The sequence below is a fragment of the Undibacterium sp. JH2W genome (genome assembly GCF_049340425.1).
Classification (GTDB): Bacteria; Pseudomonadota; Gammaproteobacteria; order Burkholderiales; family Burkholderiaceae_D; genus Undibacterium.
The window spans coordinates 1-55,685 of sequence record NZ_JBMPOT010000027.1 but is presented as its reverse complement, the minus strand read 5'-3'; the positions used below and the strand labels follow the sequence as shown (position 1 = coordinate 55,685).

45 protein-coding genes and 1 riboswitch are annotated in these 55,685 nt (G+C 51.1%); of the genes, 21 read left to right on the top strand and 24 right to left on the bottom strand.

From position 1 onward, the window contains the following. Positions 1-420: 420 nt before the first annotated feature. Positions 421-678, top strand: a complete 258-nt coding sequence (locus tag ACO0LC_RS26945; RefSeq protein ID WP_423009002.1) for a hypothetical protein — start codon at positions 421-423, stop codon at positions 676-678. A 70-nt stretch (positions 679-748) separates the two neighbouring features. On the opposite strand, the gene ACO0LC_RS26940 is transcribed toward ACO0LC_RS26945, so the two are convergent. The 3 genes from ACO0LC_RS26940 to ACO0LC_RS26930 all read right to left on the bottom strand — a co-directional run bounded on the left by ACO0LC_RS26940 (position 749) and on the right by ACO0LC_RS26930 (position 3,868). Next, positions 749-1,897 (bottom strand): anhydro-N-acetylmuramic acid kinase, encoded by a 1,149-nt coding sequence (locus tag ACO0LC_RS26940; protein ID WP_423009000.1) that lies wholly within the window; start codon positions 1,895-1,897, stop codon positions 749-751. A 63-nt stretch (positions 1,898-1,960) separates the two neighbouring features. Then, positions 1,961-2,485, bottom strand: a complete 525-nt coding sequence (locus ACO0LC_RS26935) for a GNAT family N-acetyltransferase (RefSeq protein ID WP_423008998.1) — start codon at positions 2,483-2,485, stop codon at positions 1,961-1,963. A gap of 12 nt (positions 2,486-2,497) precedes the next feature. Beyond that, positions 2,498-3,868: a peptidoglycan DD-metalloendopeptidase family protein gene (locus tag ACO0LC_RS26930; RefSeq protein WP_423008996.1), complete on the bottom strand. Its 1,371-nt coding sequence runs from the start codon at positions 3,866-3,868 to the stop codon at positions 2,498-2,500. A 267-nt stretch (positions 3,869-4,135) separates the two neighbouring features. Here ACO0LC_RS26930 and tyrS point away from each other — a divergent pair, with 267 nt between their 5' ends. The 3 genes from tyrS (at position 4,136) to ACO0LC_RS26915 (ending at position 6,669) form a co-directional block, all read left to right on the top strand. Next, the gene (gene tyrS / locus ACO0LC_RS26925; protein ID WP_423008994.1) at positions 4,136-5,404 is read left to right on the top strand and encodes a tyrosine--tRNA ligase; all 1,269 of its coding nucleotides are present in this window, start codon (positions 4,136-4,138) and stop codon (positions 5,402-5,404) included. 140 nt (positions 5,405-5,544) lie between these two features. After that, positions 5,545-5,985 (top strand): D-aminoacyl-tRNA deacylase, encoded by a 441-nt coding sequence (gene dtd, locus ACO0LC_RS26920; protein WP_423008992.1) that lies wholly within the window; start codon positions 5,545-5,547, stop codon positions 5,983-5,985. A gap of 15 nt (positions 5,986-6,000) precedes the next feature. Then, entirely contained in the window at positions 6,001-6,669 is a 669-nt protein-coding gene (locus ACO0LC_RS26915) for a histidine phosphatase family protein (RefSeq protein ID WP_423008990.1), read from the top strand. 191 nt (positions 6,670-6,860) lie between these two features. Here ACO0LC_RS26915 and ACO0LC_RS26910 read toward each other — a convergent pair whose 3' ends face one another. The 4 genes from ACO0LC_RS26910 to ACO0LC_RS26895 all read right to left on the bottom strand — a co-directional run bounded on the left by ACO0LC_RS26910 (position 6,861) and on the right by ACO0LC_RS26895 (position 10,260). Then, positions 6,861-7,235, bottom strand: coding sequence for a hypothetical protein (locus tag ACO0LC_RS26910; protein WP_423008988.1), 375 nt, complete (start codon positions 7,233-7,235; stop codon positions 6,861-6,863). Positions 7,236-7,837: 602 nt separating this feature from the next. After that, complete coding sequence (locus ACO0LC_RS26905) at positions 7,838-8,590, bottom strand: LytR/AlgR family response regulator transcription factor (RefSeq protein ID WP_423008986.1); 753 nt, start codon at positions 8,588-8,590, stop codon at positions 7,838-7,840. Then, the gene (locus ACO0LC_RS26900; RefSeq protein WP_423008984.1) at positions 8,587-9,642 is read right to left on the bottom strand and encodes a sensor histidine kinase; all 1,056 of its coding nucleotides are present in this window, start codon (positions 9,640-9,642) and stop codon (positions 8,587-8,589) included. The genes ACO0LC_RS26905 and ACO0LC_RS26900 overlap by 4 nt, the downstream gene beginning before the upstream one ends. Positions 9,643-9,657: 15 nt before the next feature. Beyond that, on the bottom strand, positions 9,658-10,260 hold the full coding sequence (locus tag ACO0LC_RS26895; RefSeq protein ID WP_423008982.1) for a hypothetical protein: 603 nt from the start codon (positions 10,258-10,260) through the stop codon (positions 9,658-9,660). 289 nt (positions 10,261-10,549) lie between these two features. On the opposite strand from ACO0LC_RS26895, the gene ACO0LC_RS26890 reads away from it, so the two are divergent. Continuing rightward, positions 10,550-12,238, top strand: coding sequence for a hypothetical protein (locus ACO0LC_RS26890; RefSeq protein WP_423008980.1), 1,689 nt, complete (start codon positions 10,550-10,552; stop codon positions 12,236-12,238). A gap of 73 nt (positions 12,239-12,311) precedes the next feature. Here ACO0LC_RS26890 and ACO0LC_RS26885 read toward each other — a convergent pair whose 3' ends face one another. Next, positions 12,312-13,640, bottom strand: coding sequence for an NAD(P)/FAD-dependent oxidoreductase (locus tag ACO0LC_RS26885; RefSeq protein WP_423008978.1), 1,329 nt, complete (start codon positions 13,638-13,640; stop codon positions 12,312-12,314). Positions 13,641-13,973: 333 nt separating this feature from the next. Here ACO0LC_RS26885 and dusB point away from each other — a divergent pair, with 333 nt between their 5' ends. The 8 genes from dusB (at position 13,974) to ACO0LC_RS26845 (ending at position 20,756) form a co-directional block, all read left to right on the top strand. Next, positions 13,974-14,984, top strand: a complete 1,011-nt coding sequence (gene dusB / locus ACO0LC_RS26880) for a tRNA dihydrouridine synthase DusB (protein ID WP_423008976.1) — start codon at positions 13,974-13,976, stop codon at positions 14,982-14,984. A gap of 93 nt (positions 14,985-15,077) precedes the next feature. Next, positions 15,078-15,311 carry a helix-turn-helix domain-containing protein gene (locus tag ACO0LC_RS26875; RefSeq protein WP_110258221.1) on the top strand — a complete coding sequence of 78 codons (234 nt, stop codon included), beginning with the start codon at positions 15,078-15,080 and terminating at the stop codon, positions 15,309-15,311. A gap of 47 nt (positions 15,312-15,358) precedes the next feature. Next, positions 15,359-16,924 carry a bifunctional phosphoribosylaminoimidazolecarboxamide formyltransferase/IMP cyclohydrolase gene (gene purH / locus ACO0LC_RS26870; RefSeq protein WP_423008974.1) on the top strand — a complete coding sequence of 522 codons (1,566 nt, stop codon included), beginning with the start codon at positions 15,359-15,361 and terminating at the stop codon, positions 16,922-16,924. A 78-nt stretch (positions 16,925-17,002) separates the two neighbouring features. Next, a complete protein-coding gene (locus tag ACO0LC_RS26865) occupies positions 17,003-17,284 on the top strand; it encodes a GIY-YIG nuclease family protein (RefSeq protein WP_423008972.1) in 282 nt (93 codons plus the stop codon). A 275-nt stretch (positions 17,285-17,559) separates the two neighbouring features. After that, positions 17,560-18,102 carry a crossover junction endodeoxyribonuclease RuvC gene (gene ruvC / locus ACO0LC_RS26860; protein WP_423008970.1) on the top strand — a complete coding sequence of 181 codons (543 nt, stop codon included), beginning with the start codon at positions 17,560-17,562 and terminating at the stop codon, positions 18,100-18,102. A 124-nt stretch (positions 18,103-18,226) separates the two neighbouring features. Further along, on the top strand, positions 18,227-18,808 hold the full coding sequence (gene ruvA / locus ACO0LC_RS26855) for a Holliday junction branch migration protein RuvA (RefSeq protein ID WP_422950682.1): 582 nt from the start codon (positions 18,227-18,229) through the stop codon (positions 18,806-18,808). Positions 18,809-18,811: 3 nt separating this feature from the next. Next, positions 18,812-19,882: a Holliday junction branch migration DNA helicase RuvB gene (ruvB, locus tag ACO0LC_RS26850; RefSeq protein WP_422950681.1), complete on the top strand. Its 1,071-nt coding sequence runs from the start codon at positions 18,812-18,814 to the stop codon at positions 19,880-19,882. A gap of 49 nt (positions 19,883-19,931) precedes the next feature. Further along, positions 19,932-20,756 carry a 2-keto-4-pentenoate hydratase gene (locus ACO0LC_RS26845; protein ID WP_423008967.1) on the top strand — a complete coding sequence of 275 codons (825 nt, stop codon included), beginning with the start codon at positions 19,932-19,934 and terminating at the stop codon, positions 20,754-20,756. Positions 20,757-21,001: 245 nt separating this feature from the next. Here ACO0LC_RS26845 and ACO0LC_RS26840 read toward each other — a convergent pair whose 3' ends face one another. After that, complete coding sequence (locus ACO0LC_RS26840; protein ID WP_423008965.1) at positions 21,002-22,036, bottom strand: porin; 1,035 nt, start codon at positions 22,034-22,036, stop codon at positions 21,002-21,004. 378 nt (positions 22,037-22,414) lie between these two features. Then, positions 22,415-23,551 (bottom strand): porin, encoded by a 1,137-nt coding sequence (locus tag ACO0LC_RS26835; RefSeq protein WP_423008963.1) that lies wholly within the window; start codon positions 23,549-23,551, stop codon positions 22,415-22,417. A gap of 355 nt (positions 23,552-23,906) precedes the next feature. Between ACO0LC_RS26835 and coq7 the strand changes: the two genes are divergently transcribed. Further along, on the top strand, positions 23,907-24,557 hold the full coding sequence (gene coq7, locus ACO0LC_RS26830; protein ID WP_423008961.1) for a 2-polyprenyl-3-methyl-6-methoxy-1,4-benzoquinone monooxygenase: 651 nt from the start codon (positions 23,907-23,909) through the stop codon (positions 24,555-24,557). A 68-nt stretch (positions 24,558-24,625) separates the two neighbouring features. Here coq7 and ACO0LC_RS26825 read toward each other — a convergent pair whose 3' ends face one another. Next, on the bottom strand, positions 24,626-26,917 hold the full coding sequence (locus ACO0LC_RS26825) for a UvrD-helicase domain-containing protein (RefSeq protein WP_423008959.1): 2,292 nt from the start codon (positions 26,915-26,917) through the stop codon (positions 24,626-24,628). A gap of 344 nt (positions 26,918-27,261) precedes the next feature. On the opposite strand from ACO0LC_RS26825, the gene dapA reads away from it, so the two are divergent. From dapA to ACO0LC_RS26810, 3 genes are all read left to right on the top strand, one after another. Continuing rightward, positions 27,262-28,200, top strand: a complete 939-nt coding sequence (gene dapA / locus ACO0LC_RS26820) for a 4-hydroxy-tetrahydrodipicolinate synthase (RefSeq protein WP_423008957.1) — start codon at positions 27,262-27,264, stop codon at positions 28,198-28,200. Positions 28,201-28,260: 60 nt separating this feature from the next. Then, on the top strand, positions 28,261-28,971 hold the full coding sequence (locus ACO0LC_RS26815; RefSeq protein WP_423008955.1) for a hypothetical protein: 711 nt from the start codon (positions 28,261-28,263) through the stop codon (positions 28,969-28,971). Positions 28,972-29,071: 100 nt separating this feature from the next. After that, on the top strand, positions 29,072-29,803 hold the full coding sequence (locus ACO0LC_RS26810; RefSeq protein ID WP_423008953.1) for a hypothetical protein: 732 nt from the start codon (positions 29,072-29,074) through the stop codon (positions 29,801-29,803). 15 nt (positions 29,804-29,818) lie between these two features. Here the strand turns inward: ACO0LC_RS26810 and thiE are convergent, their stop codons facing one another. The 9 genes from thiE to ACO0LC_RS26765 form a co-directional block, all read right to left on the bottom strand. Continuing rightward, positions 29,819-30,463 (bottom strand): thiamine phosphate synthase, encoded by a 645-nt coding sequence (gene thiE / locus ACO0LC_RS26805; protein ID WP_423008951.1) that lies wholly within the window; start codon positions 30,461-30,463, stop codon positions 29,819-29,821. Beyond that, on the bottom strand, positions 30,460-31,278 hold the full coding sequence (thiD, locus tag ACO0LC_RS26800) for a bifunctional hydroxymethylpyrimidine kinase/phosphomethylpyrimidine kinase (RefSeq protein WP_423008949.1): 819 nt from the start codon (positions 31,276-31,278) through the stop codon (positions 30,460-30,462). Before thiD ends, thiE begins: the two co-directional genes overlap by 4 nt. Before the next feature lie 21 nt (positions 31,279-31,299). Continuing rightward, positions 31,300-32,091, bottom strand: coding sequence for a thiazole synthase (locus ACO0LC_RS26795; protein ID WP_423008947.1), 792 nt, complete (start codon positions 32,089-32,091; stop codon positions 31,300-31,302). A 170-nt stretch (positions 32,092-32,261) separates the two neighbouring features. After that, positions 32,262-32,462, bottom strand: coding sequence for a sulfur carrier protein ThiS (gene thiS, locus ACO0LC_RS26790; protein ID WP_423008945.1), 201 nt, complete (start codon positions 32,460-32,462; stop codon positions 32,262-32,264). 2 nt (positions 32,463-32,464) lie between these two features. Beyond that, a complete protein-coding gene (gene thiC / locus ACO0LC_RS26785) occupies positions 32,465-34,378 on the bottom strand; it encodes a phosphomethylpyrimidine synthase ThiC (protein ID WP_423008943.1) in 1,914 nt (637 codons plus the stop codon). Between the two features lie 80 nt (positions 34,379-34,458). After that, positions 34,459-34,560: riboswitch (TPP riboswitch) on the bottom strand. A gap of 67 nt (positions 34,561-34,627) precedes the next feature. Next, on the bottom strand, positions 34,628-36,754 hold the full coding sequence (locus ACO0LC_RS26780; RefSeq protein ID WP_423008941.1) for a tetratricopeptide repeat-containing diguanylate cyclase: 2,127 nt from the start codon (positions 36,752-36,754) through the stop codon (positions 34,628-34,630). A gap of 69 nt (positions 36,755-36,823) precedes the next feature. Continuing rightward, positions 36,824-41,356, bottom strand: a complete 4,533-nt coding sequence (locus tag ACO0LC_RS26775; RefSeq protein ID WP_423008939.1) for an EAL domain-containing protein — start codon at positions 41,354-41,356, stop codon at positions 36,824-36,826. A 171-nt stretch (positions 41,357-41,527) separates the two neighbouring features. Further along, positions 41,528-42,700, bottom strand: coding sequence for an ABC transporter substrate binding protein (locus tag ACO0LC_RS26770; protein ID WP_423008937.1), 1,173 nt, complete (start codon positions 42,698-42,700; stop codon positions 41,528-41,530). A gap of 273 nt (positions 42,701-42,973) precedes the next feature. After that, a complete protein-coding gene (locus ACO0LC_RS26765) occupies positions 42,974-45,067 on the bottom strand; it encodes a TonB-dependent receptor plug domain-containing protein (RefSeq protein WP_423008935.1) in 2,094 nt (697 codons plus the stop codon). 223 nt (positions 45,068-45,290) lie between these two features. Between ACO0LC_RS26765 and ACO0LC_RS26760 the strand changes: the two genes are divergently transcribed. The 3 genes from ACO0LC_RS26760 to ACO0LC_RS26750 all read left to right on the top strand — a co-directional run bounded on the left by ACO0LC_RS26760 (position 45,291) and on the right by ACO0LC_RS26750 (position 49,736). Continuing rightward, positions 45,291-48,119, top strand: a complete 2,829-nt coding sequence (locus ACO0LC_RS26760; RefSeq protein WP_423008933.1) for a valine--tRNA ligase — start codon at positions 45,291-45,293, stop codon at positions 48,117-48,119. Positions 48,120-48,229: 110 nt separating this feature from the next. Continuing rightward, the gene (locus ACO0LC_RS26755) at positions 48,230-48,694 is read left to right on the top strand and encodes a DUF2147 domain-containing protein (protein ID WP_423008931.1); all 465 of its coding nucleotides are present in this window, start codon (positions 48,230-48,232) and stop codon (positions 48,692-48,694) included. A 238-nt stretch (positions 48,695-48,932) separates the two neighbouring features. Next, positions 48,933-49,736: a substrate-binding periplasmic protein gene (locus tag ACO0LC_RS26750; protein WP_423008929.1), complete on the top strand. Its 804-nt coding sequence runs from the start codon at positions 48,933-48,935 to the stop codon at positions 49,734-49,736. 14 nt (positions 49,737-49,750) lie between these two features. On the opposite strand, the gene ACO0LC_RS26745 is transcribed toward ACO0LC_RS26750, so the two are convergent. Next, positions 49,751-51,355, bottom strand: coding sequence for a sensor histidine kinase (locus ACO0LC_RS26745; protein ID WP_423008927.1), 1,605 nt, complete (start codon positions 51,353-51,355; stop codon positions 49,751-49,753). A 302-nt stretch (positions 51,356-51,657) separates the two neighbouring features. Here ACO0LC_RS26745 and ACO0LC_RS26740 point away from each other — a divergent pair, with 302 nt between their 5' ends. Continuing rightward, on the top strand, positions 51,658-51,906 hold the full coding sequence (locus ACO0LC_RS26740) for a YdcH family protein (protein ID WP_423008925.1): 249 nt from the start codon (positions 51,658-51,660) through the stop codon (positions 51,904-51,906). Positions 51,907-51,941: 35 nt separating this feature from the next. Here ACO0LC_RS26740 and ACO0LC_RS26735 read toward each other — a convergent pair whose 3' ends face one another. From ACO0LC_RS26735 to ACO0LC_RS26725, 3 genes are all read right to left on the bottom strand, one after another. Further along, complete coding sequence (locus tag ACO0LC_RS26735; protein WP_423008923.1) at positions 51,942-52,742, bottom strand: DUF3025 domain-containing protein; 801 nt, start codon at positions 52,740-52,742, stop codon at positions 51,942-51,944. Between the two features lie 17 nt (positions 52,743-52,759). Then, the gene (gene pyrC / locus ACO0LC_RS26730) at positions 52,760-53,824 is read right to left on the bottom strand and encodes a dihydroorotase (RefSeq protein ID WP_423008921.1); all 1,065 of its coding nucleotides are present in this window, start codon (positions 53,822-53,824) and stop codon (positions 52,760-52,762) included. Positions 53,825-54,015: 191 nt separating this feature from the next. Next, the coding region (locus tag ACO0LC_RS26725; RefSeq protein ID WP_423008919.1) for a beta strand repeat-containing protein at positions 54,016-55,685 on the bottom strand (1,670 nt) is incomplete at its 5' end.

Here is a 55,685-nt window from a genome sequence, read left to right as displayed (position 1 = left end):
GCAAAACCTTGGGTGCGCTGCGCGCACCCTTTGCATTCTCATATTTATATATGTCTGTGAGCAAGTATCGCGGCTTATCAACGAAAGACGCTGGAGCGCCAGCCCGGTAGCCTCCTGCCTGCGCAGGCGCGACGGGGTTGGGGGGGGTAATTAATTTGCTACAGTTTTGAGTTATTGGGCATCTCATTTTTTAGTTATTGAGTGCGCTATATAAGTAATGCTTTAAAGACTACATGTACATATGGAACAACTACCATCTGGATGCAGCTAATGTGCAGCGCCCGGCAAATCATAATCACTCCCACTTGCCAATTACTCAACACAATGTTAGCCTTATTTTGCACTCTGAAAACGAGAGTGTCGAGAGGCTTCACTGACAACTCCACATTCAACTCATTCCCTCATATAAAGAATCACCACATGGAAACTACCGAAGCTCGCGTCAACGACAAAGAAAAAGGCAAGACAGACTCCACCTGGCCAGCTTTGGTGATATTTTTCACTTTTTTTATATGGGGGTATTACTATCTTTTTACCCTCCGCCCAATACTCAATAGTTATCTTGCAGGTAGCATCACATCCTATCCTGCTTTTTTGCATCTGATTCCTATATTTTCAGTCCCTATGGCATGCGGACTTCTGGTCGACTTTGCTTTGCGTATTTCAAAAAAGAAGTGAATTACCAAGCAAGCTCTATTTAAAACAATAAGGCTTTATATATAGAATGCACCGGATGATCTCCAAGCCATCACGCAGGATATAACGCCCCCAGGATGCGCCCACCTGCTGCGCCAGTAACATCAGCCAGGTTACCTGGCAGGCGCAGGCAGAATCTTTGTGCCAGCCAGGCGAAGGCCAGAGCTTCCACCTGTTCGGGGGCGACACCCAGTATGGCGGTGCTATTGACCAGGGCCTTGCATGACTGGAGAGATAGCAAAGCTTGCAAGCGCTGCATGAGATGGTGATTGTAAGCACCGCCGCCGCAGACATAGGCATGGGAGGCATCGCTTGCATGGCTGACAATCTCATTTGCCAATGTCAGTGCGGTGAATTCGCACAAAGTTGCCTGCACATCGACGGGACGGCTGGCTTCAAAACCCTGTAATTTACCCTGCAGCCAGTCTGGATGAAACAGATCACGGCCTGTACTTTTTGGCGGCGGGATTCGCAAGTAGGCTTCATCCATCAGTCTGCTCAGCAATGCAGGGATGGCATTACCCTGTGCCGCCCAGTCGCCATTGGCATCATAAGTCTTGCCCTGGTGTTGCTGCATCCAGGCGTCCATCAGGACATTGCCGGGGCCGGTATCAAAACCACGGGTACTGCCATCTGCGGCCAAGACACTGATATTGCTGATGCCGCCTATATTGACGACGACACTGGAAGCGCCTGCACGACCAAAAACAGCGCGATGGAAAGCTGGCACCAGGGGCGCACCCTGGCCACCTGCAGCGACATCACGGCTGCGAAAATCAGCGATGACATCGATGCCTGTCAACTCTGCCAGCAAGGAGGGATTATTGGTCTGACGGGTGTAGCCCAACTCTGGTCTGTGCCTGATGGTTTGCCCATGCACGCCTATGGCATGCACGATTTGCCCTTCTGCCAGCGCCTGTAATTTTTTGACGCAGGAAGCATAGGTTTTGACCAGGGCATTTGCCAGCAACGCCTCATGATGCAATTCATTCTCACTGACTTGCTGCAAGCGCATGACTTGCTGACGCAGCTCAGCATCAAACGGGATGTAGGCACTGCTCAGTACCTGCATGCCAGCACCTGCCTCATTGTCAGGGTCAGGCAAGCGCACCATGACGCCATCAACACCATCGAGGCTGGTGCCGGACATCATGCCTATATATATATTATTTGCATTGCTTTTGTCGTGCTGCATGCTCATGCTTATACCGCCTGCCATATCGTTTACCTTAATCAGCAAGAGTATAGAAGAGTCAGCCTGATATTACAGGGACTTGCAAAAAATTCTGTTGGCGATTTCCTCAGCTTTCATGCGGAAGATGGTCTCACCTATGTCGGCATAACCGACACGCGGATAAAAAAGCCGCGCCCTGTCATTACCTACCCAGGTAGTCAGCCAGACTTGCTGCACGCCCAGTTCACGCAGATGTGCCTCGGCCTCGGTCAACAATTGGCGAGCTATGCCACGTCCAAAAAATGCCGGGTGTATATAGAGGTGGTCGAGTTCAGCCTGATGCTCTGCTGTTACCTGGGCATGACGCTTGCCATGCGAGGTTTGGCAATAGCCAATCAGATGACCATTCGTTTCTGCCAGCAGGATATGGGTATGGCTTTGCGAGAGATAGGCTGCCGTTCTTGCCGTTGTCAGTTCAGACAGGACATAGTCAGCAATAGTCTGCCCGACGCCTTGCTTGACATAGGTATCAAGCCAGACCTGAAGTATTAAAACGGTCAAGGCAGAGACATCTGCTGTCTCTGCCTTGCGTATGATTACTGGACTTGCGGGCAAATTACTTAAAGATCAAGAGCGTTTGGCCAGACGCATGACTTCTGCCATGCGTTCCGGGTGCAGGAGGTTGAATCTATGGTTCATGTCACCAGCGAAACTCTTGAAGCGGTTCATTTCAGCAGTCGCCAATGGGGCGGCCTCTGTCATGTTGATGCTCATAGGGTCACGGGCTTCATTATTGACACGAAATTCATAATGCAGATGCGGGCCAGTAGACCAGCCTGTCGTACCTACATAACCAATCACATCACCCTGGCTAACCTTGCTACCTTTGTGTATGCCAGCAGCAAAACGGCTCATATGGGCGTAGGCAGTGCTGTAGTTATTCCAGTGCTTGAGCACAACCAGGTTGCCATAACCATTGCTTGGCGCAGCTGAATCAACCACGCCATCAGCAGAGGCACGGATAGGTGTGCCAGTCGCAGCAGCAAAGTCGACGCCCTTATGGGCTTTCCAATGACCGGAAATAGGATGCACGCGCATGGAGAAACCAGAAGATACGCGGGTAAATTCTATCGGTGACTTGAGGAAGGCTTTTTTCAGTGACTTGCCGTCAAAGGTGTAATAACCACCCTTACCGCCAGTTTCTTCAAACCATGCTGCCTGATACAACTTGCCAGAATTGCTGAATTCACCTGCCAGCACACGGCCGGTGCGGACGCGTTCACCGTTTTGCCAGAAGCTTTCATAGACAATATTGAAATAGTCGCCCTTTTGCAGGCGCTGGTAATCAACATTGGTCTCGAACATGGATTTAACCTGCTCGGTGACGTTATAGGGGATCATGGCATCATCGGCAGCCGGGTAAAAAGCGGTACGGATATAGGCAGTTGCCATTTCCACACGCCTTTCCAGTTTGGCAGTGATATCGGAAGATGTCAGCTTGCCATTACTATCACGGCTGATGACGATGTTTCTGACTGGTTTGTCCGGGCCATCGGAGACCGTTGTTTGCAACCACAGGAGTTCACCTTCTTCATCCGTTTTGACTGCCACGGTTTTGTCAGCCCTGAATTGCAGGATACCGCGTGCAATACTGTCTGATTTGATGAACTGTGCTGCTTCATCGTCATCCACGCCTATGCGCTGCAAGAATGTGGCCAATTGCTCACTGCTCTTGAAGGTAGCTTCACGGATGAATTGCTGATCGACCGCTTCCAGTGCGGCGACCTGGGCATCGAGTGAAGGCAGGCTGAGTTCTTCTTTGATGCGCTTGACTGGCAAGTCAGATGCATCTGGTGCCAAAGGAGCAACACCAACTGCGCCAAATGCGCAGACTGCAAAGAAAAGTGCGGAGACGGAAACGATGCGCGAAGCGCGTGTGGTGCCAAACAACAGTCTGCCACCAGAGACTAAACGAAGTATTTTATCTGTTGGACGCATGCAATAAGTTAAAATTGACTGTTTTTATCGAAAATTCGAGATCGTTGCAGTGAGATGAACTTGCACATAAAATGCGCATGGTATCAAGACAGCAACACTAAAGTTTGGGATTATAAAACCAGGGAACTAGCAAGTAAATTGCTGACATCCGGTTTGAGCGATAATCCCTGCTAATTAACCAACACCCAGAATTTGGCAAACGCTGATTATGGATTCAGTTTTGGAATTCGACCAGCGGTGTTACAAAAAAATTGATCTATATTAATGATGACTTCTGAACATAATTCCAGCTCCTCTGAAAACACTGGCAATGCCAGCAAAATCCTGCCCTTGTCCGATGCAGTGCAACATGCACTGGCGGTAGCCAAACGCGGTGTTGATGAACTGCTCATCGAATCCGAATTTGCCCAAAAACTGGCACGCAGCGAACAAACCGGCAAACCCCTGCGCATCAAGCTAGGCCTGGACCCGACTGCACCAGATTTGCACCTGGGTCATACCGTTGTACTCAACAAGATGCGCCAGCTGCAAGATCTGGGCCATACCGTAATCTTTTTGATTGGTGACTTCACGTCCATGATCGGTGACCCGTCTGGCCGCAATGCTACTCGCCCGCCGCTGACGCGCGAACAAATCGAAGACAATGCCCAGACTTATTTCAAGCAGGCCGCTTTGGTACTGGACGCCAGCAAAACCGAGATACGCTACAACTCTGAATGGTCAGACCCACTAGGCGCACGCGGCATGATACAACTGTCATCCAAGTACACCGTCGCCCGCATGATGGAACGTGATGACTTCACCAAACGCTTCAAGGCGGGCACGCCGATTTCTGTGCATGAATTCTTGTACCCGCTGATGCAGGGTTATGATTCTGTCGCCCTGAAATCTGACCTGGAACTTGGTGGCACTGACCAGAAATTCAACCTGCTGGTGGGTCGTGAACTGCAAAAAGATTATGGCCAGGAGCCGCAATGCATTTTGACCATGCCTTTGCTCGAAGGCCTGGACGGCGTCGAGAAGATGTCGAAGTCCAAGAACAACTATATCGCCATCACTGAACCGGCGAACACTATGTTCGCCAAGATCATGAGTATTTCTGACACCATGATGTGGCGTTACTATGAGCTGCTGTCTTTCTGCTCGCTGGAACAGATCGCTGCCTACAAAAAAGCAGTCGCAGAAGGTCAGAACCCGCGTGATATCAAAGTGGCGATTGCGCAAGAAATCGTGACGCGTTTCCATAGTAAGCAAGCCGCAGAAGATGCGCTGGCGGATTTCGTGAATCGTTCCAAGGGTGGGATACCGGATGATGTGGAGGAAGTCACTATCAGTGGAGCGCCGCTTGGCATAGGCCAGTTGTTGAAGCAAACGAATCTGTGTGCTTCGACTGGTGAAGGTTTGCGCATGGTGGAACAAGGTGGCGTGCGTATTGATGGTGCTGTCATCAGTGACAAAGGTCTAAAAGTAGAAGCAGGTACTTTCGTACTGCAAGTCGGCAAACGCAAGTTTGCGAAGGTAACTTTGACGGCGTGATGCTTCAATTCTCGTAGGTTGGGCTACGCCTCATCAGCCCAACACTCGGCGCTTGAACAACGTAAATATTCATCATAAGCACAGTGTTGGGCTGGTAAACCGTAGCCCAACCTACAGTCGCCATTCCTACTCTCTTCCCCATGATCGCCCTACTACAAAGAGTCACCGAAGCCAAAGTCGTCGTCGATGGCAATACCATAGGCGCCATCCATGCTGGCCTGATGGTCCTGGTTTGCGCTGAGCGCGAAGATACTGAAAAGCAGGCCGATGACCTGTTAAAAAAATTACTCGCTTACCGCGTCTTCTCCGACGATGCTGGCAAGATGAACCGCAGCGTCACCGACGTGCAAGGTGGCTTGCTCTTGGTGCCACAATTCACGCTGGCTGCGGATACCAATTCCGGCACGCGCCCCTCTTTCACACCAGCAGCGCCACCAGAGCTGGGCAGGCAATTATTCGATTACTTCGTCGCCCAGGCGCGCAGCAAACATGCGCAGGTAGAAACCGGCAGCTTTGGTGCCGACATGAAGGTATCGCTGACCAATGATGGTCCCGTCACCTTCTGGCTAAAAACAAAATAAGAACAAAATAAACAAATGAAACCCACAGAAATTTTATTGATACGCCACGGCGAAACCGCCTGGAATGCAGAACGCCGTTTGCAAGGTCATCTCGATATCCCGCTGAACGCCGAAGGCACGCGCCAGGCCAAAGCCCTGGCCTGGGCCTTGCAAAATGAAAAGCTGCACGCGATAGTTTCCAGCGACTTGCAGCGCGCTGTGCAGACCGCCGGTGAAATCGCCCGCCTGCAAGGCGTCAGCACCCGCATAGATAAAGGTTTGCGTGAGCGTTGCTTTGGTGCTTTTGAAGGCAAGCTGTATAGCGAACTGCCCAGCCTCTATCGCAGGGAATACAATGCCTGGCAAGCACATGAACCAGATGCGCAATTCCCACCCGGCGAAAACCAGGGTGAAACCATACGCCAGTTCCACAAGCGTGTGACGGAGCATGTGCTGCACTACGCAAAACAATTTGAAGGCAAGAAAATCGCCATCGTCGCCCACGGCGGCGTACTCGAATGCGCTTACCGCGCCGCCAAGGATTTACCACTGAATGCGCCACGCGAAGTGACTATCTACAACGCCAGCATCAATCGCTTTGAAGTGACGGGCAAAGAAATCAAGCTGGTGCAATGGGGAGATATTGCCCACCTGGATGCAGATGGGCTGGACGAGATTAATCAGAGCAAGGTCGAGAAGCATTGATGTCTTTGCGATGGCAATAACGGGCATTATCTGTCCGTTGAACAACGCCACTGGGCTCCAGCCTGCGCTGGAGCGACCTTAAATTGCGCAGGCAGGAATCCCGCGGCTTTCGTGGTACACAGTCAAAGCGATTGGCGAATAAAATATCATCAACAGGTATCAATAGCGTTCACGATACTGGTACTTACTTTTTACTTCGTTAACTTTTCCAGCTTTTCTTTGGCTCTGGAATTCGCATCCAGGTTCACAGCTTGCTGGTATGCCTCTTTCGCCTTGGCCTGCTCGCCAGCCGCCTGGTAGTAGTCGCCCATACCTTCATAAGATAAAGGATTATTAGGATAATTCTTGACATTCATCTCAAGGAAATCATGGGCATTCTTTAATTTTTTTTCATTTAAGAAATGCTGTCCCATCATATTCACAAAACTCAGCTTTGGAAATTGCTGATAACCCAAGCGTTGACTGACTTTTTCAAAATGCTGCTTTAGCTCCAGGGCGTCATCGACTTTTTCATCATATAAACGCTCCGTATCAGCTATCTTGTAAAAATCAAACAGGAACTGCAAGGCATCGTACTACTGGATAAACTGATTTTTCCGGTCCCCAGCCAGCCTTGGGCTTGGGAACATGCACCCAAATCTTTCTATCCTCATTCAAAACATTTGAATGTATAGTATCTATCGTGCCGACAATAATGTTTTCGCTTTTTTTCTTCCGCATGGACCAGTCCCACCAAACTCAAAAAAAAACAAATATTCTGATGCGTATCATAACAAGCTCAACCTCATGAGATTAGTCAGGGAATTTACAAGCACTTGTATAGTGCGCGAGCAAGATTGCATTATCAACAATACCAAGTCAAGCAGATTTCAAGGTGCAAGACCTGCGGCAAGCAAAGATCGGAGGAAAAGCGAAGCCATACATAAGCTGATATCCATAGGACTGGAACGAAAAATGACGTCGGTGGAATTTGAGGGTTTTGTCGAGAAGGATGATCAAGGCGATCAACAAATTTCTTGCTAACGACGGACACCATTACGATAGAAAGCACTGCCGCCAAAACAACGACGGCATTTTTCAAAAATTTATCGTACTAAGTGTTGAGTAAGCGTAGCAAGCGTTTCAAGTTTAAGTTAAGAAGCGCCGTAGCTCAATCAGCACTTAGTATCTACATCTGCCTGAATTGAGATTGATAAGCCTGCGATACTGCCAGCCATTCATCGCTGGCCTGCAGGCGTAACGCCAACCCGCCATCACTTCTTTGCACCGCATCTATCGCTGCCACATTGACGATATTGCTGCGCGATATCTGCCAGAATTTATCTGCATCAAGTTGCGCAGCCAGGTCTTTGATGGTGGTGCGTATATGGGCCTCAAGTTTGCTCGTCATGACCTTGGTGTACTTGGCGTCTGCCCGAAAACAAAGTACATCGCTGACATTGATGAAGCGTATCTGGTTGCCGACGGAAGCCTGTATCCAGCGTAGAGCCTCTTGCGGTTTTTTGATGTGCAGGGCCGACATGTCTGCCGGTTGCTGCGACAGGCGTTGCTTGAGTCTTTGCACGGCCAGTGCCAGGCGGCCCATATCGAGAGGCTTGAGCAGGTAATCCACTGCGCCCTGGTCAAAGGCATCGACGGCATAGTCATTATGCGCAGTCAGGAACACAATGTGGCAAGGGTGGCGGGCCAGACGGGCGACATCGATCCCATTCAAACCTGGCATGCGTACATCCAGAAAAGCCAGGTCAGGCTGTAAATCAGCAATGGCCTGCGCAGCACGAATTCCATCATCGACCGTAGCCACCACGTCCAGTTCCGGCCATAAAGACTGTAAGGCAGTATGCAGTTCTTGTCGCAAAATCGCTTCATCTTCGGCGATTAACACTCGCGGTCTTGCTACTGTTTGCAACGCAATACTCATGCACTAGCTTTCTCTTGATTGTCGAATCTGGCAGGCAGGATCAGCATGGCATTTACACCACCTTCATCCTGGGCCTGCAGGCGCAATTCTGCCTGTTCACCGAACAGGGCGAGCAATCTTTCCTGCACGTTCAGCAAACCCACGCCACTGCCCAGTTCACCGTGGAAACCACGGCCATTATCTCTGACTTCTACCTGTAACTGCCCTGCTTCATTATGCGCGATGATATCTATGCGTGCATCACCGGGTTGCGGTTCTATACCATGCTTGATGGCGTTTTCCACCAGGCTCATGACAGCCAGTGGTGGGATCAGGCAGGCGCGCACATCATCTGCTGCCTGCACAGAAAACTGGAAGCGTGCGCCCAGGCGTGTCTGGAAGATTTGCAGATAGGCAGCAGCCCTGTCCAGCTCTTGCCCCAGTGTGGTGGTACTCAGGCGCATGTCGGGCATGGCGGCACGCAGGTAAGCAATCAGGTGGTTCAGCATTTGTTCTGCCTGATTTGCATCCTGGTGTATCAGGGCACGGGTGTTGGCGAGGGTATTGAATAAAAAATGTGGCTCTATCTGGCCCTGCAAGGCTGCCAATCTGGCTTCCAGCATTTGTCTCTCGACTTTGTGCTTGCTGGCTTCCGCCGCCAGGCTGGCCTGAGTGCGGTGCCGAATTTCCAGGTCTATGGCAGCAGGCAAGACGGTGGCGAACAGGAATACCAGTATGATTGCGGGCAATAACCAGCTGGCATGGCCGGTTGTCATCGTCGGCCAGAATGCAGCTTCTGCCTTGGGCCCTGCAAACAATGCCAGCGCCACGGACAAGGCCAGAATAGCCCAGCGCTGGCTGGCATGTTTGAACCACAGTATTTTTTGCGACAGACATAAACCGGCTTGTGCCAGGGTATAGGCCAGCAGGATAGCCAGGCTATCTGCCAGCCAGGCTGAGCGACCTGGACCAAGGCTTGCATAAAGCAGCAAACCCAGCGCGGCCAGCATGGGTAACAACGGCCACGCGTTCAATGTGCCTGCCCCTTCTTCATCCGCATGAGTTATGGTCATGTCTGTATGCATTTTTTATTCCGAGAAATTCAGGTTTTTTATCGCTGCGTTTGCCTGACCGATGTTGACATCGTTGGCTATAGGCTTGCGCTCAGGTATGGAATTATTTGCGGAGGCTTCAGCAAAGGACAGGTCTTTTACCAGCAATTTCCCTTGTTTTCTGATACCTATCCCTAACTCCAGTTTTTGCGCATTGGCGCTCACTGGTGCCTGAACCCTCACCGTTTCCCAAGCGTCCCCTTTCGCTCCGCTAGAGGAGGTGATGCGAACACCGCCTTTGTCATCAGTAGTTCGGATCCAGAGTTCGTAGCGACCCAGCTCATCCGTGTGGCGGGCGGATGCTTTTAAAACCATGTTTTTTCCACGATATGCACTTGCATCGACCACTTGCGTGATAGCGGCAAAATCATCATCAGTGCTTGTCTCTTTTGAGGCGATAAAGAAAGCCGGTTGCTCTTTACTCCCTTGCGACTCATCAATCCCACTTTCATAATGGGTGGCAATCGCACCATTGCCTGTCCAGCCTTTGGGGATGCCATTTTTGACCGCACCCGCGTATGAGAAATTGACAGCAAATGCAACCAGTGGGGCTGCGATCAGGATTTTCCAGTGTTTCATCATCTTTACTCCATGTGGGTTGTTGATGATGTGCAATATACGGATAAACAAATTTGATTTCCTTCTCTTTGCGATTGACGTCCCATCCACGCCGATAAATGGCGGAAATTTTCTGATGAATGGACGTGATAAAAAATAGTTTTATGCATGACCTGCCAGAATGACACAAGTGAATTGACCATGACATGGTAAATGGCGATACTGCCTGCTTTACTCAGCGATTGTGTAGTACATCAAGCCTGCGCGTCTGTTTTGCTGATCTGCCATTTTAAGTTGAAGGAAAGTCCTGGTGCGAGTCTTTTATCAATTCGATTATGATGCACTACCCCGTAATGTCAAAAAGCATTTGGCCAGATCGGTCAGGAGCCCCGACTTTCTCGTGCATGGGCAAGTCACGTCCAATACACGCTGGTATTTTTTGCATGTGGCTCTCCTGGCAGTTTGTAGCTTCTTCATTTACCTGGCTGCAGCAGCTCATTTTGGTGACCCGGTCAAAGATACTGCCTGGGGCGATACAGGTTTGATCGTCTGGTATGCCATCTTGTTTTTTGGCGTGGTGTATGCGGGACATGCGATGTGGCAGCGCATGCAATTAAGTGCCAAGTTTCGGTTTTTGCCAGGTCACTACCTGTTCCCTCTGGCTCTGGTCGACATGCGTAGCAATAAGATTGCGGTACATGACCTGGCACAATTGCGCAAACTGGATGCCACGCATCATGAAAACAATGGGCGTTATCAAAAAACCGTTTTCTCTTTCAACTTCAATGATGGCACCCGCAAAGAACTGGTCATCACCAACCTGAACCAGGCTGAAATCGCGCTGGAAAAATTCAATACCTACAAGGCCAAGGCGAGGAATGCATTCCACGATCGTGACATCGCCAGCCTGTATGGTTTTGATCCTTTCCTGGATGTGCGCAAAAACAAGTGGCGTGAAGCACTGGTGACTGCCAGCCTGCCCAAGCGCATACTCACTTTGTTGATTGAGCTAAAAGTGGTATTGCTGATGTTGGCCATCCTGATTGCCGCCGTGTTCTGGTATGGCAGGAACGCAGCAGCAGACAAGAAAATGTATTTGAATGCCAAGCAGTCACAAACTGAAGCTGCTTATCTGGGCTATCTCGCCAATGGCAAATTCAAGCTGGCTGAAATGCAGGCTGAATTGCCGCGCGTGGTATTCAACGAAGTGCAAAAAAAACACTCTGTCACACTGCTGCGCCAACTGAAGAGACGTTTCCCGCAATCAGATATCCTGCCCGACGTAGCAGAAGAAATTCATTTACTGTATGACAGTGCCTTGCAAAAATTCCGGGCGCAGGCAGTCAATTCGGACACAGGCATGATCAAGTCCATGGAGCAATTGCTGAAGTTCGCCGAGGAACATGACGACCCGAATGTGGCCATCAGCTTTAATCGCCCTACAGAAAATGATTTGAGTCAGTTGGACATTTTCTTGAAACTCAAGGAAAACAAATTACGTGGCATGAAGATCATACCGGCAGCAAAATACTTTGCCGATAACAGCGCCGCCACCAGAGAAACCCGGATTGTCGATGGCATGCGCAGTGCATTCAGCGCCATCTTCCCGAATGATGTACTGGCATTCAATGCCAACCCTGCTGCCAAAGACAATGTCCCCAGATTGCTGATCGCCTACCAGATAGAGCCTTCTGGCAAGGTGTATACCTCAGACAAACAGGATGATGCCTTTGTCGGGCTGGTCATGCGCTTCAAGGCGGCCATCCTGGTACCCAATGCCAAAGATCGCTGGAAATTTGATCTGGAAGTCGAGCCGCCAGATTCTTTCAACGTTGACTACAAGACATCCAATCGCGATGCCGTACATCGTGCGCCTGAAGGCCAGGTCTATGCGGTGATGGCAGAGCGTGCCTTCGACAAACTGGCCAACAAGATCAATGCAGCCTTCTTCAGGCCAGATAGTGCGGCGTACATGCGGCAAATAAAGAATACGCGCTGAGCAAGCTCAATTCATATTCAATTCTATGTAGTAGGCCGCGTGTGCAGATGGGGCAATACCCCATCTGCACGACTCAATGCAACTTGATACGCGGATTGCGCACCCGGTCTATGGTCTCTGCCCAGGTCGATAGCCAGGTATGAAACAGACCATTGACTGCTACCTGGTGATGCTTGTGCAAAGACCAGTACATCCATTTTGCCAAAGTACCCTCGATGAAAACCGAGCCGCTGGCGATGGCCCCCATGAGGCTGCCGACTGTGCTGTAATTACCCAGCGACACCAGCGAACCGTGATCCTTGTAAGTAAATGCCAGTAAGGACTTGCCTTGCAGCTGGCGCACCAATGACTTGGCCAAAGTCGTGGCTTGTTGATGGGCTGACTGCGCGCGCGGCGGCACATTCGGCAAACCTTCGCCTTGTGGACAGGCGCAGCAATCACCCAGGGCAAAAATGGAGGGATCTCGCGTGGTTTGCAAGTTGCGGTTAACAACCAGTTGGTTGATACGGTTGCATTCCAAGTCATCCAGGTCTTTCAAGAATTCAGGAGCCTTGATGCCAGCGGCCCACACCACGATGCCACTGGGGATGAATTTGCCACTGGCCATCTCTACACCAGCCTTGGAAACTTCAACGACTTTTTCATTGGTATGTACTTCGATGGCGATGCTGCGCAATTCACGGGCGACAGATTCTGACAGGCGTTCAGGCAGCATTTGCAGCAGGCGCGGGGCAGCATCAACAATAACAATCTTCAAATCTTTTTCTGGATGGAAGTTAACCAGGCCGTAGCTCGACAGAATTTTGGTGGTCATGTGCAACTCGGCCGCCAGCTCTACCCCGGTTGCACCACCACCTATGATAGTGACCGTAAAACGACCTTCCCCAGCAGCCTGAGCCTGGGTTTGTGCACGCAAACAGCAATTGATGAGTTTTTGGTGGAAGCGCTCGGCTGCTGCCAGTGAATCAAGCATGATGCTGTTCTCGCGCGCACCTGGCGTACCAAAGTCATTGGTCTGGCTGCCCAGGGCAATCACCAGGCTATCATAGGGTATGGCCTGGCGTGGCAATAACTCTATGCCGTTTTCATCCAGAGTCGGAGCGAGGTAGATTTCTTTCTTGTCACGCGACAAGCCATCCATGCGCCCGAGACGAAAATCAAAATGATTTGATCTGGCCAGGGCAAAGTACTCACGTTCATCCGCGTGGCTATCGAGGGTGCCTGCGGCAACCTGATGCAATAAAGGTTTCCACAAATGGGTACGGCTGGCATCCACCAGTGTGATGATGGCCTTGCCACTCTTGCCTAATTTCTTGCCCAGGCGAACTGCCAGTTCCAGCCCGCCGGCACCACCGCCAACGATGGTAATTCTATGTACTGTCTCCTTGTTTTGCGTATCCACGATGACTCCCTTAATATTAAAAATGTATTCCCTTGGCGGCGATCAATCAATGAATCAATTAATCAGTGCCACGGGAATGCATTTTTGTCAGGAGTCCATGACAAATTGCAATCAGAGTATACACATATGCGGACTAGTGTAGGTTGGTATACCGCCTACTACAGTAATTTAGAAATGCAAGTCTAAAAGACTGATGATTTTGCTAGATTTATACTATCGCTTCTGCATGTCATATAGATAAAAATATTCCTTACGAGTAGTAACGATTTTGCCGAATATTTAAGCAGGATTCAGGTAGAATAGCGCTTCTTCGAATTTCCCCCTTCCCTGATCGTGCAAATCGGCTCTTACGTGCTGCGTAATAATATTTTTGTTGCTCCCATGGCTGGTGTGACTGACAGACCTTTCCGTCAGTTGTGCAAAGAACTGGGTGCGGGTTATGCCGTGTCTGAAATGGCAGCCTCCAACCCCAAGCTTTGGGAAACAGAAAAATCCACGCGCCGTACCAACCATGAAGGCGAAATGGAACCCAAGGCCGTGCAGATTGCCGGTGCTGATCCACAAATGCTGGCCGATTGCGCCAGGCATAATGTTGATAAAGGTGCGCAAATCATCGATATCAACATGGGTTGCCCGGTTAAAAAGGTCTGTAATGCCTGGTGTGGCTCTGCCTTGTTGCAGCATGAAAACCTGGTTGGTCAGATACTGGATGCGGTGGTCGGCGCAGTCGATGTGCCGGTCACACTCAAGTTTCGTACCGGCTGGGACAGGGCCAATAAAAATGCCCTGAATATTGCCCGCATGGCAGAAGCGGCTGGCATACAAATGCTGACCCTGCATGGGCGCACCCGTGCCGATGGTTATAAGGGTAATGCCGAATATGAGACCATTGCTGCCGTCAAGGCCGCAGTCAATATCCCCGTAGTTGCCAATGGCGACATCACGACACCGGAAAAAGCCAAATATGTCTTGGAGGCCACCGGTGCTGACGCCATCATGATAGGCCGGGCGGCGCAAGGCCGACCGTGGATCTTTCGCGAGATCGAGCATTTCCTCAATACCGGCGAGCATTTACCTGCCCCACTGATTTCTGAAGTTCGTGGACTCATGGATGCCCATTTGAAAGCGCACTATGCCTTTTATGGTGACTATCTGGGCGTACGAACGGCACGCAAACACATAGGCTGGTATATGCAAGACCTGGTAGGCGGGGAAGAATTCCGGCAACAAATGAACTTACTGACGGATTGTGATGAACAACTTGCCGCCGTCAGCAGTTTTTTTGATCACATGGCTGGGGAGCGGTTACAATACCGCCCCTTTGAAGAAAAACTGGCAGCATAAGACAAAGTACTTTTACAAAAAATAAATTGTCTTGCCGTCCATGAAGCATGGACTACCCGCCGCCTGGCTTAACCGAACAGTGATAAAAACAGCATGAGCAAAGATAGCATTCAAGACGCCGTCCACAAAAACCTGGAAAAGTATTTCCGTGACCTGGGCGAGCAACCCGCATCCAATATTTACGACATGGTCGTGTTAGCCGTTGAAAAACCGATGTTAGAAATGGTCATGACGCGCGCATCGAGCAACCAGTCACAAGCCGCCGATATGTTGGGCATTAACCGGAACACCTTGCGCAAGAAATTGCAGCAGCACGGTTTGCTTTAATCCATCCGCGAGGCTTGACACCGATTTCCTTACTCACATCAAAAATCATGATCAAACAAGCCCTCATTTCCGTCTCCGACAAGACCGGTGTGCTCGAATTTGCACGTGAATTGTCTGCGCTCGGTGTCAAGCTCTTGTCCACGGGTGGCACAGCCAAGCTCTTGGCTGACAATGGCCTGCCTGTTACCGAAGTGGCTGACTACACCGGCTTCCCTGAGATGCTCGATGGCCGTGTCAAGACCCTGCACCCTAAAGTGCATGGCGGTATTCTGGCACGCCGTGATTTTCCTGAACATGTGGCAGCGCTGGAACAGCATGGCATTCCTACCATAGACATGGTGGTGGTCAACCTGTACCCGTTCCAGCAAACTGTCGCCAAGGGTGAATGCTCACTTGAAGATGCGATAGAAAATATCGACATCGGCGGACCAACCATGTTGCGCTCTTCTGCCAAGAACCACAAAGACGTCACAGTCATTGTTGACCCTGCTGATTATGCCGTCGTGCTGGCAGAGATGAAGGCGAACCAGAACGTCGTCAGCTATGACACCAAGTTCACGCTGGCAAAAAAAGTATTTGCTCACACAGCACAATACGATGGTGCCATCACCAACTATCTGACCAGCCTGGGTGAAGACAAGGCACACACCACACGCAGCGCCTATCCGCAAACCCTGAACCTGCATTTTGAAAAAGTGCAGGAAATGCGTTACGGCGAAAACCCGCATCAGTCAGCCGCCTTCTATCGCGACCTGAAATCCCTGGAAGGTTCGCTGGCCAACTACAAGCAATTGCAAGGCAAGGAACTGTCTTACAACAATATCGCCGATGCCGATGCCGCATGGGAATGCGTGAAGTCTTTCGCTGAATCTGCCTGCGTCATCGTCAAGCATGCCAATCCTTGCGGCGTGGCTGTTGCACCTACACCGTTTGATGCCTACAGCAAGGCTTTGCAGACTGACCCGACTTCTGCATTTGGCGGCATCATTGCCTTCAACCGAGAACTCGATGGCAAGGCTGCGGAAATCGTCGCCAAACAATTCGTTGAAGTATTGATCGCGCCATCTTTCACAGCCGAAGCAAAACAGATTTTCGCTGCAAAACAAAATGTGCGCCTGCTGGAAATTTCTCTGGGCAATGACTTCAACCAATACGATATGAAGCGTGTTGGCGGTGGCTTGCTGGTACAGGCACCAGATGCGAAAAACGTCTTGCAGGAAGAACTGCGCGTCGTCTCAAAATTGCAGCCAACTCCGCAACAAATGGCTGACATGATGTTCGCCTGGCGCGTGGCCAAGTATGTCAAATCAAATGCCATCGTCTTCTGCGGCAATGGCATGACACTGGGTGTAGGTGCTGGCCAGATGAGCCGCATAGACTCTGCCCGCATCGCCTCCATCAAGGCACAGAATGCTGGTTTGACTTTGACCGGTTCTGCGGTAGCGTCTGACGCCTTCTTCCCCTTCCGTGATGGTCTGGATGTGGTGGTCGATGCTGGCGCTACTTGCGTGATCCACCCGGGTGGCTCCATGCGTGACCAGGAAGTGATCGATGCTGCGGATGAACGTGGTGTGGTCATGGTCTATACCGGTACGCGTCATTTCCGTCATTGATGCAGTGTTGATGTATTAAATGATGTATATGCGGCCCTGATTATTCAGGGCCGTTTTTCATTCCTCCTTCTCATCCTCATGGCTTACGTCTATATTCTTGCCAGTGCCAGAAATGGCACTTTGTATGTTGGTGTTACTAGCGATTTGATCGCACGTGTTTATCAGCATAAGAATGAATTCGTCGACAGTTTTACTTCGAAATATAAAATTCATCAATTGGTCTGGTTTCATCAGACTGACTCCATCCTTTCTGCCATTCAACGCGAAAAGCAAATCAAGGCCTGGAAGCGGGAATGGAAGATCAGATTGATTGAAGAAACCAATCCTTATTGGCGGGATTTGTATTTGGATATTGTTTGAGCCGAACAAGTACGTGACTGGTTAAATCTTCCATATTTAATTGACGTCGCTCCAGCGAAGGCTGGAGCCTAGCGGCATTCGCCGCCCACAAATACGATTCGCAAAGCATTAACAACTCACAGCATGCAACGTACATTAATCACAAATAACAATAGTCGAAAGTGATCACGCACTCACATAGCAACAAATAAAAATCCACACTGATACGCTATACTCCCCAGCAAGACCCGTTCAGCAACATCAGCACCAGCCCATAGATACCAACAAAACAATTCATGAAAATCCTAGGCATAGACCCCGGCTTGCGTACCACCGGTTTTGGCGTCATCCATAAACAGGGCAGCAAGCTGACATATATCGCCTCAGGCACGATCAAGACTATCGATGGCACTTTGCCCGAACGCTTGAAGACAATTTTGTCAGGCGTTTCAGAAATAGTGCGTACTTACCAGCCCGATTGTGCGGCGATAGAAAAAGTCTTCGTCAACGTCAATCCACAGTCCACATTGCTGTTGGGGCAAGCCCGTGGAGCGGCGATATGCGCGCTGGTGGCGGCTGACCTGGCAGTGGCAGAATACACTGCCTTGCAAGTCAAACAAGGCGTGGTTGGTCATGGCCGCGCCAAGAAAGAGCAGGTACAGGACATGGTGCAACGCCTGCTGGCTTTGTCCGGCCTGCCTGGCAGTGATGCTGCCGATGCACTGGGCGTGGCGATTTGCCATGCGCATAGTGGCGACACTCTGGCAACCCTGGGTGCCATTGCTCCCGGCCTGGCCAAGAAGGGCTTGCGCGTCAAGGGCGGACGTCTCGTAGGTTAGCTCCTGCCCGATCTCATTTCATTGCAGTATCGCAATATCCATATAATTTCCCCGCATTTGCCTCGTCAAATGCGCCAGAATCGTTTACTATCACTGCTTATTCATACAGTATGAAAGCAGTCTCATGATAGGTCGCATTGCAGGCACTCTGATAGAAAAGAATCCTCCGCAATTGCTGGTCGATTGCCAGGGTGTGGGCTATGAGGTTGATGTGCCCATGAGCACTTTCTATAACCTGCCGCATCTGGGTGAAAAAGTGGTCTTGCTGACCCATCTGGCGATACGTGAAGATGCGCATGTGCTGTTTGGTTTTGGTACTGCAGAAGAGCGCAGCACCTTCAAGCAATTGATCAAGATCAGCGGCGTCGGTGCCCGCACTGCCCTCTCCATATTGTCCGGCATGTCAGTAGCCGACCTGGCACAGGCGATTACCCTGCAAGAGGCCGGACGCCTGACCCGCGTGCCTGGCATAGGCAAGAAAACTGCTGAAAGGTTATTGCTCGAACTAAAGGGCAAACTCGGTGCGGACCTGGGTAATGCCACTGCGGCACTGGCGGCAGGAGACCACAGCGCCGACATTCTGAATGCCTTGCAGGCACTTGGTTATTCTGACAAGGAAGCCTTGCTGGCCATGAAGTCTGTGCCTGCAGGTAGTGGCGTCTCTGACGGTATCAAACTGGCATTGAAAGCCTTGTCCAAGGGTTAAGCGATGACGATACAGACCGACAATCTTTCTTCCAACTTCAGCGAGCCGCGCATTATCTCGGCCACGCCCAGTTCTCCCAATGAAGAAGCGATAGAACGCGCCCTGCGCCCCAAACAACTTGATGAATATGTGGGGCAGGAAAAGATACGCGGCCAACTGGAAATTTTCATCACTGCTGCGCGCCAGCGCAGTGAAGCACTTGACCATACCCTGTTGTTTGGCCCGCCCGGTCTGGGCAAGACCACACTGGCGCATATCATTGCACGTGAGATGGGTGTCAACCTGCGCCAGACTTCTGGCCCGGTGCTGGAGCGTGCCGGTGACCTGGCGGCCCTGCTGACTAACCTGGAAGCCAATGATGTGCTCTTCATTGACGAGATACATCGTCTGTCGCCTGTCGTAGAAGAGATTTTGTACCCGGCGCTGGAAGATTACCAGATCGACATCATGATAGGCGAAGGCCCGGCAGCTCGCTCGGTCAAACTGGACTTGCAGCCTTTTACCCTGGTTGGCGCAACTACCCGCGCTGGCATGCTGACCAACCCGCTGCGCGACCGCTTCGGTATCGTCGCCAGACTGGAATTTTATACGCCTGAAGAATTGACCAAGATCGTGACCCGCTCAGCCTCATTGTTAGGTGCGCCGATACAGGCTGATGGTGCGCGTGAAATCGCCAAGCGGGCCCGTGGTACACCGCGTATTGCCAACCGCCTGCTGCGGCGGGTACGCGATTATGCCGAGGTCAAGGGCAATGGCGAAATCACCAAGGGCATTGCCGATGCGGCATTGAAGATGCTGGATGTCGATGCCGTTGGCTTTGATCTCATGGACAGAAAACTGCTGGAAGCCATCCTCTTCAAATTTGGTGGTGGTCCGGTAGGCCTGGACAACGTCGCTGCAGCCATAGGCGAAGAACGCGACACCATAGAAGATGTACTGGAACCCTATCTGATACAGCAGGGTTTTTTGCAACGCACGCCCAGAGGCAGGATAGCAACGCCGTCCGCGTATGAGCATTTTGGCGTGACCATGCCCAGATCGGGCAATAACGGTGACTTATGGGGCGGTAGTTAATACGCTGACCTCTCCATGGTTTGTGCTCAATCCAACCGAATTTGATGCCATGTCCTTACTAGCCGAACAACATGCCTACACTTTTCTTGAAGCCAGGGCACGTACCCAGCATGTCAATCCTCTGAGCTGGCAATTTGAATTAAGCATCGCCGATGCCTACGACATTGCCAAAGCATCTGACACCATACGCGCTGCCGAAGGCGAAGTGCGCATAGGCCGCAAACTGGGCTTTACCAACCGCAAGCTGTGGACCAAGTATGGCGAAAAAGCTGCCATACGCGAACCTATCTGGAGCAGCCTGTTTGACAGCACGGTGCGCTATGTAGAAGATAACCATGCCTACCAAAGCCTGACAGGTGCCTTGCAACCACGCATAGAGCCGGAAGTGGTATTCAAGCTCGGCAGAACGCCGGCAGCCGACGCTTGCATAGAAGAGCTGGCAGATTGCCTGGAATGGATGGCACACGGCGTAGAAATCGTCGTCAGCCCCTACCCTGACTGGAAGTTTGAGGCAGCCGATGCGATAGCCGCACTGGGCTTGCATGGCACCTTGCTGATCGGTGAACCGCGTATCTTATCCAGTGCCAGCCGCCAGCATCTGGCAGAGCTGCTGGCCAATGCCAGTGTCTCGCTGTCCTGCGACGGCACTTTGCTCAGCGCTGGTTATGGCAGCAATGTACTGGACAGCCCTTTACATGCGATCTGGCACCTGCATGGCTTGCTACAAAAGCAGCCGCAATTTCCCCCTTTGCAGGCGGGTGAAATTATCACCACTGGTACATGGACAGATGCTTATCCTGTGCAGTCTGGGCAAACCTGGGGTACCGCCTTCTCTGGCATCCCCCTGCCTGGCCTAAGTGTCAGTTTTGCTTAAAATCAGCCAAAACCCAGACAATGACTGTTAATGACTATTAAATATTTTGAGTAGTGAAATATTTAAAATGGCTGACATAGCGCTATGTCAGCCATTTTTTTGCTCGACAAAGCTGCATAGAGGCTGCAATACCTCGTGAAGACCTTGCTTAACAAAAAAGTATCCAGGCAAAGAAAAAGCACTCCGCCGGAGTGCTTTTTCAATCTTACCTGACTCTTTTTATACTGACATAAGTCAGCATAAAATTAGAACATGTGACGGATACCTACGTTCACCAGACGTTCTGTCACGCCGTTACCGGAAGCCAGACCACCTGCATTTGTGTTTGCATCATTCGACAAACGCTCGAAGGATGTGTAGATGTTAGTACGCTTGGACAGGGAGTGTGTGTAACCAATAGCGATTTGGTTAGAATTACCAGCTGATACCAGATTGTTTGTTACACGTGCGTATGTACCGACGACTGCACCAGCAGCACTCACAGGTACTGTTCCACCAATCAACCACATTTTGTTGTCAACAGAGTTGTTGTCAGAAGTAACTTTACCGTATGCCAGGGCGCCTTTAACTACGCCGAAGTCATATGTTGCACCTGTGAACAAATGCTTGATTGCTTGTGCATTTGCATCATTTTCTGTGTGGTAAGCAACTACGCCAAGGAATGGGCCAGCAGCATATTGGCCAGACACACCGATACCACGATTTTTAGAATTGTCGCCAGCGACTTCACCAAATGTGTAAGCAACAGATGCAGAGAAACCACTCAGATCATTCGTGGAGTAGTTGATTGTGTTTGTAGAGCGTGGGTTAGTCGCGAAGAACAGGTTACCGAAGCCAGTTGCACTTGTACTTTGGCCAGCAGTACCACCAACGATACCAGTGCTGAATGGATCGATAGCATCAACTACGTCGAACATAGGCTTGTTTTGACGACCCAGTTTAACAGAGCCGAAGTCACCAGCCAAACCTACCCATGCTGCGCGACCGAATGCAACGCCACCTTGAGCAGACGCACCTGTGTCGGCATTAACGCCCATTTCCAGCTTGAAGATAGCTTTCAGACCGCCACCCAGATCTTCAGTACCCTTGAAACCCAAACGGGAACCGGATTGAACGCCGGAATCCAGAGATGTAACATTGCCTGCGCCTTTTGTACCAGCGCCATTGCTTTCATTTTGCAACGCCATATCCAGTACACCGTAGATAGTTACGGAAGACTGAGCTTGTGCTGAACCAGCAACAGCAGCCAAAACTGACAGAGCGATGAGTGATTTTTTCATTGATATTTCTCCAAAGGATTTCACATTGATATGAACTACATTAAGCACAATTCGCGCAAAACAGAGCCAAAAATTGATCGCACGAAACGCGCTAATACTTATGAACCGACAAGACTGCTAAAAAGAAGTTAACGTATTTGACCAAAAATGGTGTTAGACAGCCAAGCGAAATCGGCTTTGAGAGGGAATATGGAGTGATTATGTCTCGAATAAGCAACAAAAATTGCCACAAAAGAAAGTATTTTGATACAATTAAAATAACATTAACCGAGTGAAACTATTGCTGAAAAATTACATTTTTAAACGAAAAATAAAGCAAAAACAAAATTGCAAAGGTCGCATAAGCGACCTTTGCAAGCAGAATCGAACTACTTAGTATCAGAATGCGTGCAATATACCTACCGCAGTGCGGGTTGCTGAACTATTCCCTGCACCGATAATACCCAAAGCCAGGGAGACATCTTGCGCATTGACCGAGCCAGCTTTTGCATATGTCAGTGAAGCATAAGCTGTAGTGCGTTTGCTAAATGCATATTTACCAAGCAAGATGTATTGATCAGCCTTACCATCAATATCGCCAGAACGTTTGGTGTTGTAGTAGGCGGGAGTCAAAGTCATCTGATCAGACAAAGTAAAATCGACGCCCAGACCGATCACAGTGATCTTGCGACCATCTGCACTTGGCAATGCATCAATTTTGACGTTGCCTTCGACTTTATTATGGGAGTAAGTTGCACGCAACATCACAGATGGGTCTACCTTGAATTTCACACCACCTGCCCAGCCGCTCAGGCTCGATACATTATTTGCATCTTTCAGTTTTGCATAGGACAAAGCCGCGCCATTGGTGCCGTCAGTAAAGAAACCAGACAAACCAACATAACTGCTGGCACCTGTGTCGCCGGCTTTTTCACCGAAGCCATACATCGCCGCGCCGCCAAAACCAGACATCAGAGGTGACACATATTTAACAGAGTTGTTTTGACGCAGTGCGGTGCCGCCCTGGTTAGTACCGAAACCACCAAAGAATGCACCTGCATTCAAGGCACTGAACATCACGTTAGGATTGGAACCTGCATGTGCCAGACTGATAGGATCAGCCAGACCAACAGAATCCACACCCAGAATATTGTTACGACCCAGAGTAATCGAACCAAAATCACCAGACAAGCCCACCCAGGCCAGACGATCAAACAGGGAGGTGTTACTACCAGCCTGGTTAAACACATTACCGCCAAAACCAGCACCGGCAGCACCAGTGTCATTGGCCAGTGTGCCTTCCAGATTGAAGTTCGCTTTCAAACCACCACCCAGATCTTCAGAACCTTTAATACCCCAACGGGAGGTCAATAACTGACCAGCGTCCATTGAGAATTTGGAGCCACCAGTTGCTGTCTGATTGCTAGTGGCGACGACTGCTGCATCGACGATACCGTAGATGACGACGGAAGATTGGGCTGAAGCGGTTGCTGCAAATGCGCTCAAAACTGAGAATGCCAGTATCGATTTTTTCATTGAAAGCGTCTCCAAAATTATTAAAATTATGTGGCCGTACCTTATTGCTGGTCAGTCATTTGTAATCGTCTAGTCTTGCCAGGACTTCGAAACCTGCTGATTAAGAAGCTGGATTCCATTGAAACAAATAACAAGAAATAGGGCAAAGAGAATTTGCGAACGATCGTCTTTAAGCAAATTTTATGTGGTGTTATCGCAACAAGGATCTTCTTTCTTATTATGAGAGTTTTAAGTTTTCTGTTGCTTTCCAGATTTGGTCTGATGGCATTACTGCACATTCCTTCTTACAATAGCGACTATGCAGGGCCATAGTGGTTTTCCAAGGTTTCAATCGAGATATTTTCAAAAGAGCAATATGAGTTTATTCACAACATCGCCCAGGGGTAGCCTGGATCAATTGATCGGCAAATTTGACCGTGCCCTGCGCGTGGTCAGTGGGCAAGCTATAGCCAGGCGCAGCTATCCTGGGCAAGAGCTGGCGGATGCTGATTTATCAGAGCAAGAGAAAGCGCATAGCGCAGGCTTGATGCGCGTCAATCATGTGGGCGAAATTTGCGCCCAGGCCTTGTATGATTCCCAGGGAGCGAACGCGCATACTGAAGATATACGCCAGCAATTCCGGCATTCTGGCCTGGAAGAAGAAGATCATCTGGCCTGGACTGCAAAGAGGTTGCGTGAACTTAATTCACACATCAGCCTGCTGAACCCGCTCTGGTATGCAGGTGCATATGCCTGCGGTACTCTGGCAGCCAGATTTGGTGATGCTGTCAGCCTGGGTTTTGTGGTGGAAACAGAAAAACAGGTAGAAGCGCATCTGGCCAGTCATCTGCAAAAATTGCCTGAACAAGACTTGAAGTCACGTGCCATCGTGGAACAAATGCGGGTGGATGAAATTGCCCATGGCGCAGCCGCCCAGGCTCTCGGGGCCAGCGACCTGCCTGCTCCAGCACAAGCTGGCATGAAGCTTATGGCCAAGGTGATGACGACCACGGCTTATTATGTGTAAGGCATGATCTGGCTTGCCTGAAATGCAGCACAGGCTGACGCCTGTGCCTGTCCGCTACTTTTACTTACTTATATCTTTTCCAGTTTGGCGATGCTTAAGTCCAGTTCTTTCATGCCGAACTTACCAAAATTGATTTGCGCCCGCAAGCTGCCGCTACCGCCGCCGCCATTCAGATTCACCACTACGCCTTCACCAAACTTGGCATGTGCGACATTCTGGCCTATGCGCCAGGTCATGGCGTCATTGCTCTTCTTGAAGGTCTGAGCGATACGATTCGCAGCATCGTCAGGTGCTTCATCCCAGGCTGATTTTTTATTACCAAACCAGCTTGGCTGTACCCGCGGCGTCAGCCATTTCAATGACTCTTCCGGCAACTCATCGAGAAAGCGCGAACGCATGTTGTAGCGCGTCTGGCCATGCAGCATGCGGGTTTGTGAAAAACTCAGGTACAGGCGTTTGCGCGCACGTGTGATCGCCACATACATGAGGCGGCGCTCTTCTTCCACACCGCTTTCTTCCTGTGCACTGTTCTCATGCGGGAACAGGCCTTCTTCGAGTCCGGTAATAAATACCGCATCAAATTCCAGCCCCTTGGCAGAATGCACGGTCATCAATTGCATGGCATCTTGCCCGGCTTGCGCCTGGTTATCACCCGCTTCCAGTGACGCATGTGACAAGAACGCGGACAAGGGCGACATCACCGTTGGCAAAGCTGCATCGGCATCGATGATCTGATCGCCATTCCCGCTCTGCAGTAAAACAGCCGCACTGCTGGCAGGTCCGGCGAATGCTGGCGCTTCTTTGTTAAAACCTTCTTCTGAGACAAACAGGGTGGCAGCGCTGACGAGCTGCTCCAGATTTTCTATGCGATCTGCGCCTTCTTTTTCAGTCTGGTAATGTGTCAGCAGGCTGCTGACTTCCAGCACGATCTTGACCATCTCCGACAAAGGCAGGTTCTGGGTTTCAAACCGGGCACCTTCTATGAGTTTAACAAAATTGGCCAAAGAAGAACCAGCCTTGCCGGCCACATAAGGTACTGCGGCGTACATGGACATATTGTGTTGCCTGGCAACGTCCTGTAATTGCTCCAGCGAGCGGGCTCCTATGCCACGGGTAGGGAAATTCACCACGCGCAAGAAGGCCGAATCATTATGCGGGTTGTCCATCAATTGCAGATAGGCGATGGCATGCTTGATCTCGGCACGCTCGAAAAAGCGCTGACCGCCGTACACACGATAAGGGATATTCGCCGTGAACAGCGCATGCTCTATGACCCGCGATTGCGCATTGGAACGATACAGTATCGCGATCTCACTGCGCAATGAACCTTCACGTATCAGGTTCTTGGCTTCTTCTATGATCCAGTTGGCTTCTTGTATATCGCTGCTGGATTCCATGATGCGCACGGGTTCACCATGACCGGCATCAGTACGCAGATTCTTGCCCAGGCGTTTGCTATTGTGTTCTATGAGTACATTGGCACTGTCAAGGATGTGGCCGTGCGAGCGGTAATTCTGTTCCAGCTTGATCAGGTTCTGCACCTGGAATTCACGCTCAAAGGCTGACATATTGCCGACATTGGCACCACGGAAGGCATAAATACTCTGGTCATCATCACCGACGGCAAACACCGCTCCGCCTTTTTTGCCACCCTCGCCTGCCATCAGTTTCAACCACTTGTATTGCAGGTCATTGGTATCCTGGAACTCATCAACGAGGATATGGCGGAACCTGTCCTGGTAATGTTCACGCAGGGGCTGATTACGGCTCAGTAATTCATAGGTGCGCAACAGGAGTTCCGTAAAATCAACCACACCTTCACGCTGGCATTGTGTGTCATACAAATCATACAAGCCTACCAGTTTGCGGTTGAAGTCATCATAGGCATCGACTTGCGCTGCACGCAAACCCTGGTCTTTCGCGCCATTGATGAAGTACATCAAAGTCTTGGGCGGGAATTTTTCATCATCGATATTGTTAGCCTTCAGCAAACGCTTGATGAAGGATAACTGGTCGCCAGAATCGAGTATCTGGAAGGTCGATGGCAAACCGGCATCGCGGTGATGCGCGCGCAAGAGGCGGTTACACAGGCCATGGAAAGTGCCTATCCACATGCCGCGTGTATTAATCGGCAACATGGCAGAGAGGCGCGTCAGCATTTCCTTGGCGGCCTTGTTGGTAAAGGTCACGGCCAAAATGCCGCCAGGCGAGACCTGGCCAGTCTGTATCAACCAGGCGATGCGGGTAGTCAGCACCCTGGTCTTGCCAGAACCGGCACCAGCCAAAATCAGGGCAGATTGCGCCGGCAGTGTCACGGCAGCAAGTTGTTCGGGATTTAAGTTGTGGAGTAAATTTTGCATAGGCAGATTATACGGGACTATGCCAGTTAGCCTGTTTCCCCACTCTCCGCACCAGGCAAAATTTGTTGTCGTCAAGCTTGACAGGTCTGGCTACGCACGCAGATAATCATTTCGATAGCTATTACATTTTCATTATGCAAACTCAAGTCAAAGATCAATTACAAACGCAAAGCAGCACTGCTTTGTGTATGGTCTTTGCTAAAGCCAAGAAACAGACGCTCATCTGACCGGGGCGTGCTGTCCCGTCAGGTGAGCTGACAGGATGGCAAAAACGGTACTCTTCCCTTTGCGCTATTTGTCAACTCTGATGACGGGTCTTTTAACCGGTCCACAGGAGAACAGGCATGACAAGCAGCATCAGTATTTCCAGCAATACCCCCATGGTATCTACCCATCAAGCCAGGCGGACTGACTTTTCTGGCATCTGGGTCGCCATGATCACACCATTTTGCGTCAGCGCAGAAGCGGAAGTGGATTTCCCGGCTTTACAGGCACTGGCCAGAAAGCTGATCGCTGAAGGTGTCGCTGGTCTGGTCGTCTGCGGCTCTACCGGTGAAGCCGCCGCACTCAGTGCAGAAGAGCAGTTGCAAGTACTCGATGCCGTGCTGGCTATAGTCCCCGCCCATCAAGTCATCATGGGCTTGAGCGGCAATCATATGCAACAAGTCTTGCAAAGACTGGCACTGATAGGGCAAAGACAAGTGGCCGGTGTTTTAGTCACGCCACCTTATTACATACGGCCATCGCAAGCAGGCGTCTTGCATTACTTCCATGAAATTGCCAATGCTTCGGCTGTGCCAGTACTGCTGTACAACATCCCCTACCGCACCGGTGTGCATATGGAGTTACCCACCTTGCAACAATTGGCCAGACATCCGAATATTGTCGCCATCAAGGATTGCGGCGGCGACCAGCAATCCACTATGCAGCTCATCATCGATGGTGATATCCAGGTGCTCGCGGGTGAAGACCATCAAACCTACTCTACGCTTTGCCTTGGTGGCGCTGGTGCCATCCTGGCTTCGGCACATCTGCGCCCCGACTTGTTCTTGCGCATGCAGGCACATATCAAGGCTGGCCAATTGCAGCAAGCCAGGGACATTTGCTATGCTTTGCTGCCGCTCATGCAAGCCTTGTTTGAAGAACCCAATCCTGCCCCGTTAAAGGCAATATTGGCATCCATCTACGCCATGCAAGCCACACTGCGTGCGCCCATGCAGCCAGCCAGCCCGGCCATGCAGGATAAAGTACTGCAGGCTTACTCGCGCCTGCAAGGTATATAAAGTATTGTCGGGTCAGGCAAAGCATCCGATAATATCTGCATACATTTTCCATGCGATTTTATGAAATTACGCTTTGCCCCCCTGCTTGCCGCCCTGATACTGGGGCTATCCTGTATCAGCCTGCCCTGTTCAGCCATGACCATGCTGAGGTCAAACGACACCCTGATTTTATTTGGCAAAGTTGAACCCGATGATTTTCAGCGCTTCTATCATCTGCTCTCCACCGGGCCAGTCAAGTATGTCGTCCTGACCGAAAGCCCGGGTGGCGACATGAACGCAGCCGTCACCATATCCCATCTGATCACGCAAAAGAAAATCAATACTGCCGTGCGCGGCAATTGTTTTTCTGCCTGCGCCTTTATCTTCATGTCAGGGATAGAAAGACAAATGCTGGCTGGCAAAGATCTGGCCAGAACCAGCCTGGGTTTCCACGGCCCACATAATAAAGACACCCTGGAAATAGTAACTGAAAGCATACCCAAATTACGCGAATGGTTGCTCAAGGCCACCCAGGGCAAGTTCCCGGAAGAATTACTGGACCAGGCCCTGTTCGTGAAGAAAGCCTATGACATGATGTTTTTCTACTACCCTGGAGCCAACCCCGGCAAAGGAGATATACGCTTTTGCAATCAGGGCAGCCTGATCAATCCCAAGAAATGCAACAACATAGAAGGCCATGATGTCGTCAGCGTGGGCATACTGACGACGGCAGAATTACTGAAAATGGAAGAAGCCGAAGCACCGGTAGCCAGCTCGCCCCCTGCAAAATAAAGCACAGGGAAACATATAAAAAAGACTGCAACTGTCCGGTAATTTGCTGCTCAAGTCAAAGCACAGGATAATGCAGTCTCGATATCTCACCAAGCTGCATATGAACTTACACCGTATCCCTCGCTTAGCCTTGTTGGCAATGGCCATGATGTGCCTATCTGGCCTGCCTGCACAGGCCATGACCATGCTCAGATCAAATGACACCCTGATTTTATATGGCAAGGTGGAAGCAGATGATGCACAACGCTTTCGCCGCAATTTATCTGGTGGTGAAGTGCACAATGTAGTACTCACCGAAAGCCCGGGCGGAGACTTGAATGCAGCCTATGTCATTGCCCAGCTTATCAAAGGCAGGAAAATCAATACGGCCGTGCAGGGTAATTGTTTTTCTTCTTGCGCCATCATGTTTATGGCGGGCACGGAAAGACGCATGCTTGCCAGCAAGGATCTTGCGCGTACACGACTGGGGTTTCATGGACCACATAATAAGGAGACCCGTGAAGTCAGTACTGAAGCCATACCCAAATTGCGTGAATGGTTATTGAAAGCGACCGATGGTAAATTCCCGGAAGAATTGCTGGATCAGGCTATGTATATCAAAAGAGCCAGTGACATGATGTTGTTCTATTATCCGGGAGCAGATAAGAAAAAAGCCAATATCCGCTTTTGCACGGAAGGTACGTTGGCCAACCCGCGTAAATGTGAGACGATAGAAGGCCACGATATTGTCAGCGTCGGCATCCTGACCACGGCAGAATTATTGAAAGTCGAAGATCTGGAACCACAGGCAGCGATGCCTGCCGACAAAGAAAGCGAAGGCGAAACGAGATAAGCCTCCGCCTGTCTTTCAAACATTACCTGCAGCGAAAAGCGTAGTAAATGCCCGCGCAGCTTGTTGTGGCTGTTCTGCCATATACACACTACTGATTACCGCCACCATGTGCGTCCCTTGCGCGATCAAAGGCTGGCAGTTGTCCAGTGTCATGCCGCCGATGACCACATTGGGCAGATCAAACTCCTTGACCGCCTCGCCAACTATGCTGGCAGGTGTGGTCACTGCATATTTCTTGATGCGGGAAGGATAGAAACCGCCAAAGGCAATATAGCTGGCCCCGCCCCTGACCGCAGTACGAGCCAGTTCCAGGTCACCATAGCAGGACGCACCCAGTATTTTGTCCGCACCCAGCTTGGCTCTGGCATCGGCTACAGAGATATCTGTGCCGCCTACATGCAGGCCGTCGGCATCAATTTCCAGGCAAAGCTCCAGGTGGTCATTAATGATGAAAGGCTTGTCAAAGCGGCGGCACAGTTCCAGCAAGGCACTGGCCTGTATCTTACGCAATTCCAGGCTGGCAGTCTTGTGACGGTATTGCACGATATTGGCACCGCCCAGCAAAGCCTGCTCAGTTATTGCTAGCAGTTGAGCGGTATCATCCCAGTCCGGGGTGACAATGTACAAGCCACGTAATTGATGCTTGCTCAGTTTGTTCATGATTTTTTCCTTGTATTCAATGCTGGCTGGCGCGCCGGAATGAGCTGGCCTGCAGCAATCGCATACGCATGTGTCAGGCTCTGCTGAGTATAGCTTTGCGCCTGTTGCAGAGCATCAGCTAAAGTCGCACCCTTGGCCAATTGCCCGGCGATGGCAGACGCCAGTGTGCAGCCACTGCCATGAAATTCACCGGGTAGACGTGACCACAGCCATTCTCTTGCAGTCTGCCATTGCCCGTGCTGGAACCAGATATTTTTTACCTGCGCTTCTGTTGCATGACCACCTTTTAGCAAGACATCCGCATCATAGTTTTGCATCAGGTTTGCTACCTGTGTCTGCATATCGTCAACGGGTGAAGACAAGCGTTTCAATTCAGGCAGGTTCGGCGTGATCAGCGTTGCGACTTTCAGCAAAGGTTCAATCGCCGCGACTGCGTCATCCAGCGACAAACTGTCGCCATGACCGCTGCCTAATACCGGATCGACAATGACTTGCAGATCAGGCTGCTGCAGTTTCATCTTCTGGATAAAACTGGCAATCGCCGTGGCATTTTTTTTATGAGCAACGATGCCTAGTTTGACGACCTTGACCGGCATTTTTGCCACCAGAGTCATGGCTTGCTGCAAAATGATTTGCACATCGACTGCGTGCACCGCATAAGCATGGTCATTGTCCTGTACTGTCAATGCCGTAATCACCGGCAAGGCATGCGCGCCCTGCGCAGCGATGGCTTCTATATCTGCCTGTATGCCGGCACCACCACTGGGATCATGCCCAGCAAACACCAGCACACAGGGACGCGTGATCGTTTTCATTTAACAGGCATCAAACGAATATCAGACTATTCGGCCAGCCATCGGTGAAGATGGTGATGCCGCAAACTTGCGTGGCATGCGGCCTGCCAGGAATGCCTCCCGCCCGGCTTCCACTGCCAGCCCCATGGCATGTGCCATGCGCACCGGGTCTTGAGCACCGGCGATGGCAGTATTCATCAATACGCCATCGCAACCTAGCTCCATGGCTATCGCAGCATCAGATGCCGTACCCACACCAGCATCGACCAGCACTGGCACCTTGGATTGATCGATGATCAGCGACAGATTCCATGGGTTCAAAATACCCATGCCTGAGCCTATCAAGGATGCCAGCGGCATGATGGCGACGCAGCCTATATCTTCCAGCATACGTGCCTGTATAGGGTCATCGCTGCAATACACCATAACGTCAAAGCCATCCTGCACCAAAGTCCTGGCTGCCTTCAGTGTTTCCGGCATGTTAGGGAACAGGGTTTTCTCGTCGCCCAGTACTTCGAGTTTGCACAGTTTGTGGCCACCCAATAACTCACGTCCCAGTTGCAGAGTGTAGACTGCATCTTCGGCGTTATAGCAACCCGCTGAGTTAGGCAGTATGGTGTATTTGCTGGGCGGTACTACATCCAGCAAGCTTGGTGCATTCGGGTCTTGCCCTATATTCACACGGCGTATCGCCACCGTGATGATCTCGGCCCCGCTGGCTTCTGTTGCCAGACGGGTTTGCTCCAGATCTTTGTATTTACCGCTGCCGACCAGGAGGCGGGAGCGGTAGGTTTTGCCGGCTATGGTTAGGCCTGGCTTGTTTTCTGTGTTCATAAAATTCTTTCAAATTTGTGAAGACCAAGTAATACGTCATAGATTGGACTGCACCCTGTTAGCGCCGTAGGTTGGGCTGCGGTTTACCAGCCCAACAATAGGCCTTGAATCAACATGCACGTTATTTGAATGCCCAGTGTTGGGCTGATGAAGCGTAGCCCAACCTACATTCAACCGCCGCCAATTGCCCGCACTACATCGACCTTGTCATCCACTTGCAACTGATGCTCTGTCCATCGCGACCGAGGAATAATCTGCCGGTTCACTGCCACCGCAATCGCCTGCTGTGACAGATTCAATTCTGCAATCAAATCCGCCAGCAGTGAGCTCGCCAGTTGCCGCTTTTCTCCATTGAGCTGTATGTCAAACATGGCTATTGTTTCTTGTAGATTTCCGCGCCGGATTTGATGAATTCAACGGCTTTCACTTCCATCCCTTTTTTCAAGGCCTGTATCTCGGTGATGCCCTGGGCATTGGCATAGTCACGCACTTCCTGCGTGATTTTCATCGAACAAAAATGCGGGCCGCACATGGAGCAGAAATGGGCGACCTTGGCAGAATCTTTAGGCAAAGTTTCATCATGGAATTCACGTGCCTTGTCAGGGTCCAGGCCGATATTAAATTGGTCTTCCCAGCGGAATTCAAAGCGGGCCTTGGATAAGGCGTTGTCGCGTATCTGCGCACCCGGATGGCCTTTTGCCAAGTCGGCTGCATGGGCAGCGATTTTGTAAGTGATGATGCCATCCTTGACATCGACCTTGTTGGGCAAACCCAGATGCTCCTTAGGTGTCACATAGCACAGCATGGCCGTGCCATACCAGCCTATCTGTGCAGCACCTATGCCAGAGGTGATGTGGTCATAGCCAGGGGCGATATCAGTCGTCAAAGGACCCAGGGTATAGAAAGGTGCTTCATGGCATTGCTCCAGTTGCAGGTCCATGTTTTCTTTGATGAGGTGCATGGGTACATGGCCAGGGCCTTCTATCATGACTTGTACATCATGCTTCCAGGCGATCTGTGTCAACTCACCCAGTGTTTTCAATTCCCCCAGTTGCGCTTCATCATTGGCATCATAGATGGAACCTGGACGCAGGCCATCGCCAAGGCTGAAGGAGACGTCATAGGCTTTCATGATTTCGCAAATGTCTTCGAAATGCTCGTACAGGAAGCTTTCCTTATGATGCGCCAGACACCATTTTGCCATGATGGAACCACCGCGCGAGACGATGCCGGTCAGACGCTTGGCTGTCATAGGCACATATTGCAGGCGTACACCGGCGTGGATGGTGAAGTAATCAACGCCTTGCTCGGCTTGCTCGATGAGCGTATCGCGGAAGATTTCCCAGGTCAGGTCTTCTGCCTTGCCATTCACTTTTTCCAGTGCCTGATAGATGGGCACGGTGCCGATAGGCACGGGTGAATTACGGATGATCCATTCGCGGGTTTCGTGGATGTGTTTGCCAGTGGAAAGATCCATGACATTATCGCCACCCCAGCGTATTGCCCAGGTCATTTTTTCTACTTCTTCACCGATGGAAGATGTGACTGCTGAATTGCCTATATTGGCATTGATCTTGACCAGGAAATTACGGCCTATGATCATGGGTTCGATTTCAGGGTGATTGATATTCGCAGGAATAATCGCACGGCCACGGGCGATTTCTGAGCGTACGAATTCCGGCGTGATTTCTTCAGGTATCGCCGCACCAAAAGACTGGCCTGGATGCTGGCGGCCCATGACTTCTGCCAGCTTGTTACCCATGGGGCCCGAGGCTTTCAGGTTTTCCAGGTATTCTTTTCTGCGCAGGTTTTCGCGGATGGAAACAAATTCCATTTCCGGCGTGATGATACCCTGGCGTGCATAGTGCATTTGCGAGACATTCTTGCCAGTCAGCGCACGGCGTGGCAAGCGCTTGAGGTTAAAGCGCAGCTCAGCCAGTTTGGGATCATGCAGACGGGCGATGCCGTATTCTGAGGTCGGGCCAGCCAGTTCTTCAGTGTCATTACGCTCGGCTATCCAGGCACCACGCACTGATGCCAGGCCAGAGCGGATATCGATCTTGACGGCAGGGTCGGTATAGGGGCCGGAAGTATCGTAGACATAGATAGGTGGATTTTTTTCCGAACCAAACATTGCAGGTGTATCGGACTGCGTGATTTCGCGCATAGGGACGCGGATATCGGGGCGGCTGCCCTGTACATAGGTCTTGCGGGAATTCGGTAGTGGCTGAATGGCTGCCTCGTCTACCGTGGCGGTAGCGGACAAGAATTGCGGGTTGGCGTTCATTTTGGCTCCTTTGCTTTATTGGCATGGAGCCAGCAAAGGAGTTTCCAAAGTCAGGATGCGCACGCTGATGGTGCGTGGCAATAAGTCTTCGGCAGCTTCCCTTCGCTGGCATTATCCAGATCAGGTTCGAGGGTATTTCTCACCCGCCAACAAAATTGATGGCAGGACCCCTAGCATTTTTCTTCGGGCCCTGGACTAGCCAGGACTGCGACGACGGCAGATTATACGACTTTTTTTGACTCTGGTGCTTTATTTGATATCACTGGTCAATTCAGCATCTTGCATGGCTGGCATAGCAGGAGGGTGACTTTCCACTGGTCTGACCGGCCCATGCACTTCGGCCAATTCGACCATGCCTGCCTTGATGGCCGCAGATAAATCATGGTCAAGTACTGGCAAGGCTTCTTCATAGGCAATCAATAATTTACTCACGCCATAGGCACGATTGCGGCCATTGACCTTGCCCAGATACAAGGCCATGTCGGCAATTTGCAAGGCTTTTTCCCAATTGCAAATCGCCTCGGGCAAACCTGAGAATGGCAAGCTGATGAAGCCTGCAGTCAGCGTGACTGGCACTTCAGCATCATCAACAGCCATGCTTTCTTCACCTATGCTGCGCAAGATACGATCTACCAGATTTTTCAATTGAGCAGGGTTGGTACGTGGTGAATAAATCAGGAATTCTTCCCCGCCCCAGCGCAAGACCATGTCGGTATCGCGCACCGTACTGCGCAGACGACGCGCCACCTCGACCAGCACGGCATCACCTGCGGCATGACCATAGTTATCATTGATATTTTTAAAATGATCAATATCCATGAGTATCAGACAATCAGGATTTTCCAGTGCATCTTCACGGCGTTCTCCTTCTGGCAAGATCACCCTGCCCTTCATCATGTCGACAAAGGAGCGGCGGTTATACAAACCCGTCAAAGGGTCGCGCACCGCGTGGAATTCCAGTTGCTCATTGACCTCACGCAGTTTTTCATTGGTCTTCCTTACCCTTTGATACAGGAAGAAAATGACCGCACCCACCATCACCATCAAGACACCCGCCAGCATAAGTATGACTTGCTGCAATTGCCGGTTTTTTATTTCTGCATCCTTCAATTGATTTTCGCGAGCCAGCAATTCAATTTGCTTTTGCCTTTGCTGTGCATTGAATTGCTCTTGCAAGGTCGCGACTGCCCTGGCCCGGTCAGAGCGAAATAATTCATCGCTGAGTTTTTGTTGTTCACGCACGATGGCCAGGGCTTCTTTATGCATGTCGGCAGCTTCAAACATATTGCCAATTTCACTGAGCAAATTCTCTACATCCGACTTGGAACCGGTTTCCAGGAAAAATTTCTTGGCTTCATTGATGTAGGTGATGCCCTGGGAAAATTTCTTTTGGCCCGCCAATGCAAAACCTATATTTGCCTTGGCAATGGCAATAGAAAAAGGATCTTTGACCGCCACGGCTTTTTCCAGAGAAAAGCGGGCGGCGCGTTCAGCCTCGATGAACTTGTGCACATGCAGGTAATAATCTGAAATATTTGCCAGCGCTGTGGCGGCCAGGGCCGGCATGCCAGAGTCGTTAGCGATTTGCAAGACTGTCTTATAGGCTTCCAGTGCTTCATCATGACGACCCAGATCAATCAAGGACAGGCCGCGCGTCATTTGCAGCGATGAAATAATCTTGGGCGATTCCATGTCCGGCAACATCGTCAGGGCTTCGTTGGTGGTTTCCAGCGCCTTTTCTGCGTTGTGCATATTCAGATAGAGTCTGGCGATGGATTCCATGCGATACAGCTTGGCTTGTACCCGGCGGCGCGGTATCTGGTCCGCCAGTTTCAGGGCTTCCAGGAAATACGACAGGGACTTGTCAAAATTGCCTATAGCCAGCTGCACCATGCCAAACGCAATATTCAAACGCATGAGGACTTCAGCATTTTTTGTATCACGCAGGCTTTGCTGTATGTCATTTAATTTAATCAGGGCCATGGCAAACTTGCCCTGGTCCATCAATTGAAAAGCCTCTCCTATCAAGGCCATGTTGATCATATCATTGTCTTTGCGCGACTTTGCCAGTTGCAGCAGTTCTGCATTGGCGGCATCAGCCTCCTTGATCTTGCCGGCGTCATACAGGATGCCGATCAAGGTTTTCAAGACTTCGGCACGCACGACATAGTCAGCATCCGGGCCTAATTTTTCCTTGTAGTCCTGCAGTTGCTTGAGTGCCGCTGTATTGTCGCGGTCAGATAAAGTGTGGATGGCCTCGATCTCGGAAAAATCTGGTTTGGCTTGTGCGCAACTGGCCGCACTTGCGCATAGCAGGCAGATAGTCAGCAAACCCTGGCCCAGACCAAGCTGCCACTTAGGTAAGTGTAGCTGCATTATGCAAGCCCTCATCGCACCATTCCTGTCTCGAATATTTTTAAAAAACGGTTTTAGCTTATTTACTCTTTATTTGCCTTGCTGATCCAGGAAAAAACTCCCGGACTGGCTTAAAATCTCATCTTCCAGCTGCTGCGCCGGTATAGGCTTACTCAAATAAAATCCTTGCAGGATATCGCAGGATTGGGCACGCAGGAAATCCAGTTGTTCACGGGTTTCCACACCTTCAGCCACTACCTCCAGACGCAAACTATGCGCCAGCGCAATGATGCCGGTGACAATGGCAGCATCGTCGGCATCGCCCGGGATGTCGCGAACAAATGAGCGGTCTATCTTGATGATATCGACAGGGAAGCGCTTAAGATAAGAAAGCGATGAATAACCAGTACCAAAATCATCGATAGTCAGCCTGACGCCAAGACTGCGCAAGCGATCCAGCGCAGCCAGGGTATCCTGGGCATTTTCCATCAGGGTGCTTTCAGTAATTTCCAGCTCCAGCATTCTGGCTGGCAAGCCGGTATCGACCAGGACTTGCTCTACCGTTCCGGCAAAGTCTTTTTCCAGTAACTGGCTGACCGACAAATTCACCGCAACCCGCAAATGCCCCAGGCCTTTATCCATCCAGTTGCGCATTTGCGTACAAGCGGTGCGCAGCACCCATTCACCAAGTGCAATGATGAGGCCGGTTTCTTCTGCCATGGGTATGAATTCCAGCGGTGACACCATGCCACGGGTAGGATGGAACCAGCGTACCAGAGCTTCCATACCTATGATTTCACCATTGTCCATACGTGCCTGGGGTTGATAGAACACCGCCAGCTCATTGCGCTCCAGCGCCCGGCGCAAATCGTTCTCCAGACGCACGCGTTCAGAGATGGAGTGCTCCATCGCAGCTTCAAAGAACTGGAAGTCGGTATTGGTTTTCTTGGCACGGTACATCGCTGTATCAGCATGCTTGACCAGGGTGCCAACATCGGTGCCATCATTAGGATAGACTGAAATACCTATGCTGGCAGTGACAAAAATATCATGCCCATCAATCTGGAAAGGTTTGGCCAGGGTGCGGCAAATATTCTGCGCTGCCGACGCAGCTGCAGCCGGGTCAGCCAGCTCACTGAGTACCACGGTAAACTCATCGCCGCCCAGGCGGGCCACGCAATCGGCATTGCGCACGCTGCGGCGTATGCGCTGAGCAACGGCAATCAGCAGACGGTCGCCAACATCATGGCCCAGGGTGTCATTGACATTCTTAAACCGGTCCAGATCGAGGAATAGCACAGCCACTGATTCCACATTTTCCTTTGCCAGTGCCAGCCTGCGTCCCAATTGGTCGAGGAATTGGGTACGATTTGGCAAGCCCGTCAGTACATCATTAAAGGCCAGATGACGTATGCGTTTTTCTGCCTGATTGGCTTCTATGATGCGGCGCACGCGTTGCGACAATACCGCAAAATGGATGGGCTTGGGAATATAGTCACAGGCACCGGCAGCAAAGGCCCGTTCCACGGAACTATTGTCTTCGAGAGCGGTAATCATCAGCACTGGTATGCTGCGGCCACGTGGCATTTCCTGTATCAGGCTGCAGGCGGTAAAACCATCCATCACCGGCATGACAGCATCCATGAGGATGACATCAGGCCGCATGCGTTTCAGCATCAGCAGGGCTTGCGAGCCATCGGCAGCTTCTTCAACCTTGAAACCATCCCTTTGCAAGGTATGGCGTAAGGTACTGCGGGTGCTACGGTCATCATCAACTACCAGTACCTTGGCGATTTCGCGACTATGGCTGACGGCTTCCCTGCCTTCAAGAAAGACTTCATTGCCCAGTTCAGCCGCCACAGCTTCATAAGCCTGGTGCAGACTGCTTAATAGCGGTGTAATTTTAGATAAGTGCCGCTCCAGCGCCAGTTGCTCGACTTCCTTGGCGAATTGTAAAAGATTGATGGCTCCCAGGTTGCCGCTACTGCCCTTGATGGAATGTGCCATGGCACGCACCAGCTCAGCATCTCCCTGTTGCAAACCCTGGTGCAATTGCTCCAGATAGATAGGCGTGTCTTCCAGGAACAGTGACACCGTCTGCTGCAAGCCTGGCCCAAGTATGTCACGTAATTTATCAAAAACAGCACGGTCCAGCGGATTGCTGTCGAGCGCTTGCAAGTGTCCGTCAGCTGGCAATGCACGTCCGGCCGCGCCCCCCTGGGTCAGCCAGCGCTCCAGTTTCTGGCGCAACTCAACCAGGGTAATAGGCTTGGCCAGGTAATCATCCATGCCGATTGCCAGGCACTTTTCCGCATCACCGCGCTGGGTATTGGCAGTCATGGCGATGATGGGTGTGCGCCGGCCCAGACCATCTTCATAACTGCGTATGCGCACCGTGGCTTCATAACCATCCATTTCCGGCATGCTGCAGTCCATGAGTATCAGGTCATAACGATTGCGCCGCGCCGCTTCCACAGCCTCCTTGCCATTACCGGCAAATTCGCAATGACAAGCGGACAGCGAGAGCATGCCGGCTGCCACCATCTGGTTGGTGCGGTTATCTTCTACCACCAGTACACGCCAGTCGCCCTGCGTACCATGACTGCCATGCTGGCCATGTCCAGCATGGCGCCCCACTTCGGCGGAAGTGGACTGTATCGGTGCCGGGGCGGTGGCGGCCGTAGATGTCTGCAAATGCACCGTGGTCAGCAATAAATGGCGCAAGGCTTCCAGCAATTTTTCCATGTGCACAGGTTTTCCCAGGCAAATGTCGGCAGACGAGGGATTACTTTCTCCACTACTGCCATAGCGGTCCAGTGCCAGGGTGCGCACACCACTGTAGCGGTGATCGTTGCGCAAGCGGCGCGCCAGTTCTTCGCCATTGTCATCCATGCTGGCAACATCCATGATGACCAGTGAATGCGGTGCGCCATCCCTGGCAGCCTGGTCCAGCAAGGCCAGTGCTTGCACTCCGTCGACAACAGCACGGCACAAGATGCCATGACGTGACAGGTTTTGCATGAGGAAGCTGCGCAGGATTTCGCTGGGGTCAACGATGAGTATGCGCTCATCCTGCAAATCAGAACTGAGCGAGCTGGTTTTATCGCCTGCGCTGGCGCGACATTGCATGCTGAAATAGAAATTGCTGCCGTGGTCCGGCATGCTGCTGACACCGATCTCGCCGTGCAATAGTGCCACCAGTTGCTTGCAGATCGCCAGCCCCAGACCAGTGCCACCATATTTGCGGGTAGTGGAACGGTCGGCCTGGGCAAATGACTCAAATACATGCGCCACGGCATCAGCTGACATGCCTATGCCGGTATCACTGACTTCAAAACGCAGTTTCAAAATGGCATCCGCTTGCGTACTGTCCAGATGCTGGGCCAGCACGACGCGCACCGCCACTTCTCCGCGCTCGGTAAATTTGACGGCATTACCAATCAGGTTAATCAATATCTGGCGCAAGCGCAGGGGATCGCTCTTGATACGCAGCGGTACTTCATCGGCAATCAGGTAAGCCAGTTCCAGACCTTTTTGCTGGGCTTGCTTGGATAGTAACTCCAGCACTTCGGCCAGTAGCTTATTCAAGTCGAATTCGATTTCCTCGACTTCCACCTTGCCAGCTTCCATCTTGGAAAAATCCAGGATGTCATTGATCAGCTCTATCAGGGCCTGGGAAGAATTCCAGGCCACGTCCACACATTCACGCTGGCGCTTGGTCAGACGCATTTCCTTCAGCATATCCAGCATGCCGACCACGCCGTTCAATGGTGTGCGCACTTCATGGCTGACGGTCGCTGCAAATTGCGCTTTCATGACGGCGGTGTGCAAGGCCTGGTCGCGTGAATGCTTGAGTTCTGCCTCGCGCTCTTCCAGCACGGCCATCATCTGGTTGAAGGCATGCGCCATTTCTATGATGTCTTTCGAACCCTGGGGCGTGGCGCGCATGCCAGACTCACCTGCTTCTGCCCTGCCCATGAGAGCAGATAATTGATTCAGCGGACGTATCATCTGGCGTGACATCAGGCGTATCACCGCCAGCAGAATCAGGGCAAATGAGAATGTGATGGCAAGGTTGCCCAGCAACAAGGACCAGACCAGTTTGTCCAGCGTGGTCTTGCCGACCACCACATACACATAGCCCAGCAATTGCGGCTTGCTTTCCTGCACTTCAAAAGGCGAAGCCTCTGCTTCGCCCCCAAACACCGGGGCACTGAAACGCCAGTCCTGGTCACTCTCTTGTTCCAGCCTTGCATTCGACAGTTGCCCCGTCGGGTGCGCTTGCAATTGCGGCAAGACTACACCTGGCTTGCTTTGTGAGAGCAGTACTTTATGTTCAGCATTGGCGATTTCGACTTGCAGTACATCTGGAAAAGCCAGGGTAGTAGCCACTACTTCCCTGGCATTGTCAGCCGAGTGATACAACAAGGCCAGACGGCTTTGTCTCGCCAGGTTTTCCGCCACTTGCTGGCCCTGTACAACAAAATACGCTCGCATGCGATGGCTGGCCTGCCATGAATTCATGATGGAGGAGAATAGCGCCAGCACCAGAATGGCGACCGTGATAATGATCGTCAACTGGCGGCTAAAGCCGGTGCGTCGAAAGTAGTGCTTGAAAAACATCATGCTTGAACCAAATTACTGAAGACTATTCACCATGCAACATCGCTGGCAAACAGCCGTATGTCCAGAATATTCAAGATCATGCCAGCACCGTAAACGTATCTGACATGCTTGCCTCGTTCAATCTTGTGCTTGCAGGCCAGCCTTTCAACTGACCTGCAAGCACCTCATTCAGGGTTCAGGAAATATCGAATCGAAACTTCGCTGACTTTGATAATCAATGTTTAAACCTATATGGCTGGCCGTGCGTAAATTCACAGCGACCAAGACTTCGCGTAATAAAGAAACACCAGACTTGCGGCCATCACCATTCAGGGCGCTATGGGCGGCCAGCGCCAGACTTTGTCCCAGTTCCAGATTATTGGGATACAGAGCAAACAGTGCGCCTTTTTTGGCATGTAGAAAACTGCTGGAAAAGAAGGGAATACCCCGGCTCCAGGATTCACGCAAGACCAGCGGTAAAATACTGCCCTCTTCCACGGTGGTGGAGTCTTGTGGCAACCACAGGGCATCGCGCTTGTCGGCACTGGCAAACGCGGCTTCATATTGATGAGCTGCACTTGCCAGGTCACGGGCTTCATAGGCCAGTAATTCCAGGCCTTGCTGTTTGGCGGCGTCACGCGCCAGCTTGATCAGCCATTCATTGTTTTTGGGGTCATACACGACGATGACTCTCTTCACATTGGGCAATAAACTTTTCAATCTGGAAAACAAGAGCGCTGGGTCAGGCATGAGGCTAACGCCAGTCATACTGCGGCTTTCATTTTCAGGCAGATTGAGTACGCCACCAACCACCACAGCAATTTCCCTGTCCAGGCCATTGGCCAGCTTGACCCCCTGGCGGCCAAGGGCGATGACGACTTTGACACCGCTACGCTTTAACTGCGCATTCAATTCAGCGGCATCCAGTTTTGCGCCTATCGGGATACTGATGACAGGCAGGCGTGATTTACTCTCTATACCCTCGATGATCTTGGCGAAAATACTACGATAAGGCTCGCCCATATCGGGATACAGGACAGCCAGGCTGCCACCACTGCTGGCATCTTGTCGCCGCACCTGGCCGGCTGAATCTGCGAAGACCAGGTATTCGCCATACTGGCGCCCCATGCGCAGATCCTGCGCCAGGACAGGGGTATGCACATGTTGTGTTTGATTTTGCAACATTGCCAGACCTGGCATGCCCTGTTGTGCCTGGGCCGGATTAAGCAGGCAACACATCATGCAAAAAACGATAAGCGTAAAACAACAGACGCGTTGAAACACCTCCAGTTTCCAGCCAGTTTTTTTACAGGCGATGGAAGCACGGATATGGAAAAAAGAGGGGAATTGATTTTCCGCCATCAAGTATTTCATTCCTTCTTTGGTGTAAGGCGAGCTTGCCCAGACACCAATACGATTTACGCTATTTTCTTGCCAGCTTATTTCAAAGTCAGTCAGTGTTTTTTATTTAAGTCCCATGCAAACGAATAGCGAGTTCACCAGTTTGATTACCCTATATTTGAGCTTAACTATCAACATTAACAGATTTATTCTGACCCCAATATCTAATTCTGTGACTGTGAACTTAAGTCTGGTGGTTGGCGCATATTTCCAGCCAAACGATGATGTATTTTTTCATAACTTATAGCTCAGTTGAACTAACATGGCTCTTCCACCCATGGGAATATCATTCGGCATGCTCACAAAAGGAGTGCTATAAGTGCTGGGTTCCCGCACATCGGCATTCAAGAGATTACGTACTGAAATTAGCCAGTCCCAACCTGCATATTTTTTGTTCGAGCCCAGGGTCAAATCCAGGGTGGTGTAATCCTTGACATTCGGGCGCGTGTCACCCGGTTCACGCTGGCGGTCTGCCACATGATTGAGCTGGGTATTGAGGCGCCAGTCTGCTACCTGCCAGTCTGCACGCAGATAAGCATGGTGGCGAGGTGTCAGACCAGGGTCTTTCTGTGTCAAGTCATCTACAGCACGCTGGTAAGCAAAATTGCCTGCCAGACGCAAGTCCTTGCGCACATCCCAACTGGCTTCCAGTTCAAAACCACGTCCACTCTGGCTACCGCCGTTTTCGTTGAGAAAATTATTACTGATACGGATAATGTCCGTCATCTGATAATGAAAGAGATTCAAACCCAGCTGCAAATCAGGTCGTGCTTGCCAGCTCAATGCTGCTTCTGTGGTGCGCATTTTCTCTGCCTTCAGGGCAGAATTACCATACACCACGGGATTATTGATGACATACAATTCTTCAAAGGCGGGAGCGCGAAAAGCACTACCGTACAAGAATTTGGCCGTCAGGTTGTAATCGACCTCCCACACCAGGGCCAGCCTGGGATTGGTGGTATGACCAAAATCAGAGTATTGATCGCGTCGTATACCGGCAGTCAAAGTCCAGTCCTTGGCGAATTGCCATTCATCCTGTGCGTACAAATACTTGAGCAAGCGACTATGTGGCCGTATATAGGGTACGGTATCCGTCACATCCTGAATATCTGAGACCGCCCCCATATTGATGGGGGAATTATCGGGATTGAAATTTTTTGTTTCGCGTATCTTGTACAAGTCTTCTTTGGAAACCCCCATGCCCAAGCGTAAATGATGCTGGGTAAAACCGCTGTAATGCATGCTCGCATTCAATCTCTCCTGGCGTTCCCAGCGAGATGGGCTACCGATAAAACCATCCCTGAACGCCCCGCCAAAAGCCCCGGCAGGAAAAATAATGACGCTGGAATTTTCATTGTAATAGGCAAAGCTGCCATTCAATTCCAGTCCCCAGTCTTTGGCAAAGTCAGGGTCTTTGTATTTGACATCAGTAGTAAAACGGCGGCTACTCCCCCAGCCTTGCGGGTCCAGTGCCTGGGCTATGCCCGTACCTGCGCCTATGTTTTCCCTGTGCATGAAAGCCAGATTCACATTCCATTTTTCATAGGCCAGCTCCAGATAGGCATCGGTAGCAGCACGGCTGAAATTTTCATAACCAGGTGCCAAAGAAGCGTGGCTACCAAACAGCGCATCAAATCCTGTCTGTGCATCACGCTCCACCAGGGCATGCGGTCCGGCAGTACGGCTATGCTGCAAAGAAGCGGCAACATCTATGCTGCCCCACTTTCCCCCATGCAGTATCCAGGCATCACGGCTATTGAAAGAACCCAGCCTTAACCCCATGCGGATGCCATCCTGCTCCTTGGCGGTTTTGGTGATAATATTGATAACGCCAGAAAAAGCATCAGCACCATACAGGGCCGAGCCAGGGCCACGGATGATTTCTATCCTGGCTATATTCTCCAGTGGCATGTCAGCAGAGATAAAACCACGGTCACCACTATAGGCATTCGTGACAGGCGTGCCATTGATAAGAACCAGCACCTGAGGGTTACTAAGGCCGTTGCGCACTCCGCGTATGGTGTAAATAGCCATATTCAAAACGGTGGAGCGCCCCACATGCAAGCCGGGCACCGTTTCCAGTATGCCATCGAGACTGGTGGCTCCGGTCGCCTCTATATCGGCAGCAGTAATCACCGTGGCGACAGCGGGCGCGCGGCGCAGGGGCAGGGCCGAACCGGTGGCAACACTGATGACAGACTTGTCACCGTACACCAGTGCCAGGTCTTGTTCATTATTCTGCTCGTCAGCCTTCGCTAGTTGCGGGAGAAGCACCAGCTGCAAGGCGAAAATCAGGGTAAATGCCGTATTGATAAGAGATCTCATCATATCCCCTGGGGTTTATAAGCATCTTAATCCAATCCTTCCGGCTACAACAAGCAAGATGCATATGGGCAATGCAGCATTTCTCACTATGGGGCTGACAAGTGACAAGATTTAAAATATTTCTTATCTTTAAGATAATTTAAATTCAGGTGATCCGCAGGAAAAACCGACTTCTGCACTTTCCTCATTTATAATCAAAGGTTTAGCAATCACCGCAGATCATATTATGGAATTAGCCAAGTCTTTTGAGCCCGCAGAAATCGAACAATCCTGGCGTGGCGAGTGGGAAAAACGTGGATATTTTGCCGCCAGCATGGATGAAGGCAAACCCTCATTCTCCATACAGCTGCCACCACCGAATGTGACGGGTACCCTGCACATGGGCCACGCCTTCAACCAGACCATCATGGATGGCCTGACGCGCTACTACCGCATGCGCGGCCACAATACCGCCTGGGTGCCGGGTACTGACCATGCCGGTATTGCTACGCAAATCGTGGTGGAACGCCAACTGGATGCACAAAAGATTTCGCGCCATGATCTGGGCCGCGAAAAATTCCTGGAAAAAGTCTGGGAATGGAAAGAAAAATCCGGTTCCACCATCACTGGCCAGATGCGTCGTATGGGTGCCTCTGCCGACTGGGACCGTGAATATTTCACGATGGATGCCGTGCGCTCCAAGAGCGTGACTGATGTCTTCGTTAAACTGGTAGAGCAAGGCCTGATCTATCGCGGTAAGCGCCTGGTGAACTGGGACCCTGTGCTGGGTACTGCGGTATCTGATCTGGAAGTGGTGTCGGAAGAAGAAGATGGCTCTATGTGGCATATCCGTTACCCGTTTGCGGATGGCTCCGGCCATCTGACGGTAGCGACCACCCGCCCTGAAACCCTGCTGGGTGACGTGGCCGTTGCAGTTGACCCAACGGATGAGCGTTATATCCACCTGGTTGGCAAAATGCTCAAGCTGCCACTGACAGACCGCGAAATCCCGGTGATTGCCGATAGCTATGTCGACAAGGAATTTGGTACTGGCTGCGTGAAGATCACGCCTGCGCATGACTTTAATGATTATGCCGTTGGCCAGCGCCATGACCTCGACAAAATCAGCATCCTGACACTGGATGCCAAGATCAATGAAAACGGCCCTGCGCAATATCAGGGCATGGACCGTTTCGTCGCCCGCAAACAAATCGTTGCTGACCTCGATGCGCAAGGTTTGCTGGAATCAGTAAAACCACACAAGCTGATGGTGCCACGTGGCGACCGTACCAATGTGGTGATTGAGCCTATGCTGACTGACCAGTGGTTCATGGCCATGAGCAAACCCGCACCGGAAGGCACGCATTTCCCTGGCAAATCCATTGCAGAAGTGGCGCTGGAAAAAGTCGCTGATGGTGAAATCAAATTCATCCCGGAAAACTGGACGACGACTTATAACCAGTGGCTGAACAATATCCAGGACTGGTGTATCTCTCGCCAATTGTGGTGGGGTCATCAAATCCCGGCCTGGTATGGCGACAATGGCGAAATTTTTGTTGCGCATGATGAAGCCGGTGCCAAAGCCAAGGCAGTTGCCGCTGGCTACACTGGCGCATTGAAGCGTGATGATGATGTGCTTGACACCTGGTTCTCGTCTGCGCTGGTGCCTTTCTCTACCATGGGATGGCCGGAAGAAACACCGGACATCAAACACTTCTTGCCATCCTCGGTACTGGTGACTGGCTTTGACATTATCTTCTTCTGGGTGGCGCGCATGGTCATGATGACCACGCACTTCACCGGCAAGGTACCTTTCAATACCGTGTATGTACACGGCCTTGTGCGCGATTCCAGCGGCCAGAAAATGTCCAAGTCCAAGGGCAACACACTTGACCCTATCGACCTCATCGACGGTATCACGGTGGATGAACTGGTGACAAAACGTACCGCTGGCCTGATGAACCCTAAACAGGCTGCCAGCATAGAAAAAGCCACGCGCAAGGAATTTGCCGATGGTATCCCGGCCTATGGTACGGACGCTTTGCGCTTCACCATGGCCAGCTATGCATCGCTGGGCCGCAATATCAATTTCGACCTGGGCCGTTGCGAAGGCTATCGCAACTTCTGCAATAAATTGTGGAACGCGACCCGCTTTGTTCTGATGAATACCGAAGGCAAGGATTGCGGTTTTGGTGCAGATGTCACCGCAGCGGATCTGGAATATTCACAGGCTGACAAATGGATTATCTCTACCCTGCAACGTGCAGAAGCAGAGATAGAAAAAGGTTTTGCCGATTACCGTTTCGATAATATTGCATCCGCCATCTACAAGTTTGTCTGGGATGAATATTGCGACTGGTATCTGGAAGTGGCCAAGGTACAGGTACAGCATGGTAATGAAGCACAACAGCGTGCGACCCGCCGCACTTTATTGCGCGTGCTGGAAGTGATCTTACGCCTGGCTCACCCTATCATTCCATTCGTCACCGAAGCCCTGTGGCAAACGGTAGCGCCGCTGGCAGGCAAGACTTTGAATCCGGCTGGCGACAGCATCATGATCCAGGCTTACCCGCTGTTTGTCGCAGAAAACGTCGACACTACTGCGGAGGCATGGATGCAGGCGCTGAAGGGTATGACTGATGCCTGCCGCAATCTGCGCGGCGAAATGCAATTGTCCCCTGCCCTGCGCGTGCCACTGCTGTTGCAAGCTGCGAATGCAGAAGACAAATCCCGCCTGCAATCTTTTGCACCTTACCTGCAAGCCCTGGCCAAATTGTCAGAAGTCAGCGTCGTGGATGCCTTGCCTGAAGATTCGCCAGCACCAGTCTCCATCGTCGGCGAATCCAAGCTGATGCTGAAGGTGGAAATCGATGTGGCTGCTGAGCGCCTGCGCATAGGCAAGGAAGTGACACGTCTGGAAGGTGAAATCGCCAAAGCCGAAGCCAAGCTAGGCAATGAAGGTTTTGTCGCCAGGGCACCTGCGCAAGTGATCGCGCTGGAGAAAGAAAGGGTAGCGAACTTCTCAGCCACCTTGCAAAAATTGCGTGAACAATTTGCCAAATTGCCAGCAGCGTAATACCGTGGGTTAAAGTAGGTCCTCTAAAAATATTGTACGTGGCAAAAATTTTGCCACGTACAATCAATTCCAATAAATTAGAGATCTAGGTTTTTTCTTTTGGAGACAGCATGAAAAAAACAGTTCCACTTGTGGTAAGCGTATTATCCACCTTCATCGCTTTAGCTGGTCTGCCACTGCTGGCACAGGCTGAAGAAAGCCCGGTCGGTCTGTGGAAGAGTATTGACGACAAATCAGGCAAACCCAAGGCGCTGATACGCATCACCGAAACTGGTGGTGAATTGCAGGGCAGGATAGAGAAACTGTTCCTGGAAGCAGATGTTGTTGATAAAAACCCAAAATGCGATAAATGCGAAGGTGCCAACAAAGACCAGCCCATCGTCGGCATGACCATCTTATCCGGCTTGAAAAAAGACGGTGATGAATACACCGGTGGCAAGATACTTGATCCAGGCAATGGCAAGCTGTACAGCAGCAAACTCAGCATCATAGAAAACAACAAGAAACTCAATGTACGAGGCTATATAGGTGCGCCCATGTTTGGCCGCACCCAGACCTGGTTGCGTGAGCAATAAGTAATTAAATGAGTAACTAAATAAGTAATAAGTAATAAGTACTATGTAACAAGCAAGCAAATAGTCAGCGCTTGTGTCACTGTAAAAAGAACAAAGGGAGCTAAGGCTCCCTTTGTTCTTTTGCAACATGACTTCAAACACACTTCCATCCCCATGTCGCAAGCAAGTGACTTGCCAGAAACCCTAATAAGGCCGATGATAGGACTGCTGAGTCCATTCTTTTTTATGAGGCGGTATCATGAAAAAAGCCTGCTTGCCCTTGTTTGCACTCGCCTTGCTGATATCACCTGGCAGCGCATGGGCACAAAAACCGGAAGCACAGTTACTCAGAATCGCCACTGGAGAATTACCTCCCTATGCCACCGAGAGCCGGGCTGACAAGGGTATCGCCCTGAGCATAGTACGGCGCGCCTTTGAATTGGAAGGCTACCGTGTGGAATTCACCTTCCTGCCATGGTCACGCGCCCTGGCCGAAAGCCGGACCGGGAAATGGGATGGCACAGCATATTGGGGTCATAAGCCTGAACATGATCTCAGTTTTTTTCTGAGTGAGAATGTCATCACCGAACAATGGGTGTTCGTGTATCGCAATGACCTCGATTTCAAATGGCAGCAACTGGCAGACTTACGCCCCTATCGCATCGCCATGATACAAGACTATACCTATACGCCAGAGATCTGGGCCATGGCCAACAAAGGTGAGTTGAAAATGGAAAAACTGCCGAATGATATGGCTGCCCTCAAACTGCTATTGTTAAAGCGTGTGGATATCGCCCCCATGGAAAGAAACGTCACCTGTGATTTATTGGCACGCAATTTTTCTCCGGCTGATGCAGCACAACTGTCAGCACATCCAAAACTGATGACTGACAGCTTTACCACCCACCTGATGATGTCACGTGGCCTGCCAACAAGTGCTGGCAGGGTCGCTGCTTTCAATGCTGGCTTGAAAAAATTGCGCGCTACTGGTGAGTATCAAAAACTGTCCTCCCAAGTGAATTGCCCGCAAGGCTGGTCTGATGTGGCCAAGGCTGGGCATTAAGGGTACTGATACTGTCAATCGAAGGGTTCTTCATGGCCTGGTGCGCAGAGTGGCAACTGCATGATAAAACTGCTGCCCAGTCCTGGCTGGCTTTCTACCCGTATGCTGCCACCAAGCACATCACTGACCAGGTTGTAGACGATATTCAAACCCAGGCCGCTGCCACCTTGCCCCAGCTTGGTAGTAAAGAAGGGGTCAAAGATACGGCCCAGATTGGCTTCGCTGATACCGATACCATTGTCATTCACGCTCAACTCCACAGTAGGCGGTTCCGTCGCCAGCAAACGCGCCCGAATATCGATATCACCATTCTCGCGCCCCTCAAAGCCATGCAAAATCGCATTATTAATCAGGTTGCTGATGATCTGTCCCAGCAAACCCGGGTAGGCATCCATGCGTATCGTGGCTGGAATGTCCATGCGTACATCATGCGCATGGCGCTTGATGCTGGCCCCCATGGTCAGCACTGTTTCTCGTACTACTTCATCGAGCATGAAGACACGCCGCTGGGCACTGGTTCTGTCCACTGCCACACGCTTGAAGCTGCCTATCAGTTCCGCTGCACTATTGAGGTTGCGCAAGAGAATATCGCTGGCCTGCAAATTATTTTCTATATAAATTTGCAGTGCCGCGCGGGTGACGCCCTGCACCATTTTGGTATTGAACTCCTTGCTGAGATCATGGATGGTGCTGGCGACGGTGACAGAATTACCGATGGGTGTATTGAGTTCATGAGCAACACCTGCCACCAATGAACCCAGGGCAGCCATCCTGTCACTGCGCTGAATTTCGGCATGGGCGGTATTCAAGTCATCCAGTGCGGTACGCAATTCCTGATTCGAGACATGCAATTCTCTGGTGCGGTCTGCGACGCGCTGTTCCAGCGTGGCATTGTGACTGGCTTGCTCATTCATTAATTCTCCCAGGCGCAAGCGCATGGAATCCACCCCCAGTGCCAGACTACCCAACTCATCGGGCCTGGCGACGCTCACGGCTTGCGTCAACTGCCCTTCCCCCAGTCGGTCTACATCACGCTGCAATTGCTGCAAGGGACGCATCATGCGCTTTTGGAACAACAACCATAACAGGAAAAACGAAATCAGCAATTGCACCAGGATGGCAAGCCCGCCCTTGAGGAATTTTTTGAAAAACTCCTCTTCCATCCAGTGGCTGCTCATGACTATCGTGACCCGCCCTATGACGGTGCCATCCTTGCGTATATCACGGGTCTCGCTAATCAAACCCTGGTTTTGGGCATTGCTTTGTTCGGCATGGACAAAGCGCCCCAGGGCTGCATCTTCAACCACGATGCGTACGACATCAGGATTGAGCATGACAGAATTGACAAAACTCTGGGCACTGCTGGCATCCACCTGCCATAGTGGCACGGGCATGGTTTGCTCCAGCATGCTGGCATATTGCTTGAGTGGGCCACGCACGCGCACTTCATACTCGCGTTCATAGCTGTCTCTGGCAAGCACGCTGCCTAGCAAGATAGCCGGTATCAGTATGCCCAGGCCGATACCAAATACGATAGCCTTACGCAATGACAAGGTAGCAAAGCGCTGGGCTGGCCGCGTATCGGCTAATTCTGGATGATGTGTATGCTTGCTGAGCATGGCTGCAGCCAGTTCCGGTTTAACCTAAAGTCATATGGCAGGATTTGCCCTGATCAGAGATCCAGGCAGCGAGTGAAGCGCCAAACCAAGTCTTTGCGACATTTACTGACCTGCGCCGCGTTGCACAATTATTTTACCTGAATTCGGCTATTTGCTTCTTGATTCAAATTTCTCTGCGGCAAACCTGAAAAAAACAAAAACCTTTCCTGGCTTGACTTGATCCAGATCATCAATGCGGGGCCTTACAAGTTTAGTATGTAGACAAGGAAAATTTCTTCCTCAAAATCACCAAAGGAATATCCATGCAAGTAGACCACCATCCTCTTTCCACAGAATTTCCTCATTTCAAGCAAGCCATACATGAACTAAAAGCTGACAATGCTCATTTTGCCAAGCTGTTTACTGAATATGATGAAGCAGACAAAGCCATCAATCGAGCAGAAAACGGTGCCGAACATTTAGGGGATGTCGCACTGGAAGGCTTGAAGAAAGTACGCCTGAGTCTGAAGGATCAGTTGTTCCATATCTTGCAGAGCAAGGCTGCCACCTGATCCGGCAAGCCCATGCGACACCAAGAGCGCTGGATTCAACTCTGGCGTTTTGCCCTGAAGACTTGCTGGTCTTCATAAAAAGCTGCATCCTGAAGTGGCCACCAGCCTGGTATGCCGAGTATGGGTAAAGGGGTGTAGGCTGCGGTTGTCAGAACCTGGCTTGCGAGTTGCTGAGCCACTAGCTCATCAGTATGTGCACGTCTGGCGATTGCATCCAGCTTGAAATAATCCGGCTCGACCATTACTACCCAGGTATGTGCAGTGATTGCCTTATATGGTTTGACCAGTTTTTCCATCAGGGCATGACCAAAGCAGCAGACTTCAGCACAACGCCCGAATTTATCTGCCTGTTTAACGAAGGCATCCTGCCATGCATGCATGCGCAATGCTGCGATCAGACTTGCACCTTCCGGTGTATCGGCAACGACGAGCAAAGCCGCATTTTCGTCAAAAATGGTCGCTGCATCACGCGCCGGACCACGGGACTTGCCTATCCCCAAAGTGGCAATTTGCGCCGCCTGCATGGCATTCAACTGCCGCTTGATAGCAGGAAAAGTCAGCCAGACCAGAGCATTGAAGAAATCATGCAGGTTCTCGCGTGTGGGAACCAGGCCAGTGGCACTGATATGTGCTTCATAAGCAGCGCCTTCGGGTAATTCTTCCTGCATGATAAAGCGCAGCGGCAATCCAAGATGATTTGTCAAACCTGCCTGCATTGTCACTTGATTGAGCTGCGCTCGCCAATCGTCTGCTACCAGCAAAGCTTGGGCGGCTTGAAGTACCGCAGCAAACCAAGCTTGTGACCAGTCTATGCCATCAAAAAAACGTGCTGTCATGGGAATACAGACAAAAATTAGACAGCCAGCATTTTCCAGTGCAACGTCTCGCCACTATTGAGCGGGACTATGCTGCTATCGGCAAACGGCAATTCTGCCGGCATTTGCCAGTCCTGGCGTACCATGGTGATGTGACCACTATTGCGCGGCAACTGATAAAAGTCAGGACCGTTAAAGCTGGCAAATGCCTCGAGTTGATCCAATGCACCAGCCTGCTCAAAAGCCTGGGTATACAATTCCATGGCATGCATGGCGGTATAGCAACCCGCACAACCACAGGCGTGCTCTTTCAGGCCTTTGGCATGCGGGGCAGAATCCGTACCCAGGAAGAAACGCTTGCTACCTGAAATGGCCGCTCTCACCAGCGCCTGTCTATGTGTTTCACGTTTCAGTACAGGCAAGCAGTAATAATGTGGGCGTATGCCGCCTTTGAAAATCTCATTGCGGTTATACAGCAAGTGATGAGCAGTAATCGTCGCTGCAATCGGGCCGCCGGATTCTGCCACATAAGCAGCGGCATCGCTGGTGGTGATATGCTCAAACACCACTTTTAATTCTGGCATGTCTTTGCGCAAAGGCTGCATGACTTTATCGATAAACACTGCTTCGCGGTCAAACAAGTCTATCTCGGGGTCAGTCACCTCACCATGCACCAGGAAGGGCAAGCCGACTTCCTGCATGGTTTCCAAAGTCTTATAGCAGTTTCTCAGATCAGTCACGCCGGCATCGGAATTGGTGGTGGCACCTGCTGGATATAATTTCACTGCATGGACAAAGCCACTGTCTTTGGCGCGGCGGATTTCATCTGGCGGCGTGTTATTTGTCAGATACAAAGTCATCAGCGGCTCGAAATTCATGCCTGCTGGAACGGCAGCCAGGATACGCTGGCGATACGCCGCTGCCTGCTCAGTCGTCGTGACTGGTGGTTTCAAATTTGGCATGATGATGGCGCGGGCAAACTGCGCTGCCGTATGCGGTAACACGCTGGCCAGGGCCGCGCCATCGCGCACATGCAAATGCCAGTCATCCGGGCGGGTAATCGTAATTTGTTGCAAGGAAGAGGTGGAATTTGAGGCAGTCATGTTAGCTCGCAGTGACGGAATACCGGCATTTTACCTTTTTCAAGGAGATTTCTCGACTATTCAGCCAGGTATCCCCCCTTAGAAACAAACAAGCCCGGCACTGTACCGTGCCGGGCTTGTTTGTTTTTGCATCTCCATTTGATCAAGGCTGAGGATCTGCCCCCGCCTTGATACTTACAATTTACACCAAATTAAGCGATGAAATCGGCAGCGACGATGGAACCTGCGCCTACGAGTTTAACGATAAAGTCAGTTGCATCAACAGCACCTACAGTAGCACCGCTGTTTTGGAAGGCATAAGTACCAGCTGCTGTACCTGCGGCTACAGTGATGACATAAGCCTGGGTATTCGCTGCCAGAGCTGCACCAGCTGCAGTTGCAGCTGTAGCGATAGCGGCTGCCAGAGTTGATGTATCAGCAGTAGCGATAGACAACAAGTTCAATGTTGTCGCTGCTGTGCCAGTTTTGAACACGTCAGCGCCAGCAATTTTGAAGTTTGCCACTGTATCGATGTTAGCCAATACAGAACCAGTAGCGATTGTATCGATACCTGTTGCAGTTGTGGACAGGTTGATGGTATCAGCACCAGCACCACCAGTGATGGTTGTGTTGCCTGTACCTGTACCCAGGATGTTCAGAGTCTGACCACCTGTGCCCAGAATCACGTTGTTGATATCGGTAGCAGCAGACTTAGTGAAGTTCAAAGTCACGCCAGCACCGTTTTCGTTAGTGATTGTCCATGCAGCGTTGGTACCGCCAGTGACATTCACTGTTTCAACGCCTGTCACTTTGGCAGACATGTCCAGGGCAGCAGTGACTGCACTAACATTCAGCGTATCAGCACCAAGGCCACCGTTGATACCGTTAGGAGCAACAGTAGCAGAGATCATGACGCTACTGACGTTGATAGTGTCGCTACCAGTACCACCAGTAACAGAGATCAGACCAGCAGCGCCTGTAAAGGTATTGGTGCCATTAGCCAATACATAGTTTTCAACGTTAGCTACGCCAGCAATAGTACCTGATGTTGTCAGTGTGATAGTTTCTGTACCTGTTGCTGTTATGCTTGTAAATGCAGCCAGCTGTGCAGCTGTCATGGTGAACGAACCGCCAGTAGTGAACAATGCCTGCTCGAAACCAGTGATATTGGCCGCAGAAATATTGCTGCCGTTGGCAAATATCAGCACATCACTGGTACCGGAACCAGCGGTGAAAGTACCGCTGTAAGCTTTCGCTTCCAGTGTCAACTGGTTATTACCGTTGCCAAGGTTGATATTACCTGCCAGCATGGAGCTGCCTGAGTTCGCCAGGAATACGCGGTCATTGCCTGTGCCACCATTAACGGTAGTAATACCCGATGTAGCAACGTTGAAGTACACGTCTGTCGAGGTATTGTCAGTTGCCAAGGTTTTGATGTTGGTAATCGTATTGCCACCACCAATAACGATACTGCCGCCACCAGTAAAGGTGATCATGTCTGCATCACCTGCATTGCCATTGACCGTGGTACCCACCAGTGCCGCAGCATTACCAGTAAAGTTGTCGTTCACGTTTGCTGTGCTGTTGAATACGCCGCCTGCAGTCAGGGCTATCGGTGCCAGGGCTGTACCACCGCCATTGCTTGGGCTGGTGCCAACAATGCCTGCTGTGACTATCGCACCACCAGACACCGTAATCGCATTGGAAGTCGTGATGTTATTGACGCTGCCACCTGTCGCATTGGAAGACGAAGTTACGTCATACACCAGCGTACCACCGGTGATGGAGATATACGACAGGTCGATATTATTCGCACCAGCGATGTCATCAACGATAGTCAGTTGATGCGGGCCTGCGCCAGAGAAAGTCAACACAGGGCCAG

What these genes read in the sequence shown, in the direction of transcription:
- ACO0LC_RS26945 (WP_423009002.1), top strand. Translation starts at nt 421, where the DNA reads ATGGAAACTACCGAAGCTCGCGTCAACGACAAAGAAAAAGGCAAGACA.
- ACO0LC_RS26940 (WP_423009000.1), bottom strand. Translation starts at nt 1,897, where the DNA reads ATGAGCATGCAGCACGACAAAAGCAATGCAAATAATATATATATAGGC.
- ACO0LC_RS26930 (WP_423008996.1), bottom strand. Translation starts at nt 3,868, where the DNA reads ATGCGTCCAACAGATAAAATACTTCGTTTAGTCTCTGGTGGCAGACTG.
- tyrS (WP_423008994.1), top strand. Translation starts at nt 4,136, where the DNA reads ATGACTTCTGAACATAATTCCAGCTCCTCTGAAAACACTGGCAATGCC.
- dtd (WP_423008992.1), top strand. Translation starts at nt 5,545, where the DNA reads ATGATCGCCCTACTACAAAGAGTCACCGAAGCCAAAGTCGTCGTCGAT.
- ACO0LC_RS26915 (WP_423008990.1), top strand. Translation starts at nt 6,001, where the DNA reads ATGAAACCCACAGAAATTTTATTGATACGCCACGGCGAAACCGCCTGG.
- ACO0LC_RS26905 (WP_423008986.1), bottom strand. Translation starts at nt 8,590, where the DNA reads ATGAGTATTGCGTTGCAAACAGTAGCAAGACCGCGAGTGTTAATCGCC.
- ACO0LC_RS26900 (WP_423008984.1), bottom strand. Translation starts at nt 9,642, where the DNA reads ATGACCATAACTCATGCGGATGAAGAAGGGGCAGGCACATTGAACGCG.
- ACO0LC_RS26895 (WP_423008982.1), bottom strand. Translation starts at nt 10,260, where the DNA reads ATGAAACACTGGAAAATCCTGATCGCAGCCCCACTGGTTGCATTTGCT.
- ACO0LC_RS26875 (WP_110258221.1), top strand. Translation starts at nt 15,078, where the DNA reads ATGAGCAAAGATAGCATTCAAGACGCCGTCCACAAAAACCTGGAAAAG.
- purH (WP_423008974.1), top strand. Translation starts at nt 15,359, where the DNA reads ATGATCAAACAAGCCCTCATTTCCGTCTCCGACAAGACCGGTGTGCTC.
- ACO0LC_RS26865 (WP_423008972.1), top strand. Translation starts at nt 17,003, where the DNA reads ATGGCTTACGTCTATATTCTTGCCAGTGCCAGAAATGGCACTTTGTAT.
- ruvC (WP_423008970.1), top strand. Translation starts at nt 17,560, where the DNA reads ATGAAAATCCTAGGCATAGACCCCGGCTTGCGTACCACCGGTTTTGGC.
- ruvA (WP_422950682.1), top strand. Translation starts at nt 18,227, where the DNA reads ATGATAGGTCGCATTGCAGGCACTCTGATAGAAAAGAATCCTCCGCAA.
- ruvB (WP_422950681.1), top strand. Translation starts at nt 18,812, where the DNA reads ATGACGATACAGACCGACAATCTTTCTTCCAACTTCAGCGAGCCGCGC.
- ACO0LC_RS26845 (WP_423008967.1), top strand. Translation starts at nt 19,932, where the DNA reads ATGTCCTTACTAGCCGAACAACATGCCTACACTTTTCTTGAAGCCAGG.
- ACO0LC_RS26840 (WP_423008965.1), bottom strand. Translation starts at nt 22,036, where the DNA reads ATGAAAAAATCACTCATCGCTCTGTCAGTTTTGGCTGCTGTTGCTGGT.
- ACO0LC_RS26835 (WP_423008963.1), bottom strand. Translation starts at nt 23,551, where the DNA reads ATGAAAAAATCGATACTGGCATTCTCAGTTTTGAGCGCATTTGCAGCA.
- coq7 (WP_423008961.1), top strand. Translation starts at nt 23,907, where the DNA reads ATGAGTTTATTCACAACATCGCCCAGGGGTAGCCTGGATCAATTGATC.
- ACO0LC_RS26825 (WP_423008959.1), bottom strand. Translation starts at nt 26,917, where the DNA reads ATGCAAAATTTACTCCACAACTTAAATCCCGAACAACTTGCTGCCGTG.
- dapA (WP_423008957.1), top strand. Translation starts at nt 27,262, where the DNA reads ATGACAAGCAGCATCAGTATTTCCAGCAATACCCCCATGGTATCTACC.
- ACO0LC_RS26815 (WP_423008955.1), top strand. Translation starts at nt 28,261, where the DNA reads ATGAAATTACGCTTTGCCCCCCTGCTTGCCGCCCTGATACTGGGGCTA.
- ACO0LC_RS26810 (WP_423008953.1), top strand. Translation starts at nt 29,072, where the DNA reads ATGAACTTACACCGTATCCCTCGCTTAGCCTTGTTGGCAATGGCCATG.
- thiE (WP_423008951.1), bottom strand. Translation starts at nt 30,463, where the DNA reads ATGAACAAACTGAGCAAGCATCAATTACGTGGCTTGTACATTGTCACC.
- thiD (WP_423008949.1), bottom strand. Translation starts at nt 31,278, where the DNA reads ATGAAAACGATCACGCGTCCCTGTGTGCTGGTGTTTGCTGGGCATGAT.
- ACO0LC_RS26795 (WP_423008947.1), bottom strand. Translation starts at nt 32,091, where the DNA reads ATGAACACAGAAAACAAGCCAGGCCTAACCATAGCCGGCAAAACCTAC.
- thiS (WP_423008945.1), bottom strand. Translation starts at nt 32,462, where the DNA reads ATGTTTGACATACAGCTCAATGGAGAAAAGCGGCAACTGGCGAGCTCA.
- thiC (WP_423008943.1), bottom strand. Translation starts at nt 34,378, where the DNA reads ATGAACGCCAACCCGCAATTCTTGTCCGCTACCGCCACGGTAGACGAG.
- ACO0LC_RS26780 (WP_423008941.1), bottom strand. Translation starts at nt 36,754, where the DNA reads ATGCAGCTACACTTACCTAAGTGGCAGCTTGGTCTGGGCCAGGGTTTG.
- ACO0LC_RS26775 (WP_423008939.1), bottom strand. Translation starts at nt 41,356, where the DNA reads ATGTTTTTCAAGCACTACTTTCGACGCACCGGCTTTAGCCGCCAGTTG.
- ACO0LC_RS26770 (WP_423008937.1), bottom strand. Translation starts at nt 42,700, where the DNA reads ATGGCGGAAAATCAATTCCCCTCTTTTTTCCATATCCGTGCTTCCATC.
- ACO0LC_RS26765 (WP_423008935.1), bottom strand. Translation starts at nt 45,067, where the DNA reads ATGATGAGATCTCTTATCAATACGGCATTTACCCTGATTTTCGCCTTG.
- ACO0LC_RS26760 (WP_423008933.1), top strand. Translation starts at nt 45,291, where the DNA reads ATGGAATTAGCCAAGTCTTTTGAGCCCGCAGAAATCGAACAATCCTGG.
- ACO0LC_RS26755 (WP_423008931.1), top strand. Translation starts at nt 48,230, where the DNA reads ATGAAAAAAACAGTTCCACTTGTGGTAAGCGTATTATCCACCTTCATC.
- ACO0LC_RS26750 (WP_423008929.1), top strand. Translation starts at nt 48,933, where the DNA reads ATGAAAAAAGCCTGCTTGCCCTTGTTTGCACTCGCCTTGCTGATATCA.
- ACO0LC_RS26745 (WP_423008927.1), bottom strand. Translation starts at nt 51,355, where the DNA reads ATGCTCAGCAAGCATACACATCATCCAGAATTAGCCGATACGCGGCCA.
- ACO0LC_RS26740 (WP_423008925.1), top strand. Translation starts at nt 51,658, where the DNA reads ATGCAAGTAGACCACCATCCTCTTTCCACAGAATTTCCTCATTTCAAG.
- ACO0LC_RS26735 (WP_423008923.1), bottom strand. Translation starts at nt 52,742, where the DNA reads ATGACAGCACGTTTTTTTGATGGCATAGACTGGTCACAAGCTTGGTTT.
- pyrC (WP_423008921.1), bottom strand. Translation starts at nt 53,824, where the DNA reads ATGACTGCCTCAAATTCCACCTCTTCCTTGCAACAAATTACGATTACC.